Origin of the sequence: Streptomyces sp. NPDC048352, assembly GCF_040651895.1 — a bacterium.
GTDB lineage: Bacteria > Actinomycetota > Actinomycetes > Streptomycetales > Streptomycetaceae > Streptomyces.
This window is the reverse complement of the sequence record NZ_JBEZKZ010000056.1, coordinates 1-47396: the sequence shown is the minus strand read 5'-3', so window position 1 is coordinate 47396 and position 47396 is coordinate 1. Positions and strand designations below refer to the sequence as shown.

Sequence of the window (47396 nt, the reverse complement as noted above, 5' to 3'; positions counted from 1 at the left end):
GCCGGACAGGTCCGCGCCGGACAGCTCGGACCGGCCCTGGCGCTGCGGCCGGACGTCGCCACCGTCACCGCCGGGGTCAACGACCTGCTCCGGCGGAGGGCCGTCGCCGCTCCCGGCCCCCTCCTCGAAAACTCCTTGAACCTCCCTCCCTCATCTCTATGCGCGTAGAAGGAAGTCACCTCATGGACGTCATCTCCGTCATCCGGACCAAGCGGGACCGCGGTGAGCTGAGCCCCGAGCAGATCGACTGGGTCATCGACGCGTACACCCGCGGGGTCGTCGCCGACGAGCAGATGTCGGCGCTCGCGATGGCCATCCTGCTGAACGGCATGAACCGGGCCGAGATCGCCCGCTGGACCGCCGCCATGATCGCCTCCGGCGAGCGGATGAACTTCGACTCCCTCTCCCGCCCGACGGCCGACAAGCACTCCACCGGCGGCGTCGGCGACAAGATCACCCTCCCGCTGGCCCCGCTCGTCGCCGCCTGCGGCGCGGCCGTGCCCCAGCTGTCGGGCCGGGGCCTCGGCCACACCGGCGGCACCCTGGACAAGCTGGAGTCCATCCCCGGCTGGCGCGCCCTGCTGTCCAACGAGGAGATGCTGAACGTCCTCGACACCACCGGCGCCGTCATCTGCGCGGCCGGCGACGGCCTGGCCCCCGCCGACAAGAAGCTCTACGCCCTGCGCGACGTCACCGGCACGGTCGAGGCCATCCCGCTGATCGCCTCCTCGATCATGTCGAAGAAGATCGCCGAGGGCACGGGCTCGCTCGTCCTCGACGTCAAGGTCGGCTCCGGCGCCTTCATGAAGACCATCGAGGACGCCCGCGAACTGGCCTCCACCATGGTCGCCCTGGGCACCGACAGCGGCGTCAAGACGATCGCCCTGCTCACCGACATGTCCACCCCGCTCGGCCTGACCGCGGGCAACGCCCTGGAGGTCCGCGAGTCCGTCGAGGTCCTCGCCGGCGGCGGCCCGGCCGACGTGGTCGAGCTGACCATCGCCCTGGCCAAGGAGATGCTGGACGCGGCGGGCATCAAGGACGCCGACCCGGCGAAGGCCCTCGCCGACGGCTCCGCCATGGACGTGTGGCGCCGGATGATCGCGGCCCAGGGCGGCGACCCGGACGCGGCCCTGCCGGTGGCGCGCGAGCACCACGTGGTCACCGCGCCCGCCTCGGGCGTCCTGACCCGCCTCGACGCGTACGCGGTCGGCGTCGGCGCCTGGCGCCTGGGCGCGGGCCGCGCCCGCAAGGAGGACCCGGTCCAGGCGGGCGCGGGCATCGAGCTGCACGCTAAGCCGGGCGACACGGTCACCGCGGGCCAGCCCCTGATGACCCTGCACACGGACACCCCGGAGAAGTTCGCGTACGCCCTGGCCTCCCTGGAGGGCTCCTACGACGTCGCCCCGGCGGGCACGGCGTTCTCGGCGCAGCCGATCGTCCTGGACCGCATCGCCTGATCCCCGGCCGGGGCGGGGCCGGTGCCGGTGCCGGTGCCGGTGCCGGGGCCGGCGCCCGGGCTGGTGCCCGTGGCCCGGGCCTGTGGGTCGGTGCGGGTGCGGTACCGCTGCGCGGGGCTGGTCCCCTACCCGCCCTTCAACCGTTCTCGCCTCAAGCGCCGGCGGGGCTGAAAGACCCCGGGGCTCCGCTCCGGACCCCGTTCCGGACGCTCCGCGCCCGGTGCGCTCAAACGCCGCGCGGGCTGGAGAATCCAGCCTCGCCGGCGTTTGAGGCGCGGGGGTCTGGGGGCGGAACCCCCAGGGGTCCGGGCGCAGCCCGGGGAACGGGCGAAGGGCGGGTAGGGGACCTCGCGCCGCGCAGCGGCACCCCGCGGCAGCGCACCCGGCCACCACACCGGCACCCCGCGGCAGCGCACCGCTCAGGCCCCCGCGCGGCAGCGCAACGGCTACCGATGAGTTCCGCGGCAGCGGACGGTCATCCCCTCGTGGAGATCAGAACCCTGGCCCTGGAAGGGCCCGAGCCCGACGTCCCCGCCCTCTGCGCCCGCGTCCGCGAGGCCTCCCGCCACGGGCCGGTGACCTGCGACGCGGGCGGCGTCACGGAGCCCACCCTCGCCACCGTCGACGCCCTGGCCCGCATGGCCCTGGCGGCCCGCCGCCACGGCGCCCCCTTCGGCGTCACCGGCGCAGCCCCGCCGCTCCGGGCCCTGCTACACCTGGCCGGCCTCGGAGAGCTCCTCCGGCAGCCCGAACAGCGGGAACCACCGCGCCGTGTCCAGGAAGGCGTTCAGCCCGACGATCCGCCCCTCTGACACCTCCAGCACCTGCAGCGCCCACGGCACGTGCCCGGGCAGGCCGTCCTCCCGCGGACGGTACTGCCCGAAGGCCGGCAGCCCGTTCGCCGTGGTCGGGACCAGCCGCGAGCCCTTGCAGCCGATGCCCTGCTCCAGGTGCCACGCGGCGATGTCGGCCGGCCCGCGCAGCCACAGGTCGAACGGCGGCATCGACAGCACCGCGTCCTCGTGGAGCAGCGCGGTGAGCCGCGTGATGTCGTACGCCTCGAAGGCCGACAGGTACTGCTCCAGCAGCTTCGCCTGGTCCGCGTCCAGCGGGTCCTTCGGCTCGCCGGGGCGCAGCGCCTGCCCCGCGAGGGTGGCCCGCGCACGCTGGAGGGCGCTGTTCACCGACGCCACCGAGGTCTCCAGCAGCTGCGCGACCTCGTCCGCCTTCCAGGCCAGCACCTCCCGCAGGATCAGCACGGCCCGCTGCTTCGCCGGCAGGTGCTGCAGGGCCGCCACGAAGGCCAGCCGGACGGACTCCTTCGCGAGGGCCGCCTCCGCCGGGTCGGTGGTCTGCGGCAGCACCCGTCCGTCCGGCACGGGCTCCAGCCAGGTCACCTCGGGCCGCTCGTTGAGCACGGCCGAGGCCTGGTGCTGCGGGGCGGACAGGTCCATCGGCCGGGCCCGCCTGCTCCCCGCCTTCAGCTGGTCCAGGCAGACGTTGGTGGCGATCCGGTACAGCCACGAGCGCAGCGAGGAGCGGCCCTCGAACTTCCCGTGCGCCCGCCAGGCGCGGACGAAGGTGTCCTGCACCGCGTCCTCCGCGTCGAAGGACGAGCCGAGCATCCGGTAGCAGTAGCCGGTCAGCTCGACGCGGTAGAGGTCCATCGCCGCGTCGAGTTCCGGTGACGAGGTCGCGAGGTCACTCATGGCTGCCGTCCCCCAGGTTGTTGCCGTCCCTTCGGAAACTACCGGAGGGGTCTGACAACGGCAGCCGGAGCGCGGGGGGAACGTCAGGTACCGGGCTTGCGGCCGTACACGTAGACGTCCTCGCCGTTGGTCAGCATGCTCCAGTAGGCCTTGGCGTCGGTCGTCGTCATGTTCACGCAGCCGCCCGAACCCGGCGGGTTCCACATGCTCTTGGTGACCGAGTGGAAGGCGATGCCCCCGTCGAAGAACTGCGAGTACGGCATGGCCACGTTGTAGATCGTCGACCAGTGGTTGATGCTCCGGTAGTAGATCTTCTTCAGGCCGGTCCGCGTGGGCGTCTCCGCCTTGCCGGTGCGCACCGGCACCGGACCGTACTTCAGGGTGGCGCCGTCCTGGATCCAGCTGAGCTGGCGGGTCAGGTCCACGCAGGCGATCCGCCCCAGGTGGGTGGGGCACGCCCCCGCCGCGTTCGGGTTCTTGCCGGCCGCCCGCTGCGCCAGCATCGTGCTCATCGTCTGCCAGGTCAGCGGACCCGCGTACCCCATGGTCGGGGTGATCCCGTGGGTGGCCTGGAAGGACTGGATGGCCGTGCAGTCGGCCGCCGACTGCACCCCGTCCACCGGCCGCCCCAGGAACTGCTCGACCTGCCGCTGGTAGGGCCCGGTGGTCACGTTGCAGGAGGCGGCCTGAGCCGTACCGCCCCCCACCGCCACCAGGGGCGCCGCCAGCGCCAGAGCCCCGCCGAACACCATCGCAGCCCGCCGCTTCGCGCGCACGCGTATCGCCGCCATCCGGTCCCTCCCCTGCCGCGCCCGCCCGGTGGGGGCGCCACTTCCTCCCACGCTAGAGCGAGTTGCGCACGCCGCACAGACCTTGAACGGACTTGGCCGCCGCGGGCTCCCGCGGGGTCCGGAGCCGACCGTTTCCGATGCCTCAGCGGGCCGCCGCGGCCGGGCCGCCCGGGGAGAGCAGCCGCCGCCGCTCGGCCCGGGCCGCGTGGGACCCGTACAGGGTGATCGAGACGACGCCCAGCACCGCCAGCAGGGCGATGCCGACCGTGGCCGCCCAGCCCGAGGCGTGGTACGCCAGCGCGCCCAGGGTGCCGCCCGCGCTGGAGCCGAGGTAGTACGCGGACTGGTAGAGCGCGGAGGCCTGCGCCCGGCCCGTCTTCGCCGTCCGGCTCACCGCCGCCGAGGCCACCGCGTGCCCCGCGAAGAAACCGGCCGTGATCAGCACCAGCCCCGGCAGGATCAGCCCCAGCGAGTTCCCGAGCGACAGCAGCAGCCCCAGCGCGGTCGTGGTCACCGCCAGGTACAGCGCCCCGCGCCGGCCCGCCCGCGCCACCAGCTTCCCGGCGGCGGCCGAGGAGACCGTCCCCACCAGGTAGACCAGGAAGACCGAGCCGACCACGCCCTGGCCCAGCGAGAACGGCGCGGCGGCCAGCCGGTAGCCGATGACGGTGTACACCGCCCCGAAGACGGTCATGAACAGCGCGCCGATCCCGTACAGCCGCAGCAGCAGCGGATCGCGCAGGTGCCCGGCGACGGTACGGCCCACCACGCGCGGCTCCAGCGACGCCGGGCGGAAGAAACGCGCCCGGGGCAGCAGCGCCAGGAAGGCCGCCGCGCAGACCAGCGCCATCACGCCGACGGCCAGCAGCCCGCCGCGCCAGCCCCACAGCTGCGCGGCCCAGCCGGTGACGATGCGGCCGCTCATGCCGCCGATGGAGTTGCCCGCCACGAACAGGCCGATCGCCCCGACCAGCGCCTTCGGCCGGACCTCCTCCGCCAGGTACGCCATCGCGGAGGCGGGGACGCCGGCGATCGCCGCGCCCTGCACCGCCCGCAGCGCCACCAGCCACTCCAGGCTCGGCGCGAACGGCACCAGCAGGCCGATGCCGACGGCCACCACCATCGAGCAGGTCATCATCCGGGTCCGGCCGAACCGCTCGGACAGCGCGCTGAGCGGCAGGACGGCGAGGGCGAGCGCGCCGGTGGCCGCGGAGACCGTCCAACTGGCCTGCCCGGCTGTCACGCCGAAGCCGGCGGAGACCGCGGGCAGCAGGGCCTGGGTGGAGTAGAGGAGGGCGAAGACCGCCAGCCCGGCGGCGAAGAGCGCGAGGCTCATCCGGCGGTAGCCGGGGCGGCCGGGGGAGTGCGGCTCGGGCTGGGGGAACGACGGGGTGGAGGCACCCGTGACGAGGGGTGCCCCGGTATGAGCGGGAGGCATACGTCGAAGGTAGGCCTCCCTTTTTCATGCGTCCAATGCACGAATTCGCGATAATCGATCCATTCACGCATCACCACTGCTCAGGGCTTCGGATATCAATGAACCGTTACGAAGAAGACATGGCCGTGACACAACAGCTGGCCCCCCGCCTCGCCCAGTTCGTCGCGGTCGCCCGGCACGAGCACGTCACGCGCGCCGCCCACGAGCTGGGAGTACCGCAGTCGACCCTGTCCCGGGCGATGGTCCGCCTCGAACAGGACCTGGGCGTCACGCTGTTCGCCCGCAAGGGCCGCACCGTCGCCCTCACCACCGCCGGCCGCACCTTCCTCGCCTCCGCCGAACGGGCCCTCGACGGGATCGCCCGCGCCGCCGGATCCGTCCAGGAGGACGCCGATCCGGCGTCCGGCAAGGTGGCGTTCGGCTTCCTGCACACCCTGGGCCCCGAGACGGTGCCCGGCCTGATCCGCGGCTTCCGCGCCGACCACCCCCGCGTCCGCTTCGCCCTGGTCCAGAACTACGGCGAGGCCATGCTGGAGAAGCTCCGCGCCGGGGAACTCGACCTGTGCCTGACCTCGCCGGTGCCCGACGCCCCCGACCTGGTGGCCCGCCGCCTCGACGAACAGCGGCTGCGCCTGGTGGTCCCGGACGACCACCGCCTCGCGGGCCGCAAGCGGATCCGCCTCGCGGAGGCCGCCGAGGAAACCTTCGTCACCCTCGAAGCGGGCTACGGCCTGCGCCGGATCACCGACGACCTGTGCGCGGAGGCCGGGTTCACCCCCAGGGTCGCCTTCGAGGGCGAGGAGGCGGAGACCCTGCGCGGCCTGGTCGCGGCGGGTCTCGGCGTGGCCCTCCTGCCGCCGCCGGCGGTGCCCCGCCCGGGGGTGGTCGAGCTGACGGTGACGGCGCCGCGCGCGGTGCGCGAGATCGGCGTGGCCTGGCTGGACGGCCACCCGGACACCCCGCCGGTGGCCGCGTTCAAGCGCTTCCTCCTGTCCCGCCGCGGCCGCCTGATCCCGGAACTGGAACCGCCGTCCTAGTCCTCTTGACGCGCCGCTCGCGCGGCTCGGCCGCGGGCGGCCTCTCCGGCTTCGCGCCGCTGCGCCGGCCTCCGGCCGTCGGCCCGCCGGGCGGGGCCGGGCCTGCCCGCTGGGGCCGCGGTCCGGTTGCCGCTGAGCGGGGCTCCGAGTACCACCCCTTCCCGCGGAGGGCGGTCTGGCCCCGACCGAGCACACTGCTGCGCGACGGATCCTCCGAACGTCAGCGGCGGCGGGCGTGCGGCACCCTGCCCAGCCCTGCCGGCTTCTTCAAGGCGGACGGCATCACCGTCACCGGACCTGCCCGTCGGGCCCGGAGGCCTCGGCCGAGCGGGGTGCGGTCGCGCTCGCCAGCAAGTACCCGGCCTGGAAGCGGGACTTGGCGCCGATCGCGCGCATGATCTCGGCGATGTGGCGTTGGCAGGTGCGTTCGGACATGCCGAGGCGGCGGGCGATCACCTTGTCCTCCAGGCCCTCCGACAGCAGCCGTACGATCGTCTGGCGGAGTTCGTCCGAGAGGGACTTGGCCGCCTCCGGGCTCACCGTCGTGGGGAAGGGCTCCGCCCCCGTCCAGGAGCGTTCGAACGCCGCCGTCATGAAGTGCACGACGCTCGGTTCTCGCACCACCAGCGCCGCCCCCTGCCGGTCCGGCACCGCCATCAGCCCGGTGTGCCCGTCGAAGATCAGCATCCGCATCAGCCCGTCGCCCAGGGTGCGCACCTGCGCCCCCAGCGCCGTGACCCGCTCGACGTACGCCGCCGTCGGCCGTGAATAGCGCGCCGTGTGCTGGTAGATGGTCCGCATCCGGACGCCGCGCGCCAGCAGCGACTCGTCCCGCCCGACCGCCTCCTCCAGCGTCTCCTGCGGCCGGCCCCCGCCCGGCTGGGAGGTCAGCAGCTCCCGTTCGCAGCCCGCCGCCAGTTCGGTGATCAGCCCGCGCACCGCGCCGAGGTCCGTCACCAGCTCCAGCCGCCCCGACCCGCTCAGGTCCCGGTGCGAGGCCCCCGCCTCGTACGCCGGGACCAGCGCCTCCAGCCGCCCGCGCAGCCGGTCCATCTCGTCGTGGGTCTCCCGTACGAGCAGGGCGAGCGGGGCCAGCGCCCGGGCCGCCGCCGCGCGGGGCGCCACCGCGCTCCACCGCTCCGGGCCGCCGCCGGGGGCCCGCTGGAGCAGGTGCGCGGCGGCCAGCTCGGAAACCGCCGCCGCCGCGCGGGCCCCCAGCGCGGCGGTGGCGTCGGCCACCGTGAAGGCGTGCCGCTCGACGGCGTACGCGTACAGGCGCCGCGCCGCCGGGCTCAGGTCGTCGTCTTCGGCATCGGCGGGCATGTGCACATACGTCCCTGACTGTGTCCGTTTATAAACCCCTCGGGTTCCCGCAAGGCGGCAACTCGACGCCTGAACGAGGGCTTCCGCTCCTCGCCGGACCGGCACAGTGGTCCCACGGCGCGCGGCCGCGCCGGACCGGGAGCCGTCCGACCGAGAGGGGACGGAACGGCAGGCTCCGCCGACGCGGCCGCGCCGTGGCGACTGCGGCGGAAGGCGCAGGGCAACGCGTCGGTGAGGGGCTCAGGCCTGCTTCGCGTAGGAGCCGAAGCCCGTCCAGTCCACCGCGACGCACGGCTCGTCGCCCAGCACCCACGCGTCGTGCCCCGGGGCGATCTGCATGAAGTCCCCCGGGCCGTACTCGGCGCTCTCCCCGTCGTCCATGACGACGTGCATGCGGCCGCTCACCACGTACCCCGTGTGCGCGGACTGGCAGCTGTCCGTCCCCGCCAGCGGCTTGATGTGCTCCGACCACTTCCAGCCCGGCTCGAAGACGGCCCGCCCGACCGGCCCGCCGTCCGTCTCGATCAGGTCCAGCCTGCCCTTGCCCTCGGCGAACGGGCGGGTCTCGTCGGCGCTGTCGAAGCTCTTGCGCACCATGTTGGCCATGGCGGATCGCCTCCCGCGAAGGAGCCACCCCGAGTCCACTCCCCACTCTACGCTGGGGTCCGCGCCCCCTCAGCCCCGCAGGGACCGCCCGAAACCCGAGGCCAGCGGCATCCGCAGGCCCAGCGGCGGGGGCGCGGCGAGTGCGTCGGTGACCGGCCGGGAGTAGCGGCCCGTGAACATCGCGCCGAGTACGAAGTCCACGGCCAGCGCCACCACTTCCGCCCGGTGGTCCCGCAGCCGGTGGCCGTCCGAGTGCACCTCGAACCGGCAAGTGGAACGATTCGCCTTCTTCGCCCGCGCGGCCAGCAGGAAGGAGGACTCCGGATCGCTGCGCGCGTCGTTCGTGCCGTGCACGATCAGCACCTGGCGCCCCGCGAGCTGTTTCACCGGTTCAGGGGAGCCCCCGGGAACCGCCCCGGGTAAGCAAGGGGCCAGCGCCACCACCGAGTTGACGGCGTCGTGCCCCGCCGCCCGCAGTGCCGCCCCGCCGCCCGCGCCGAAACCCGCCAGGCACACCGGCACGTCCCCGTACCGCCGCACCACCTCGTCCGCCGCCCACCCGGCGGCCTCCTCGAGGGGCCCCGCCCCTGGCATCACCGGATGCGCCACCAGCCCCTGCGCCCCGCCCGCCCGGGCCAGCGCCCGTGCGAGCGGGCGTACCGGAGAGGGGGACCATCTGGACGCTCCGGGAACCAGGAGCACCACCCCGTTGACCGTGCCGACCGTCGAGACCGAGCCGTTCGCGCCGGCCGCCCGCCCCAGGCGGGCCCCGCGCGCCGGCGGCGCATGCTGTGCCATGGCGGAACAGTCTCAGAACCACAGGTGTACGCGACCCGTCCGTACGGTCTCTGTTACATATCGACCTCGGCGCCGACTCCCCGCTCTACGCGCGTAGGAGTAGAGTGCCCGGATGACGAGCGAGACCTCCAACCTGCCCACCCCGGATCAGATCCGGCGCTCCCCGAAGGTGCTGCTGCACGACCACCTCGACGGTGGACTGCGCCCCGGCACCATCATCGAACTGGCCGCCGAGGCCGGCTACGACAAGCTGCCCGAGACCGACGCCGACAAGCTGGGCGTCTGGTTCCGCGACGCCGCGGACTCCGGCTCCCTCCCGCGCTACCTGGAGACGTTCGCGCACACCTGCGCCGTCATGCAGACGAAGGCGGCCCTGCACCGGGTCGCCGCCGAATGCGCCGAGGACCTGGCCGAGGACGGCGTCGTGTACGCCGAGATCCGCTACGCCCCCGAACAGCACCTGGAAGCCGGCCTGACCCTCGAAGAGGTCGTCGAGGCCGTGAACGACGGCTTCCGCGAGGGCGAGCGCCGCGCCCGGGCCAACGGCCACCGCATCCGCGTCGGCGCCCTGCTGACCGCGATGCGCCACGCGGCCCGTGCCCTGGAGATCGCCGAGCTGGCCAACCGCTACCGCGACAACGGCGTGGTCGGCTTCGACATCGCCGGCGCGGAGGCCGGGTTCCCCCCCACCCGCCACCTCGACGCCTTCGAGTACCTCAAGCGCGAGAACAACCACTTCACCATCCACGCGGGCGAGGCCTTCGGCCTGCCGTCGATCTGGCAGGCCCTCCAGTGGTGCGGCGCCGACCGGCTCGGCCACGGCGTGAAGATCATCGACGACATCGAGGTCGCCGAGGACGGCTCGGTCAAGCTGGGCCGCCTGGCCTCGTACGTCCGGGACAAGCGCATCCCCCTGGAGATGTGCCCCACCTCGAACCTCCAGACCGCCGCGGCCGCCTCGTACGCCGAACACCCGATCGGCCTGCTGCGCAAGCTGCACTTCCGGCTGACGGTGAACACCGACAACCGGCTGATGAGCGGCACCAGCATGAGCCGCGAGTTCGAGCACCTGGTCGACACCTTCGGTTACTCGCTCGACGACATGCAGTGGTTCACCGTCAATGCGATGAAGTCCGCGTTCATTCCTTTCGATGAACGACTGGCCATGATCAATGACGTGATCAAGCCGGGCTACGCGGAGCTGAAGTCCGAATGGCTGTTCCGCCAGACCGCTTCCACCAGCGGAACTGTCTCGGCCTAGGCCATGGGCTGACCTACGGAAAGCGTCCGGGAGAAATGATTTCCGGACGCTTTCTCGTATTTACGGATGTTTGCGGGAGGGGGTTTGAAGTGGCTAGTTTGCGGAGCCGCTCAGTTCCCCGTCGCAAGGACGATCTTTCATGAAGCAGTCTGCTGCCAAGTCCCTCGGTGTCGCTGTGATGGGTGCCGCCCTCGCCGCGGGCGCCGCCGGAACCGCCTCGGCCTCGGCGCTCCCCGCCGCCAGCCTGACGGACACCCTCGGCTCCCTGACCAGCGCCACCAGCCAGCTCACCGACCAGACGCAGCAGGCGGCGCAGGAGGGCGAGGCCACGGACGCCGCCGCCCCCGTCACCAGCCTGCTCGGCGGGCTCCCCCCGCTGCCCGGCGGCCTCGGCGGCTGATCCGGGCCCCTCGAATCGCACGCACGTGCACGCGGCGCACGCCCCTTCGAGGAGGTGTGCGCCGCGTCGCGCGGTGTGCCACGATCACCACCAACTGCCCGGCTCGGCAAGGGGTATGAGGTTCGGTCATGCGCATCACGGCTCGATTCACGGCGCCCGCGACGAGGTTCGCGCTGCTCCCCGCCCTGCTCCTCGGGGCCGTCGCGTGCGGCGGCGGTACGGACACCTCCGCGTCCGGGAAGTCCCCCGACCCCAAGGGCTCGGCGGCCGTACGCCCCTCGGACGCACCCGGCGCGCCCGGCGCCCCGGCCGCCTCCGCCGCCCCCAAGGCCAAGGACGCGAGCCTGGAGCGGGCCGCCCTCGCCCAGGGCGACCTGGCCGGCTACCAGATCTCCGCGCAGGGCAAGAACCCGAACGCCCCGGACGGCCAGCCGCAGGCCGACAAGAAGGCCTGCCAGCCGCTCGCCGACGTCATGGGCGACAAGCCCGACCCGGCCGCCCGCGAGACCGTCAACCGGGGCATCGGCTCCCAGAAGCAGGTCGGACTCGCGGTCTCCGCCTCCGTCAGCTCCTACGCCGAGGGCGACGCCAAGAAGGTCCTCTCCCGGCTGCGCGAGGCCGTCGCCGCCTGCGGTACGGGCTTCACCGCCACCGTCGAGAAGCAGACCGGCCGCTACCGGGACGTGAAGACCGTCCCGTACCGGACCGCCGGCGACGAGACCGTCAGCTGGACGACGACCGCCGCGGCCGAAGGCGTCTCGGCACCGGTCCACCTGGTCGTCGTGCGCGAGGGCGACCGGGTGGTGCGGCTGATGGCCCTCAACGTGGCCGCCCAGGACCAGAAGGCGCTGGTCCCGCAGGAAGTGGCCGACAAGCAGCTCGAGAAGGTCCGGAAGGCGGGCTGATCCCCGCCAGAGCCGCGCTCCGGCCGCACCAGAGCCCGGGTCGGGTGCTACCAGGCGGTCCGCGCGGTGCCCGCTCCGGACTTCTCGTTCGGGAGCAGCAGCCACAGCGCGAGGTAGATGAGGAACTGCGGTCCGGGCAGCAGGCACGAGGCGACGAAGATGATCCGCATCGTCCGCGTCTTGATTCCGTAACGCCGTGCGAGCCCGGCGCAGACGCCGCCGATCATCCGTCCGTCACGGGGGCGGGTAATCGCGCTCATTTTCTTCTCCTTCGTAGGGGACCGCGGGCCGGGATATTCCCTTTCCGCGATGCCTCAATACTCGCGCGGTACCGCCGACAGCACCTCGGTCCAAGGGCCGATGCCGACCCTGGTAATTCTCGGGGTGGGCCCCTGAGTCGCGTGGGTGCGGCGCAGCCGGGCGCGCAGCACCGGTACGACGGCCAGGTGGACGAGCACCACGCCGGTGGTGTTCAGCAGCAGCGCGTCCACGTCCAGTACCCGGCCCGGGACCGCGGTCTGGAGCATCTCGATGCTCAGGGAGATCAGTACGGCGGCTGCCGCCGTCCGCACCAGCGAGGACCAGGCGGCCAGCGGCCCGGGCACCAGGCGCCCGCCGGCCAGCGGCAGGAGCACCCCCAGCGGGGCCAGCAGCGCCAGCCCCTCGCCGATCCGCTGGGCGGCCTCCAGCGGGCCGTAGGCGAGGTCCGCCCGGATCCCCTCCAGCGGGGTCATGTTCGCGGCCGCCGCCCAGGGGACGTCCAGGGGGCTCAGGGTCAGCCATCCGACGACCAGCAGGTGCGCGGCCAGCAGGGCCCCGCTCAGGAGCCGGGACCGGACCGGGAGCTGTGTGGCGGTGGCGGCGCTGCCGCTGCCTGCATGACGGTGCACACCTGCGAGGACGCGCCCCCCGGCGGCGACGGTTCCGGCAGCCGGCGCCGTTGCGGAACGGTTACGGCCGCTCAGCGGCCCGGCCGGCGACGGCAGGACGCCTCAGCCCGTCGCGAGGAGGACGGCCAGCAGCACCGCACCCGCCACGGCCGGCGCGATGATCTCGTACGCCCACCGCACGGTGACGCCGCCCTGCGCGCCGGGCCGGGCGGCCCCCGTCTCGTGGAGCTCGCGCAGCTCGTCCACGACCCGGTCGGCGCCCGCCCGCTGCGGCGCGGCGCCCGCGGCGGCTTCCTCCTGCTCCGTCACGCCCTTGCCGCTGAGCGCGTCCCGGCGGCTGAACTGCCGGCCCGCCTTCTTGCGCTCGCGCAGCGACACCGGGACCGACCACAGCTGGTACTTCGACCCCTGCGCCAGCACCTCGGCCGAGTACCCGGCGCGCACCGCGTCGACGGCGGCCCAGGGCAGCTCGATGATCCGGAAGGGGTTGCGGATCCGCATCCGGTCGTCGTTGGCGAAGACGGCCGGCCGCAGGGTGAACGCCACGATCAGCGGGACGGCGCACAGCGCGACGGCGATCCCGATCCAGCGGGCGCTCGCCCCGCCCCGTACGACGGCGTCCCCGCACAGCCACGCGACGAGCGCGAGCAGCAGCACCCCGGTGACGACGGCCATGGGGGAGCGGTAGACGCGGTCGGCGTAGACCGGCTCGTGGGGGGAGGGCGTAGTCATGCGCCGATTGTGCCGCATGGGCCGCCGGGCGGTACCGGCACGCGGAGCCCGAAGCTCCGATGACGGATGTCACGCCCATGTGTGCACCGTGGGGGGTGACAGGCGCTACGCGCGTAGATATGCTCATCTGGTGACCATGCCCACCACCCTCACCGCATTCGCTGACGTGACGACGTCCGACAGTGCGCTGCGCCGCTTCCTGCACGGGCTGCCCGGCGTAGACGCAGTCGGCCTGGAGGCCCGCGCGGCCTCACTCGGCACCCGCTCGATCAAGACGACGGCCAAGGCGTACGCCATCGACCTGGCCATCTCGATGATCGACCTGACGACGCTCGAGGGTGCGGACACCCCGGGCAAGGTCCGGGCGCTCTCCGCCAAGGCCGTCAACCCCGACCCGACCGACCGCAGCACGCCCATGACCGCGGCGGTCTGCGTCTACCCCGACATGGTGGCCACCGCCAAGGCCGCGCTGCACGGAGCCGACGTCAAGGTCGCCTCCGTCGCCACCGCCTTCCCGGCCGGCCGCGCCGCCCTGCCGGTCAAGCTCGCCGACACCCGTGACGCCGTCGCCGCCGGCGCCGACGAGATCGACATGGTCATCGACCGTGGCGCCTTCCTCGCCGGCCGCTACCTGGAGACGTACGAGCTGATCAGGGCCGTCAAGGAGGCCTGCGTCCGCGAGGACGGCACGGCCGCCCGCCTGAAGGTCATCTTCGAGACCGGCGAGCTGTCGACGTACGACAACATCCGCCGCGCCTCCTGGATCGGCATGCTCGCCGGCGCCGACTTCATCAAGACCTCCACCGGCAAGGTCGGCGTCAACGCCACCCCCGCCAACACCCTGCTGATGCTCGAAGCCGTACGCGACTTCAAGGCGCAGACTGGAATCCAGATCGGCGTGAAGCCGGCCGGCGGCATCCGCACCACCAAGGACGCCATCAAGTTCCTCGTCCTGGTCAACGAGACCGCGGGCGAGGACTGGCTGACCAACGAGTGGTTCCGCTTCGGCGCCTCCAGCCTGCTGAACGACCTGCTCATGCAGCGCCAGAAGCTGAGCACCGGGCGTTACTCCGGTCCCGACTACGTGACGGTGGACTGATCACCATGGCATCCCTCTTCGAGTACGCGCCGGCCCCCGAGTCCCGCTCGGTCGTCGACATCGCCCCCTCCTACGGGCTCTTCATCGACGGCGAGTTCACCGACGCCGCCGACGGCAAGGTCTTCAAGACCGTCAGCCCCTCCAGCGAGGAGGTGCTGGCCGAGGTCGCCCAGGCCGGCGCCGCCGACGTCGACCGCGCCGTCAAGGCCGCCCGCAAGGCCTTCGAGAAGTGGTCCGCGCTGCCGGGCTCCGAGCGCGCCAAGTACCTCTTCCGCATCGCCCGGATCATCCAGGAGCGCAGCCGCGAGCTGGCCGTCCTGGAGACCCTGGACAACGGCAAGCCGATCAGGGAGACCCGCGACGCGGACCTCCCGCTGGTCGCCGCGCACTTCTTCTACTACGCGGGCTGGGCCGACAAGCTCGACCACGCCGGCTACGGCGCGAACCCCCGCCCCCTCGGCGTGGCCGGCCAGGTCATCCCGTGGAACTTCCCGCTGCTGATGCTCGCGTGGAAGATCGCCCCGGCGCTCGCCACCGGCAACACGGTCGTGCTGAAGCCCGCCGAGACGACCCCGCTGTCCGCCCTGTTCTTCGCGGACATCTGCCGCCAGGCCGGCCTGCCCAAGGGCGTCGTCAACATCATCCCCGGCTACGGGGACGCGGGCGCCGAGCTCGTCGCGCACCCGGACGTCAACAAGGTCGCCTTCACCGGCTCCACCGCGGTCGGCAAGGCCATCGCCCGCCAGATCGCCGGCACCGACAAGAAGGTCACCCTGGAACTGGGCGGCAAGGGCGCCAACATCGTCTTCGACGACGCCCCCATCGACCAGGCCGTCGAGGGCATCGTGGGCGGCATCTTCTTCAACCAGGGCCAGGTCTGCTGCGCGGGCTCGCGCCTGCTGGTCCAGGAGTCGATCCACGACGAGCTGCTCGACTCCCTCAAGCGCCGCCTGTCCACGCTGCGCCTGGGCGACCCGCTCGACAAGAACACCGACATCGGCGCCATCAACTCCGCCGAGCAGCTCGCCCGGATCACCGCGCTCGCCGACACCGGCGAGGCCGAGGGCGCCGAGCGCTGGTCCCCGGCGTGCGAGCTGCCGTCCGCCGGCTACTGGTTCGCCCCGACGCTCTTCACCAACGTCACCCAGGCGCACACCGTCGCCCGCGACGAGATCTTCGGCCCGGTGCTGTCCGTACTGACCTTCCGCACGCCCGACGAGGCCGTCGCCAAGGCCAACAACAGCCAGTACGGCCTGTCCGCCGGCATCTGGACGGAGAAGGGCTCGCGCATCCTCGCGGTCGCGAACAAGCTCCGCGCGGGTGTGGTGTGGGCCAACACGTTCAACAAGTTCGACCCGACCTCGCCCTTCGGCGGCTACAAGGAGTCGGGCTTCGGCCGCGAGGGCGGTCGCCACGGCCTGGAGGCTTACCTCGATGTCTGAGACGACCACGCGTCTGAACGTCTTCAAGACCTACAAGCTGTACGTCGGGGGCAAGTTCCCCCGCTCCGAGAGCGGCCGGGTGTACGAGGTGACGGACTCCAACGGCAAGTGGCTGGCCAACGCCCCCCTGTCCTCCCGCAAGGACGCCCGTGACGCGGTCGTCGCCGCGCGCAAGGCCTTCGGCGGCTGGGCGGGCGCGACCGCGTACAACCGCGGCCAGATCCTCTACCGCATCGCCGAGATGCTGGAGGGCCGCCGCGGACAGTTCGTCCACGAGGTCCGCGAGGCTGAGGGCCTGTCCAAGGTGAAGGCCGCCGCCGTCGTGGACGCGGCCATCGACCGCTGGGTCTGGTACGCGGGCTGGACCGACAAGATCGGCCAGGTCGTGGGAGCCGCCAACCCGGTCGCGGGGCCGTTCTTCAACCTGTCCATGCCGGAGCCGACCGGTGTCGTCACCGTCGTCGCCCCGCAGGACTCGTCGTTCCTGGGCCTGGTCTCGGTGATCGCGCCGGTCATCGCCACGGGCAACACGGTCGTGGTGATCGCCTCGGAGAAGTCCCCGCTGCCCGCCCTCTCGCTGGGCGAGGTGCTGGCCACCTCCGACCTGCCCGGCGGCGTGGTGAACATCCTGTCCGGCAAGGCCGCCGAGATGGGCCCGCACCTGGCGGCCCACCAGGACGTCAACGCCATCGACCTGGCGGGCGCCGACGCGGCCCTCGCCAAGGAGCTGGAGATCGCGGCCGCCGACAACCTCAAGCGCGTCCTGCGTCCACAGCCTGTGGACGACTGGACCGCCGACCCGGGTACGCACCGCATGACGGCGTTCCTGGAGACCAAGACGGTCTGGCACCCGACGGGCTCGCTGGGCTCGGGCGGATCCTCGTACTAGCCGTCACGGCAGGTACGAGCACACGAAGACCGGCCCTGGCGGCGACCCCCGTGCCGCCAGGGCCTTCGTGCTTTCCCCGCTACTGCTTCGGCAGGACCGGGCCGAGCAGCGAGGACACCGCCGTCGTCGGCAGCTCCCCGACCGACGGGCCCTGCGTCAGGACCCCGGTCACCATCCCCGTACCCACGGCCGGGAAGTCCGCGACCTTGGTCGCCACCCCGTTGTCGAGCGGGTCCACCCCGGTGTGGGCGAGCGGGTTCACCTTGAGGTTCGTGACCGGGTCGGCGACCCCGGCCACCGCCGCCTGGAGGTCGGTCTCCGCCGCCTGCAGGCGGGTCTGCGCCTGGGCCCCGCCGGCCGCCATCGCCAGGGCCGCCCCGGCCATGGACAGGGTCAGGCCGGCGGCGCGGAGCCGCTTCGGCGACGGTTCGGGGGCTGCGTGACGTGCCATGGGTTCCCGCCTGAGGTCGTAGTCGCGTGCGCACACACAGTAGTGGAGGCGGCTTCCCGGTCGCCAACCCGCCGTGTGAGGCCCGTCGCAGGGGCCGTCGCCGGTGTGTCGATACGCCGGGTCATGCCTCACACTGGTCTCCCGTGAGCAGTTCATCTCCCCTCCCCACGCGCGTCGTCCTGCTGACCGGTCCCTCGGGTTCCGGCAAGTCCTCGCTCGCGGCCCGGTCGGGCCTTCCCGTACTGCGCCTGGACGACTTCTACAAGGAGGGGACGGACCCGACCCTTCCGCTGGTCGAGGGCAGCTCCGACATCGACTGGGACTCCCCGCTCTCCTGGGACGCGGACACCGCCGTCGCGGCCATCGCGGAGCTGTGCGCCTCGGGCCGCACCCACGTCCCCGTCTACTCCCTCGCCACGTCCTCGCGGACCGGCACGGAGACCCTGGACATCGACCGCACCCCGCTGTTCATCGCGGAGGGCATCTTCGCCGCCGACATCGCGGCGCGCTGCCAGGAACTGGGCCTGCTCGCCGACGCCATCTGCCTGCGCGGCCGGCCCTCCACCACCTTCCGCCGCCGCCTCGCCCGGGACCTCCGCGAAGGCCGCAAGTCCCTGCCGTTCCTGCTGCGCAGGGGCTACCGGCTGATGCGCGCCGAACGCGGCATCGTCGCCCGGCACGTCGCCCTCGGCGCCCACGCCTGCGCCCGCGACGAGGCCCTCGGCCGGCTGGCCGCCGCCGCGGCGGGCCGCCACCGCACCCCCACCGCCCTCTGACCGGCGGCCGGAGCCCCGGCACACCGGCGGAAACAGCGAAAAGGCGGGACCGCGCGGACCCCCGGCCGCCCGATCCCGCCTCTTCTCCCCCTGCGGCCCCCGTCCCACCCCCGTAGGACGGACCCCCCGGCCCCATGGTCTGTGGTTACGCGACGAGCTCCCCGAAGGACTCCGCCTCGTCACGCCCGAAGCTCAGCACCTCGTCCTCCCGCAGCCGGCGCAGCGAGCGCCAGATGCTCGACTTCACGGTGCCGACGCTGATGCCCAGGATCTCCGCGATCTCCGGGTCCGTACGGCCCTCGTAGTAGCGCAGCACCAGCATCGTGCGCTGCGGCTCCGGGATGCGGGACAGCGCCTGCCACAGCACCGCGCGCAGCTCCGTACCGCGCATGGCGTCCGTGTCGGAGGCCGTCTCCGGCAGCTCCTCGGTCGGGTACTCGTTCAGCTTGCGCCGACGCCACGCGCTGATGTGCAGGTTCGTCATCGTGCGGCGCAGGTACCCGCCGACCGCCGCCTTGTCGCTGATCCGGTCCCAGGCGCGGTACGTGGAGAACAGCGCGCTCTGCAACAGGTCCTCGGCCTCGTGCCGGTCGCCGGTGAGGTGGAAGGCCGTCGCGAACAGCGCGGCCCGCCGCTCCTGGACGTACGCGGTGAACTCCGCCTCCGAGGAGGACGACGGGGAAGGCGTGCTGCGCTGTGCGGGAACCGCCTGGTACTGCTTCGCGTCAATGGCTGTGACGTGTGCCGGCCGCTGACGGGCGACCGTCACCGTACGGACACCCGCCCGGCGGTTCACATCGTGCAGCCGCGTGACGACCGCGCTGGTCGTGGTGCTGTGCAGCGTGTTCATCTCGCGCCCCCCGTCGTGGAGTCTGCTTCGGGCCGTGGTTCCGGTCCGTCGTTGTCGATGGGAAAAGCCTGCCCGCCGGACATAACCAGGGTGTCCGCCGACTGTCACAGGCCTGTCACAGCCACAGGCCCCGCCGGTCCGTGGCGCGATTGCCCCCTGCCGGACGGTCGAAGTGCGGACGGCCGATGGGACAGAATGAGCCCGTGCCTTTCCTGTTGCTGATCGAGGACGACGACGCCATCCGCACGGCCCTCGAACTCTCCCTGTCACGCCAGGGCCACCGAGTGGCCACCGCGGCGACGGGCGAGGACGGTCTGAAACTGCTCCGCGAGCAGCGGCCCGACCTGATCGTGCTGGACGTGATGCTGCCCGGGATCGACGGCTTCGAGGTGTGCCGGCGGATCCGCCGCACCGACCAGCTGCCGATCATCCTGCTCACCGCGCGCAGCGACGACATCGATGTCGTGGTGGGCCTGGAGTCCGGTGCCGACGACTACGTGGTCAAGCCCGTCCAGGGCCGGGTGCTCGACGCCCGCATCCGGGCCGTGCTGCGCCGCGGCGAGCGCGAGGCCAGCGACTCGGCCGTGTTCGGCTCGCTGGTGATCGACCGGGCCGCCATGACCGTCACCAAGAACGGCGAGGACCTCCAGCTGACCCCGACCGAACTGCGGCTGCTCCTGGAGCTCAGCCGCCGGCCCGGCCAGGCGCTGTCCCGCCAGCAGCTGCTGCGCCTCGTGTGGGAGCACGACTACCTCGGCGACTCCCGGCTCGTCGACGCCTGCGTGCAGCGGCTGCGCGCCAAGGTCGAGGAAGTGCCCTCCTCGCCGACGCTGATCCGTACCGTGCGGGGCGTCGGCTACCGGCTGGACTCGCCGCAGTGACCAAGCCCCTCTTCGCGGGCCGGCGCTGGACCAGCCTGCGGCTGCGCCTGCTCGTGGTGTTCGCGCTGGTCGCGCTGACCGCCGCGGTCTCCGCGTCCGGCATCGCGTACTGGCTCAACCGCGAAGCGGTGCTCACCCGGACCCAGGACGCGGCCCTCGGCGACTTCCGCCAGGAGATGCAGAACCGGGCCGCGGCACTGCCCGCGGACCCGACGCCCGACGAGATACAGCGCACCGCCGAGCTGATGGCGGGAAGCAGCCCCGGCTACAGCGTGCTGCTCGTCCACGAACGCAAGGACGGGCGCAAGGTGATCGGCGCCGCCGGCGCCGTCCCGTTCGGGCTGAACGACGTACCGCAGTCCCTCCAGCACGCGGTGAACGACCGGCAGAAGACCACCGCCGCCAACGACGCCGAGTACCACATGTACTGGCAGCGGACGAAGCCGCAGGGCAACCCGTACCTGGTCGGCGGCACCCGGATCGTCGGCGGCGGGCCCACCGGCTACATGTACAAGTCGCTCGCCACGGAGCGGGACGACCTCAACGCGCTGGGCTGGTCGCTGACCATCGCCACCGGTGTGGCGCTGCTCGGGTCGGCGCTGCTCGCGCAGGCGGCGGCGCGGACCGTCCTCAAGCCCGTTCAGCGGCTCGGGGACGCGGCCCGGCGGCTCGGCGAGGGCGAGCTGGACCACCGGCTGGACGTGTCGGGCACCGACGAACTCGCCGATCTGTCACGGACGTTCAACCGGACCGCGGAGGCGCTGGAGAAGAAGGTCGCCGACATGAGCGCGCGCGAGGAGGCGAGCCGGCGGTTCGTGGCGGACATGTCCCACGAGCTGCGCACGCCGCTGACGGCGCTGACGGCGGTCGCCGAGGTGCTGGAGGAGGAGGTCGAGTACCTCGACCCGATGATCGCCCCGGCGGTCGGGCTCGTCGTCAGCGAGACGCGGCGGCTGAACGACCTCGTGGAGAACCTGATGGAGGTCACCCGCTTCGACGCGGGGACGGCCCGCCTGGTGCTGGACGACGTGAACGTCGCCGACCAGGTCACGGCGTGCATCGACGCCCGGGCCTGGCTGGACGCGGTCGAACTCGACGCCGGGCGCGGGATCGTCGCGCGGCTCGACCCGCGACGGCTCGACGTCATCCTGGCCAACCTGATCGGCAACGCGCTCAAGCACGGCGGTTCGCCGGTGCGGGTGTCGGTGCTGGTGGAGGGGGAGTGGCTGGTGATCGCGGTCAAGGACAACGGGCCGGGCATCCCGGAGGAGGTGCTGCCGCACGTCTTCGACCGCTTCTACAAGGCGAGCGCGTCCCGGCCGAAGTCGGACGGGAGCGGCCTGGGGCTGTCGATCGCGATGGAGAACGCGCACATCCACGGCGGTGACATCACGGCCGCGAACGGGCCGGAGGGCGGGGCCGTCTTCACGTTGCGGCTGCCGGTGGACGTGGGGAAGGTGATCGCCGGTGACGGCATGGAGGGGTAGGGCGTGCGGGGCCCTGGTGCTGGCGGGGGTGTTCGCCCTGTCCGGGTGCGGGATCCGCGCCACGACCGTACCGGTCGACGTGGGCGCGGCGCCGTCGCGGGTGTCCTGCGAAACCCCCGGGCAGCCGGGCGGGCAGAGCGGGGTGCAGGGCTTCCGGGCCACGGTGGAACTGGTCTGCGGGTCGCAGCTGGTGGGCGTGGAGCGGGTGGTTCCGGTGCCTGAGAAGCGGGCTTCGCGGGAGCCGGTGGTGCTGGTCGCGCAGGCGCTGCTGGAGGAACTGGAACGGAACCCGTCGGCGGAGGAACGGGACGGGGGCTTCACCACCAGCGTCCCGGACGGCCTGTCGGCGGCCCCGGCACGGGCGGGCGACCCGGCGGGCACGCTCCGGCTGAGCCGCAAGCCGGAGGACCTGGCGCCGGTGGCGCTGGCCCAGGTGGTGTGCACCCTGGCCGCGAGCGAGGCCGTCTCGGCGGGCGCGGGCCCGGTGGTCCTGGGCGGCCCGGACGCGGACCCGCCGCGCGCGTGGGAGTGCACGGACGCGGTCCGCTCCCGCCCGGAATCGGTCCCGACCCTGGGCGACCTGGCGAGCCCGACACCGTCGCCGGGGATGTCGTCGGGGGTCTGAGGCGGTACGGGGCTTGCGGCGCGGGCCGGCGGTCTCCCTCGTGGGGGTGGGGCCGGGCGGGGTGGTGGGCGGTGTCGTGGAGGGCGGTCTCACAGCCGGTTCGGTGGTTTCCCGTCAGTCCCATCGTCATTCCGTGTCGTGCCGGTCCCTCAAGGGCGCTCCCTTCGGTCGCGTCGCTGCGCGATGGCCTTCGGCCACCCTTGACCGACCGTCCCGCCCCGGAAAGCCGAAAGACTGCCGGGAAGCCCCCGAAAGAACGGTCACCAGGGAGGACAGGCAGGAGCGGGTCCCTCAGGGACGAGGCGACGGGGCCGGGCCTTGGCCGGCTGGCGCCCGGGCCCTCATGGCGGAGATTCCGGGCAGGCGCGGGCTACCCGCACGAGAGGCTGCCCAGGGCCCCCTGCGGAGCACCCAGCGCAGCAGATCGCTACGCGCTCCCCAGGTCTCGGCGGCCGACGGCCGTCTTGGGCTGTCACCCGCACCACACGGTGATCAGAGCGGCGAGGGAAGCCCTGTCGGAGTCTGCGGGTGAAAAAGACACCCTCAGACTCCGACAAGCCGTCCCCCGACCTGCGTGAGGCGCCCTTCACCCCTCGAAAGCACCCGATCACCCCTTTCTCGCCCAGCCCGGTCCCTCGTCTCATCCCTGAGAGACCCGCTCCTGGGACCTCTCCCTGGTGACCGTTCTTTCGGGGGGTTCCCGGCAGTCTTTCGGCTTTCCGGGGCGGGGCGGTCGGTCAAGGGTTGAGCGCAGCGAAATCGCGAAGCGACGCGACGAAGGAGCGCCCTTGAGGGACCGGCACGACACGGAATGACGATGGGACTGACGGGAAACCCCCGAACCGGCTGTGAGACGGCCCCACCGGCACCCCGCCCCGCCCCCCGCCCCGCGCCGCGTACAGGAACGACGACGGCCCCCTCGGGCGGGGCCGAGGGGGCCGTCGTGGGGCGGGGCCGGGTCAGAGGCCCATGGCTGCCGCGAGGTCCTTCTTCACCGCGTCCAGGATCTCCTGGCCGCGGGTGCGGGCCGAGGTGAGGTCGGAGGCTTCGGCGACCGGGACCACCACCTCCAGGTAGCACTTCAGCTTGGGCTCCGTGCCGGACGGGCGGCAGATGACGCGGGCCTTGTAGTCGCCGTCCAGGTAGTAGCGCAGGCCGTCCGTGGGCGGGAGGGCGGCCGAGCCGACCGACAGGTCCTCCGCCGAGACCACCCGCAGGCCCGCGAGGGACAGCGGCGGCTGGGCGCGCAGCTGCGCCATGGCGTTGGCGATGACCGACAGGTCCGAGACGCGGACCGACAGCTGGTCGGTGTGGTGCAGGCCGTGGGCCATCGCCAGGTCGTCCAGCAGGTCGGTCAGGGTGCGGTTCTGTTCCTTGAGCGTCGCGGCCAGCTCGGCCACCAGGAGGGCGGCGGTGATGCCGTCCTTGTCGCGGACGCCCTCCGGGTCCACGCAGTAGCCGAGCGCTTCCTCGTAGCCGTACCGCAGGCCCTCGACGCGGGCGATCCACTTGAAGCCGGTGAGGGTCTCCTCGTAGCCGAGGTTCGCCGCCTCCGCGATCCGCCCGAGCAGGGAGGAGGAGACGATCGACTCGGCGAAGACGCCCCGGGCGCCCTTGTGGACGAGGTGGGCCGCGAGCAGCGCGCCGACCTCGTCGCCGCGCAGCATCCGCCAGCCGCCGTTGTCCGGGACCGCCACCGCGCAGCGGTCGGCGTCCGGGTCGTTGGCGATCACGATGTCCGGCCGGACCTCGGCGGCCTTCGCGAAGGCCAGGTCCATCGCGCCGGGCTCCTCCGGGTTCGGGAAGGCGACCGTCGGGAAGGCCGGGTCCGGCTCCGCCTGCTCGGCGACCAGCACCGGGGCGGGGAAGCCGTGCCGGGCGAAGGCCGCCATGACGACGTCCTTGCCGACGCCGTGCATGGCCGTGTAGACGGTCCGCACGTTCCGGGGGGACCCGGGGGTCAGGACGGCGTCCGTGCGGGTCAGGTAGGCCTCCAGGACCTCCTCGTCCAGCTGCAGCCAGCCGTCCGCCGGCTGCGGTACGCCGGCCAGCGCGCCGACGGCCGCGATGTGCGCCGCGATCTCGGTGTCGGCGGGCGAGACGATCTGCGAGCCGTCGCCGAGGTAGACCTTGTAGCCGTTGTCCTGGGGAGGGTTGTGGCTGGCGGTCACCTCGACGCCGGCGACGGCGCCCAGGTGCCTTATGGCGTACGCGAGGACGGGCGTCGGCAGGGGCCGGGGCAGGACGGCCGCGCGCAGCCCGGCGCCGGTCATGACGGCGGCGGTGTCGCGGGCGAAGTCCGCCGACTTGTAGCGCGCGTCGTAGCCGACGACGACGAGGCCGCCGGCGTGGCCCTGGGCCTTGAGGTAGGCCGCCAGGCCGGCCGCGGCCCGGATGACCACGGAACGGTTCATCCGCATCGGACCGGCGCCGATCTCGCCGCGCAGTCCGGCGGTGCCGAACTGGAGGGTGCCGGAGAAGCGGTCCGTGAGCTCGGCCGTGTCGTTCGCGTCGATCAGGGCCGTGAGCTCCGCCGCCGTCTCCGGGTCCGGGTCCTCGGCCAGCCAGGTGCGGGCCCGGGTGAGGAGGTCGTCCTGTTCCTGCACTGCTTCCGCCTTACCTCTCGTACGTCGTCGATCGTCGGGTGTCGATCAGATGCGGGCCAGGACCTGCGTCAGCAGCGTGCCCATGCGCGCGGCGGAATCACGGCCGGCCTGGAGGACCTCTTCGTGGTTCAGCGGCTCGCCGGACAGGCCCGCGGCCAGGTTGGTGACCAGGGAGATGCCGAGCACGTCCGCGCCGGCCTCACGGGCGGCGATGGCCTCCAGCACGGTGGACATGCCGACCAGGTCGGCGCCCATGACGCGGATCATGTTGATCTCGGCCGGGGTCTCGTAGTGCGGGCCGGGGAACTGGACGTAGACGCCCTCTTCGAGGGTGGGGTCGATCTCCTTGCACATCGCGCGGAGCTTCGGCGAGTACAGGTTGGTGAGGTCCACGAAGTTCGCGCCGACGATCGGCGAGGTGGCCGTCAGGTTGAGGTGGTCGCTGATCAGGACGGGCTGGCCGGGCTTCATGCCCTCGCGGAGGCCGCCGCAGCCGTTGGTGAGGACGATGGTCTTGCAGCCGGCGGCGACGGCGGTGCGCACGCCGTGGGCGACGGCGGCGACGCCGCGGCCCTCGTAGAAGTGGGTCCGGCCGAGGAAGACCAGGGCGCGCTTGTCGCCGATCTTGTACGAGCGGATCTTGCCGCCGTGGCCCTCGACGGCGGCGGGCGGGAAGCCGGGCAGCTCGGTGACGAGGAACTCGGACTCGGGGGCGCCGAGCGCCTCTGCGGCGGGGGCCCAGCCGGAGCCCATGACGAGGGCGACATCGTGGGATTCGACGCCGGTGAGCTCGCGGAGGCGGGCGGCGGCGGCGTCGGCGGCGGCGAAGGGGTCGGTAACAGATGCGTTCACGCAGACGAGCGTAGCCGCTTATCGCCTACGCGCGTAGATGGCGCAGCTCACGGTGTTCGGATCGTTGCCTTGTCGTTTCCGCCGAATCGTCCCCCCGCCGCTCGCGCGCCCGGGCCCGCACGGCCGGGGCTCAGCAGGGGCGCTTACGGAGTTCCATCACGTAGTCGTGCGGCGCACCCGCCGATTCGGCGGCGTCCGCGATCTCCCCGAGGTACCGCGCCGACGGCAGGCCGCCCTCGTAGCCGTTCAGGACGTAGCACCAGGCGGCTTCCTCGCCGTCCAGCGTGTGGACCCGGATCCGCATGCGGCGGTAGATGTCCAGACCGACGCCCTCCCAGCGGTCCATGGAGTCCTCGTCCAGCGGGGCGATGTCGTACAGCGCGACGAAGACCTGCTGGCGCGGCGCTTCGACGACGGTGGCGAGGGCGCCTTCCCAGCCCATCTGCTCGCCGCCGAAGGTCAGCCGCCAGTCGTTGATCCAGCCCGTGCCGCGCAGCGGTGAATGGGGAGCGCGGCGCGTCATCAGCCGCGGGTCGAGGTTGCCGGCGTACGCGGCGTAGAGCGACATGAGGTCGAGGGTACGGGAGGGGCGCCCCGGCACGCGTGTCCGGATGGTGCGAGCACCTTGATGCGTGCGGGACAATGGGGCACGGAATGCATCCCCCGGGGAGACCCCCCGGAACACCGGCCGGGGCGGCAGCCGGCCGGGTAGACGTGAGGCGGACTTTTCGTGACCCGGATCGTGATCATCGGCGGCGGACCCGGCGGGTATGAGGCGGCCCTGGTGGGGGCCCAGCTCGGCGCGGAGGTGACCGTCGTCGACTGCGACGGTCTGGGCGGGGCGTCGGTGCTGACCGACTGCGTGCCCTCGAAGACCCTCATCGCGACCGCAGAGGTCATGACGACCTTCGACTCGTCGTACGAGGAGCTGGGGATCGTCGTCGCGGACGACACCCCGCACATCGAGCAGGCGGCGCGCGTCGTCGGCGTGGACCTCGGCAAGGTGAACCGGCGCGTCAAGCGCCTCGCGCTCGCGCAGTCCCACGACATCACCGCCTCGGTGACCCGTGCCGGCGCCCGCGTCATGCGCGGCCGCGGCAAGCTCGGCGGGCCGCAGGGCATCGACGGCACGCGGGACGTCATCGTCACCGCCGCCGACGGTACGGAGACGATCCTCACCGCCGACGCCGTGCTCATCGCCACCGGCGGCACCCCGCGCGAGATCCCGGACGCCATGCCCGACGGGGAGCGCATCCTGAACTGGACCCAGGTCTACGACCTGGAGGAGCTCCCCGAGGAGCTGATCGTGGTCGGCTCCGGTGTGACCGGTGCCGAGTTCGCCGGCGCGTACCAGGCCCTCGGCTCCCGGGTGACCCTGGTGTCCTCCCGCGACCGCGTGCTGCCGGGCGAGGACCCGGACGCGGCGGCCGTCCTGGAGGACGTCTTCCGCCGCCGCGGCATGAACGTCATCGGCCGCTCGCGCGCCGAGTCCGCCAAGCGGGTCGGCGACCGCGTCGAGGTCACCCTCTCCGACGGCCGCGTGATCACCGGTACGCACTGCCTGATGGCGGTCGGCGCGATCCCGAACACCCGGGACATGAACCTGGAGGAGTCCGGCGTCCGGCTCAAGGAGTCGGGGCACATCTGGACCGACAAGGTGTCGCGGACCTCCTCGCCGGGCGTGTACGCGGCCGGCGACGTGACGGGGATCTTCGCGCTGGCGTCCGTGGCGGCGATGCAGGGCCGCATCGCGATGTACCACTTCCTCGGCGACGCGGTGGCCCCGCTGAACCTCAAGACGGTGTCCTCGAACGTCTTCACCGACCCCGAGATCGCCACCGTCGGCTACACCCAGGCCGACGTGGACGCCGGGAAGATCGACGCCCGCGTGGTCAAGCTGCCGCTGCTGCGCAACCCGCGCGCGAAGATGCAGGGCATCCGGGACGGCTTCGTGAAGATGTTCTGCCGCCCGGGGACCGGGATCGTGGTGGGCGGCGTCGTCGTGTCGCCGCGCGCCAGCGAGCTGATCCACCCCATCTCGATCGCCGTCGACAACAACCTGACCGTCGAGCAGATCGCAAACGCGTTCACCGTGTACCCCTCGCTGTCCGGTTCGATCGCCGAGGTGGCCCGCCAGTTGCACACCCGCAAGGCGGGCGGCGAGGCGTAGGCGACGCCACCCGAAGCCCAACCGCCCCTTCCCCCACGGGGGTTGGGGCGGAGGCCGTGGTGGGGCGGGGAAGCGGGCCGCCGGATCGCTCCAGCGGCACCGGCGCGTATACCACTCCTCGCCCCGCGGTATGGACAACTTCGGTATTCCGGCGCAAGGAGCTGAAAGCAGACGGTCGTTGGGGTTACTGTCAGTTTCGTGTTCGCTGCTGAACGTCGCCAATTGATCCTCGAAATGGTGCGGGCCAACGGTGCGGTATCGCTCCGTGAGCTCGCCCGCGTCGTCCAGACCTCCGAAGTGACCGTACGGCGGGACGTGCGGGCACTGGAGGCAGAAGGACTCCTCGACCGCCGGCACGGCGGTGCGGTCTTGCCGGGCGGTTTCACGCGGGAGTCCGGCTTTCCGCAAAAATCCCATCTCGCCACGGCGGAGAAGACCGCCATCGCCGATGTCGCGGCCGGCCTCGTCGAAGAAGGCGAGGCCGTCGTCGTCGGCGCGGGTACCACGACCCAGGAGTTGGCCCGCCGGCTCGCCCGGGTGCCCGGTCTCACCGTCGTCACCAACTCGCTGCTCGTCGCCCAGGCGCTGGCGCACGCCAACCGGGTGGAGGTGGTGATGACCGGCGGCACGCTGCGCGGTTCGAACTACGCCCTCGTCGGCAGCGGCGCCGAGCAGTCCCTCCAGGGGCTGCGGGTCTCGCGGGCCTTCCTGTCGGGGAGCGGCCTGACCGCCGAGCGCGGGCTGTCCACGTCCAACATGCTCTCCGCGAGCGTGGACCGGGCGCTGGTGCAGGCCGCGGCGGAGGTGGTCGTCCTCGCCGACCACACGAAGCTCGGCACCGACACCATGTTCCAGACCGTGCCGACGGACGTGATGACGCGGCTGGTGACGGACGAGCCGCCGCAGCACGACGAGCGGGCGGCGACGGAGCTCCAGGCGCTGGCCGACCAGGGCGTGCAGATCACCGTGGCCGGCTCGGCCCCCGCCGCCGGCGGTCACGGCGGTGGCGGCGGGGAGGGCATGCCGGGGCGCAGGCCGCGGCGGGACGCCCCGCTGCCGGTCCAGCGGCGCGGCGGGCCCACGGCCCAGCTGCGCAGTGCTCCGGCGTCGCTGCTGGAGCAGCAGGCCGGGGAGCGGGCGCGGGTGGCGGACATGCGGCGACGCTAGCCGCTCCGGGCGGGGTGGGCCCTGCGGGGCGGTCCCCTACCCGCCCCTCTCCCGCTCACCGGGGCTCCGCCCCGGACCCCGGTCCTCAAGCGCCGGACGGGCTGGATGGGCGGTGCTCCGCCCCGGGCCCCGGTCCTCAAGCGCCGGACGGGCTGGGGGCGCGCCGGACGGGCTGGGGGTGCGCCGGACGGGCTGGTGTGACGTGCCGAAGGCCCCGCCCGGGATGCCGGGCGGGGCCTTCGTGTGGGCTGCGCGGGATCAGTCCTTGATCTCGCAGATGGTGGCGCCGGAGGTGAGGGAGGCGCCGACCTCGGCGGTCAGGCCGACGATGGTGCCGGAGCGGTGCGCGTTCAGCGGCTGCTCCATCTTCATCGCTTCCAGGACGACGACCAGGTCGCCCTCGTTGACCTGCTGGCCCTCCTCGACGGCGACCTTGACGATCGTGCCCTGCATCGGGGACGCGAGGGTGTCGCCGGACGCGGCGGGGCCGGACTTCTTGGCGGCGCGGCGCTTGGGCTTGGCGCCGCCCGCGGCGGCCGTGCGGGCCAGGGTCATGCCCAGCGAGGACGGGAGGGAGACCTCCAGGCGCTTGCCGCCGACCTCGACGACGACCGTCTCGCGGCCCGGCTCGTCCTCGGTGTCCTCGGCGGCCGGGGCCGCGAAGGGCTTGATCTCGTTGACGAACTCCGTCTCGATCCAGCGGGTGTGGACCTTGAACGGGGTGCCGTCGGTGGGGGCGAAGGCCGGGTCGGTGACGACCGCGCGGTGGAAGGGGATGGCGGTGGCCATGCCCTCCACGGTGAACTCCTCCAGGGCGCGCGCGGCGCGCTGGAGGGCCTGCTCGCGGGTGGCGCCGGTGACGATGAGCTTGGCGAGCAGCGAGTCCCAGGCGGGGCCGATGACCGAGCCGGTCTCCACACCCGCGTCCAGGCGCACGCCCGGGCCGCTGGGCGGGGCGAAGAGGGTGACGGTGCCGGGGGCGGGGAGGAAGCCGCGGCCCGGGTCCTCGCCGTTGATGCGGAACTCGAAGGAGTGGCCGCGCAGGACGGGGTCGCCGTAGCCGAGTTCCTCGCCGTCGGCGATGCGGAACATCTCGCGGACGAGGTCGATGCCGGCGACTTCCTCGGTGACGGGGTGCTCGACCTGGAGGCGGGTGTTGACCTCGAGGAAGGAGATGGTGCCGTCGGTGCCGACGAGGAACTCGACGGTGCCGGCGCCGACGTAGCCGGCTTCCTTGAGGATGGCCTTGGAGGCGGCGTAGAGCTCGTCGTTCTGGGCCTGGGTCAGGAAGGGGGCCGGGGCCTCCTCGACGAGCTTCTGGTGGCGGCGCTGGAGGGAGCAGTCGCGGGTGGAGACGACGACCACGTTGCCGTGGGAGTCGGCCAGGCACTGGGTTTCGACGTGGCGGGGCTTGTCGAGGTAGCGCTCGACGAAGCACTCGCCGCGGCCGAAGGCGGCGACGGCCTCGCGGACGGCGGAGTCGTACAGCTCGGGGACTTCTTCGAGGGTGCGGGCGACCTTGAGGCCGCGGCCGCCGCCGCCGAAGGCTGCCTTGATGGCGATGGGCAGGCCGTGTTCGCGGGCGAAGGCGACGACCTCGTCGGCCCCGGAGACGGGGTCGGGGGTGCCGGCGACGAGGGGGGCCCCGGCGCGCTGGGCGATGTGGCGGGCGGCGACCTTGTCGCCGAGGTCGCGGATGGCCTGCGGGGGCGGGCCGATCCAGGTCAGGCCCGCGTCGATGACGGCCTGGGCGAATTCGGCGTTCTCGGACAGGAAGCCGTATCCGGGGTGGATGGCGTCCGCTCCGGAGTCCGCGGCGGCCTGCAGGACCTTCGCGATGTCGAGGTAGCTGGCTGCCGGGGTGTCACCGCCCAACGCGAAAGCTTCGTCTGCCGCGCGGACGTGCAGGGCGTCCCGGTCCGGATCGGCGTAGACGGCTACGCTCGCGATTCCGGCATCCCGGCAGGCCCGAGCAACGCGGACAGCGATTTCGCCACGGTTGGCGATGAGCACCTTGCGCACGATGGCTCCCTCCTTGAAACAAGCTGAGTTTAGGGACTGCCGACACGGCCTTACGACCCTTCCCCGGTGGTGAGCTTGCCCACACGGAGCGTGATGCGAGTGCCCCTTGAGTGCGAGAACCCTTGTGTCGCCCCAGGTCAGGGAGATCCCCGACTGCACAGTAACCCCGTTGCGAGGGCAAGGTCTCTGTTCGGCGGGTCAGCGGCCCCCGCTGATTCTTTGTGGAGTCCCTACGAACGGCCTATGCATTCTTTGAGTGAGAGCCGTCACGCTCCGCCCGCAGACCCGGTTTCCCGTAACGAAGCGGGCCCGGGCTCTTGTCCCCAGGTTTACTCGTTAGTAGCCTCCAGGCGTCGAACACGCTTGTGGCGTGGGAGGGATGGGGGCGTCGTGCTGCGCAGAATCGTGGCGGGGCTGGCCGCGATCACGCTCGTCGCGGAAGCCGTCGTGCTCGTTCTCGTCCATCTGGTCCTGGGGCGGGCCGCCGAGGGGCAGTCGATGTCCATCGCCGGAATGGACCCCGACGTCATGTCGACGGCGACCTACGCCATGGGTGCCGTCCTCGGCGCCTTCCTCCTGCTGTGCGCCGCAACGGCCGCCGCGACGGCCCTGCGCGACCGCCCGCCGGGCCGCTTCGCCCGCGTCCTGCTCGTCGCCGCGGCCGTCACCCACGGGGTGCTCGGCGCCCTCGCCGTGGGGCTCGTCGGCTGGGGCGCCTTCGCGGCGACGATGCTGATCCTGTGCCTGCTCGTCCTGACGCTGATGCTCTACCCCCGGCCGGCCGAGGGGCCGGCCCCGGATCCCGCCGGACGGCTCAGGCCCACAAGTCCGTGATCGACACGTCCAGTTCCGCCAGCAGGGAGCGCAGCAGCGGCATCGACAGGCCGATGACGTTGCCCGGGTCGCCGTCGATGCCGTCGATGAACGGCGACGACAGCCCGTCGAGGGTGAACGCCCCCGCCACGTGCAGCGGCTCGCCGCTGGCCACGTACGCCGCGACCTCCGCGTCCGACGGTTCGCCGAAGCGCACCGTCGTGGAGGCCGTCGCCGAGACCTGACGGCCGGTGGCCGTGTCGATCACGCAGTGGCCCGTGCGCAGCACTCCCGCGCGCCCGCGCATCGCCTTCCAGCGGGCCGTGGCCTCCGCCGCGTCGGCGGGCTTGCCGAGCGCCTCGCCGTCCAGTTCCAGCACGGAGTCGCAGCCGATCACCAGGGCGCCCGCGGCCTCCTCCAGGCCCGCCACCACGCCCGCCTTGGCCTCGGCCAGGGCCAGCGCCAGGCCGGCCGGCTCGTCGTGGTCCAGCGTGTCCTCGTCGAAGCCGCTGACGATGACGTGCGGGGCGAGCCCGGCCTGCCGCAGCAGGTTCAGCCGGGCGGGGGAGGCGGAGGCGAGGACGAGCGTGCGTACGGTCATGGGGGCCATCGTAGGGCGGCCCGCGAGCCGCCCCGGGCCGTGCCCCCGGACGGCCTCAGAACGGGGGCGCGCCGAGGACGTACACCGCGACCACCATCGCCAGGACGAGCACCACGAGCATCCGCCGGAGCATCGCCTGGGCGTCGCGCATGTCCTTCGGCGGCTCGTCCTTCGGGTCTGACCAGAGCATGCTCCGATCCTGGCCCCGGACACGCCGGTGGCGCCTGAGTACGGGTACTCAGGCGCCACCGTCCGTTCGCGCCATCTTCCGCCGGCCCGGGGCTCAGCCCCGTCCGGGCCAGTACGTACGCCCCCAGGCGCGCGGCCCGGGCAGCATCTGCTGCCGGCGGGCCACCCGGCTCGGCGACGCCCACTCGTCCGGGATCCTGGGCGCGCCCGACGGGGCCGAGGCCAGCGCCGCAGCGCGCGCTTGGACCACCGCCAGTGCGGCGGCCAGCTCCTCGGGGGTCGGGTTGCCCTTGACGACCTTGATCATCACAGAGTCCTCCTGGGGGGCCTAGAGGGGGATGTTGCCGTGCTTCTTCGGGGGCAGCGACTCCCGCTTCGTGCGCAGCTGGCGCAGCCCCTTCACCACGTGGGCGCGGGTCTCGGACGGCATGGTCACCGCGTCGATGTAACCGCGCTCGGCGGCCGTGTAGGGGTTGAGCAGGGTGTCCTCGTACTCGGTGATGAGCCGGGCCCGGGTCTCCTCCACCTCCTCCGCGGCGGCCTCCGCCAGGGTGCGCCGGTGCAGGATGTTCACCGCGCCCTGCGCGCCCATGACCGCGATCTGCGCGGTCGGCCAGGCCAGGTTCAGGTCGGCGCCGAGGTGCTTGGAGCCCATGACGTCGTAGGCGCCGCCGAAGGCCTTGCGGGTGATGACGGTGATGAGGGGGACGGTCGCCTCGGCGTACGCGTAGATCAGCTTCGCGCCGCGCCTGATGATTCCGTTGTACTCCTGGTCGGTGCCGGGCAGGAAGCCGGGGACGTCGACGAACGTCAGCACCGGGATGTTGAAGGCGTCGCACGTACGGACGAACCGGGCGGCCTTCTCGGAGGCGTCGATGTCCAGGCAGCCGGCGAACTGCATCGGCTGGTTGGCGACGACGCCCACCGGGTGCCCCTCGACGCGGCCGAAGCCGGTGAGGATGTTCGGGGCGAACAGCGACTGCGTCTCCAGGAACTCCGCGTCGTCCAGCACGTGCTCGATGACCGTGTGCATGTCGTACGGCTGGTTCGCGCTGTCCGGGATCAGGACGTCGAGTTCGAGGTCCGTGTCGGTGACCTCGGTGTCGGCCTCCTCCGGGAAGGCGGGCGGCTCGGAGAGGTTGTTCGACGGCAGGTAGGCCAGCAGCGACTTGACGTACTCGATCGCGTCCTTCTCGTCGCCGGCCATGTGGTGGGCGACGCCGGACGTGCTGTTGTGCGTCCGCGCCCCGCCCAGCTCCTCGAAGCCGACGTCCTCGCCGGTGACCGTCTTGATGACGTCCGGGCCGGTGATGAACATGTGCGAGGTCTGGTCGACCATGACCGTGAAGTCGGTGATGGCGGGGGAGTACACGGCGCCGCCGGCGCACGGCCCCACGACCAGGCTGATCTGCGGGATCACGCCCGAGGCGTGGACGTTGCGGCGGAAGATCTCGCCGTACATGCCCAGCGCGCTGACGCCCTCCTGGATGCGGGCGCCGCCGGAGTCGTTGATGCCGACGACCGGGCAGCCGGTCTTCAGGGCGAAGTCCATCACCTTGATGATCTTCTGTCCGTAGACCTCGCCGAGGGCGCCGCCGAAGACGGTGAAGTCCTGCGAGAACACGGCCACCGGGCGGCCGTCCACCGTGCCGTAGCCGGTGACGACGCCGTCGCCGTACGGGCGGGTCTGCTCCAGACCGAAGTTGGTCGACCGGTGCCGGGCGAACTCGTCCAGCTCTACGAAGGACCCCTCGTCCAGCAGCAGGGCCACCCGCTCACGTGCCGTCAGCTTGCCCTTGGCGTGCTGCTTCTCGACGGCTCGGGCGGAACCTGCATGGGTGGCTTCCTCGACGCGGCGCCGCAGGTCCGCGAGCTTGCCCGCGGTCGTGTGCATGTCGATCGGCTCTGAGGGTTGGGACATCGGGGTCGCGGCTCCCTGTGTGGTGTCAACTGCCTGGTCAATTGATTGACTGCTGCTGGCTACTGGTGCGTAGCGTATCGGCGGGCATGGCGCTCGGCAGTGCGGCGTTTGACACACCTACATTTGCTTGCATGACTCCACAAGATGCTTCAGCCGGAGCAACCGCGGGACGCTGGTCGAACCTGGACCGGCCGCCCCTGAACGCCGCCGCCCTCTCCCGGGCGCTCGTCACCCCGGACGGCCTGTGGACCTCCCTGGAGGTCGTCGCCGCCACCGGGTCCACCAACTCCGACCTCGCGGCGCGGGCGGCGGATCTGCCCGAGGGGGCCGTGCTGGCCGCCGAGGAGCAGACCGCCGGCCGGGGGCGCCTGGACCGCAGCTGGGTCGCGCCCGCCCGGTCGGGGCTGTTCTTCTCCGTACTGCTCAAGCCGGGCGCCGGCGTACCGCAGGAGCAGTGGGGGTGGCTGCCGCTGCTGGCCGGGGTGGCCACGGCGGCCGGGCTGGCGCGGGGGGCGGGCGTGGACACCGCCCTCAAGTGGCCGAACGACGTGCTGGTGAGCGTGGAGGGCGAGGAGCGCAAGGCCGGCGGCATCCTCGCGGAGCGGGTCGAGGACGGGGTGGTCCTGGGGATCGGCCTCAACGTCACCCTCACGGAGGACGAGCTCCCCGTACCGGCGGCCGGGTCGCTGCTGCTGGCCAAGGCGGCGGTGACCGACCGGGAGCCGGTGCTGAAGGCCGTGCTGCGGTCCCTGGAGGAGTGGTACGGGAGGTGGCGCGACGCGGGCGGCGACCCGGCGGACAGCGGACTCCAGGAGGCGTACGCGGCGGGCTGCGCGACGCTGGGCCGCCACGTCCGCGCGGACCTGCCGGGCGGCCGCGAGCTCACCGGTACGGCCGAAGCGGTGGACGCGGAAGGGCGGCTGGTGATCCGCACGGCCGACGACGCGCGGGAGGCGGTGGGGGCGGGGGACGTGGTGCACCTGCGGTCGGTCCGCTGACACCCGCCCCGGCGGGCTGCCCGGCCGGGCGGGTGCGGTGCGCGCCGCCCCCTGTCCGGCCCAAGCCCGCACGCGGCTCCTGAGCCGGGGGCGCGAGCCCGGGGAACGGGTCCGGGATGCGGCGGAATGCCGGGGTACGGGGGTTTTCGGCCCCGCCCGGACCCGGGGGCCGGGCGGGCGGCGCTCCGCGGGCACAGGGGCCTCCCGGACGAGGGGGAGTGAGCTACGGCACACCTGCCGTATGGTTTAGGCGATCCCGGTCCTCGCCGCGATCACCCGGTTCGGCAGCGCGCACGGAATGGACAGGAGGCGGCCCTTGACCGTCGACGACTCAACGTCCAGCGCGTCACCGTCAGGCCCCACGGGCGGTCCCGGCACCCCCATCGGGCGGGACCAGCACACCCCCTTCCACGAGGTCGACCACGCGGCGCAGCCGACGGCCGACCCGCTCGCCATCCGGCTGGAGCAGCTGATCCTGGGCGCCGAGCGGCGGTACACGCCGTTCCAGGCGGCCCGTAGCGCCGGGGTCTCGATGGAGCTGGCCTCCCGGTTCTGGCGGGCGATGGGCTTCGCGGACATCGGGCAGGCCAAGGCCCTGACGGAGGCGGACGTACTGGCGCTGCGGCGCCTGGCGGGCCTGGTCGAGGCGGGGCTGCTGAGCGAGCCGATGGCGGTGCAGGTGGCGCGCTCCACCGGGCAGACCACCGCCCGGCTGGCCGAATGGCAGATCGATTCCTTCCTGGAGGGGCTGACGGAGCCGCCCGAGCCCGGCATGACCCGCACGGAGGTCACGTACCCGCTGGTCGAGCTGTTGCTGCCGGAGCTGGAGGAGTTCCTCGTCTACGTGTGGCGCCGCCAGCTGGCGGCGGCCACGGGTCGGGTGGTGCAGGTCGCCGACGACGAGGAGATGGTCGACCGGCGCCTCGCGGTGGGCTTCGCGGACCTGGTCGGCTTCACCCGGCTCACGCGGCGGCTGGAGGAGGAGGAGCTCGGCGAGCTGGTCGAGGCCTTCGAGACGACGGCGGCGGACCTGGTCGCGGCGCACGGCGGGCGGCTGATCAAGACCCTGGGCGACGAGGTGCTGTACGCGGCGGACGACGCGGCGACGGCGGCGGAGATCGCCCTGCGCCTGATCGAGACGATGGAGGCGGACCCGCAGATGCCGGAGCTGCGGGTCGGGATCGCCTTCGGGACGGTGACGACCCGGATGGGCGACGTCTTCGGCACGACGGTGAACCTGGCGAGCCGGCTGACCTCCATAGCCCCCAAGGACGCGGTGCTGGTGGACGGGGCGATGGCCGAGGAGCTGGGCCGTACGGGCGCCGCGCCGAAGTCCGAGAAGGACGCCGAGAGCGAGGAGGGCGGCGGCACCTACCGCTTCGCGCTCCAGCCGATGTGGCAGCGGCCGGTGCGCGGACTGGGCGTCGTGGAGCCCTGGTCGCTGACGCGGCGGACACCTAAGATCCCCGGGTAACGTTCGTTAACCTGTTTTCCGGGGAGAGTGCGCCGTGGGCGTGAGCGAGAGCCGTTTCGGGGAGTTCGTGGCGGTGCGGCGGCACGGTGACCGCGGGGTGGTCGCGGAGCTGCTGCTGGACCGGCCCAAGGCGATGAACGCCGTTTCCACGGAGATGGCCCGCTCGATCTCCGCCGCCTGCGCGGCGCTCGCCGCGGACCCCGGCGTACGGGTCGTCGTCCTGGCCTCCAGCCATGAGCGGGCGTTCTGCGTGGGCGCGGACCTCAAGGAGCGCAACGCGCTGTCGGACGCCGAGCTGGTGCGGCAGCGGCCGACCACGCGGGGGGCGTACGGGGGCGTGCTGGAGCTGCCGATGCCGACGGTCGCGGCGGTGCACGGATACGCGCTGGGCGGGGGCTTCGAGCTGGCGCTGGCCTGCGACGTGATCGTGGCCGACGAGACGGCCGTGGTCGGGCTGCCCGAGGTGTCGGTCGGCGTGATCCCGGGCGGCGGCGGTACGCAGCTGCTGCCGCGCCGGGTCGGTGCGGCGCGGGCGGCGGAGCTGATCTTCACGGCCCGCCGGGTGGAGGCGGCCGAGGCGCTGTCCCTGGGGCTGGTGGACGAGGTGGCCGCGGCCGGCGAGGACCGGGCGCGGGCGCTGGAGCTGGCGCTGGCCATGGCCGCGAACTCCCCCGTGGGGCTGCGGGCGGCCAAGCGGGCGCTGCGGCTGGGGCACGGGATGGACCTGGCGGCCGGGCTGGAGATCGAGGACGCGGCCTGGCGGACGGTGGCCTTCTCCGGGGACCGGGCGGAGGGCGTGGCGGCCTTCAACGAGAAGCGGAAGCCGAACTGGCCGGGGGAGTAGTCGCGACCGGAGGTTACCGGACGTGACCTGGATATCACCCTAGGCCGGGCTATCCATCACTAAATCGGATAAAACTCCCTAGGCTGGGGTGATGGGAGTGGACGGGCGGCTGCGGGCCGTCGTGGGCCTCGCGCAGGCGATGGCGGCGGCCTGCGCGCCGCGGGACAGCATGCGGGCGGCAGCCCGGGGCGCCCGGCTGGCGATGGACGGCTCGTTCGCCGCCATCTGCGCCTGGGAGCGGGAGCGTGGGCTGCTGCGGGTGCTCGTGAACGAGGGCGAGCGGCGGGCCGGGGAGGAGGAGTTCCCCGAGGACGAGTCCTACCCCGTGCACGACTTCCCCGAGATCGCGGAGTTCCTGCACGAGCGCTGGGCCGGCGGCGCGGGCCCGCACGCCTGGGTCGAGAGCGCGGTCGGCGACCGCCCGGGGCGCCGTGGCGACGCCCTGCGCCGGCGCGGGCGCGGTACGTGCGTGGTCGCGCCGATCGTGCTCAGCGGGCGGGCCTGGGGCGAGCTGTACGTGGCCCGGGACGAGGGGCTGCCGGACTTCGACGAGGACGACGCCGAGTTCGCGGCGGTGCTGGCGGCGGTGGTGGCGGCCGGGCTCGCGCAGAACGAGCGCCTGGAGGAGGCCCGGCGGCTGGCCTTCACGGATCCGCTGACCGGCCTGGCCAACCGGCGGGCCGTGGACATGCGGCTCGACGAGGCCCTGGAGGAGCACCGGCGCAGCGGGGCGGTGGTGAGCCTGGTGGTGTGCGACCTGAACGGCCTCAAGCGGGTCAACGACACCCTGGGCCACGCGACCGGCGACCGGCTGCTGGAGCGGTTCGGGTCGGTGCTGAGCCTGTGCGGGGCGATGCTGCCGGGGGCGCTGGTGGCGCGGCTGGGCGGGGACGAGTTCTGCCTGGTGAGCGTGGGGCCGTCGGCGGACGAGGTGGTCCGGGTGACCGGGGAGGTGTGCGTACGGGCCGCGGAGCTGGAGCTGGGCGAGGGGGTGGCGTGCGGGGTCGCCTCCACGGGGGACCCGATCGGCCCGGTGAAGTCCTCGCGGCGGCTGTTCCGGCTGGCGGACGCCGCGCAGTACAAGGCGAAGGCGGCGAGATCGGCGGAGCCGGTCGTCGCGGGCCGCGACACGGCGGTGGTCCGCCTGGCCGACGCCGCGGCCGCCCGCGAGGGCCGCGGGGAGCGCCGCCGCTTCCGGGGGCGGCAGTAGGGGCGGCGGGGGCGCGCCCGCCCCCGAGCCTTCCTGCGACCGCCCAAGGGATCCGGGTAAGGGAGGGGTGACATGAAGGGATTCAGTCCGTAGGGTGCTGAATATGGATATGCACACTGTCGTCGTGGGGACGTCCGGGACCACCGCCGAGGACGTCATCGCCGTCGCCCGCGGCAACGCACGCGTCGAGCTGTCCGCCGAGGCGCTCGAAGCGCTCGGCCGCGCTCGCGAGATCGTCGACGCGCTCGCCGCCAAGCCCGAGCCCGTCTACGGGGTCTCCACCGGGTTCGGGGCGCTCGCCTCCCGGCACATCAGCCCCGAGCTGCGCGCGCAGCTCCAGCGCAACATCGTCCGCTCGCACGCCGCCGGCATGGGCCCGCGCGTCGAGCGGGAGGTCGTGCGCGCCCTGATGTTCCTGCGCCTGAAGACGGTGGCCTCCGGGCACACCGGCGTCCGGCCCTCGGTCGCCCAGACCATGGCCGACGTGCTCAACGCCGGGATCACCCCCGTCGTGCACGAGTACGGCTCCCTCGGCTGCTCCGGCGACCTCGCGCCGCTCTCCCACTGCGCGCTCGCGCTGATGGGCGAGGGCGACGCCGAGGGCCCGGACGGCACCGTCCGCCCCGCCGGGGAACTGCTCGCCGAAGCCGGGATCGAGCCCGTCGAGCTGCGCGAGAAGGAGGGCCTCGCCCTCCTCAACGGCACCGACGGCATGCTCGGCATGCTGGTCATGGCCCTCGCCGACCTGCGGACGCTGTACACCTCCGCCGACATCACCGCCGCCCTGACCCTCGAGGCGCTGCTCGGCACCGAGAAGGTGCTCGCGCCCGAGCTGCACGCCATCCGCCCGCACCCCGGCCAGGGCGCCTCCGCCGCCAACATGGCCGCCGTGCTGAAGGGTTCCGGTCTCACCGGCCACTTCCAGGAGGAGTCCGCGCCCCGCGTGCAGGACGCCTACTCCGTGCGCTGCGCCCCCCAGGTCGCCGGCGCGGGCCGCGACACCATCGCGCACGCCGCCCTCGTGGCCTCCCGCGAGCTGGCCTCCGCCGTCGACAACCCGGTCGTGCTGCCCGACGGCCGCGTCGAGTCCAACGGCAACTTCCACGGCGCGCCCGTGGCGTACGTCCTGGACTTCCTGGCCATCGCCGCCGCCGACCTCGGCTCCATCGCCGAGCGGCGCACCGACCGCCTCCTCGACAAGAACCGCTCGCACGGCCTGCCGCCGTTCCTCGCGGACGACGCCGGCGTGGACTCCGGCCTGATGATCGCCCAGTACACGCAGGCGGCCCTGGTCAGCGAGATGAAGCGGCTCGCGGTGCCGGCGTCCGCCGACTCCATCCCCTCCTCCGCCATGCAGGAGGACCACGTCTCCATGGGCTGGTCGGCGGCGCGCAAGCTGCGTACCGCGGTCGACAACCTGACCCGGATCATCGCCGTCGAGCTGTACGCGGCCACCCGCGCCCTCGAACTGCGCCACGGGCTGACCCCGGCGCCGGCCAGCCAGGCCGCCGTCGCGGCGCTGCGGGCGGCCGGCGTGCAGGGCCCCGGCCCGGACCGGTTCCTCGCGCCCGACCTGGCCGCCGCCGACGCCTTCGTCCGCGCGGGCGGTCTCGTCGCGGCCGTGGAGCCGGTGACGGGCCCGCTGGCCTAGTACGCCCGCACGGAAGCGGAAGGGCCGCACCCCGCCGGGGGTGCGGCCCTTCGGCGTGTCTACAGGCCGCGGGAGCGGCGTACGGAGAAGGTCACGAAGCCCGCCCCCACGCCGAGGCAGAGGGTGCCGCCCAGCACGTAGGGGGTGGTGTCGACGCTGCCGGTGTCGGCCAGCGAGAGGACGGTGACACTGGCGGGCCGCGCGTCGGCGGCGCCGGAGACGCCGGCGACACCGGCGATGGTGCCCGTTCCCGCACCGGGATCGGTCCCGGTGCCCGAGACGGTTCCGGTGTTGGCGGCGGCGGGCGCGCCCGAGGTGCCCGTGGGTTGCCCCGGGGCGGTGGCGTTCGCCGACGGGACGAACCAGAGGGCGGCGAGGAGGGTGGTCGCTCCGAGAGCGGTGAGCAGAGGCCGGCGTGCGGACACGGTGCGATCCCCCTTGCGGAAGCAGCGAATTGGCCGTGTGCGCCGATGCTAGTGAAAGGGGCGGGTCGCGGGAAAGTCGAGGCTGTCGCGGGCTTACTCTCCGTCGTATGAACCCTTCTGAGACATCACGATACGTACGGCTTCGGGTGGATTTGGTGCTGGAGGTGTCGGACTCCGACGCCCTCATCGGCGCGGCCCTCGAACGCATCAAGGCCGACGAGTTCATGCCGGACGAGGAGCGGGCGCACGCCGAGTCGGCCGTCAGGGAGGACGAGTCCGAGGCCCTGGCCTACCTCGTCGACCCCACTGACCTGGTCGCGGAGCTGACCGGGGTGGAACTGGCGCAGGCCTCCTGGAGCAGCGAACCGGTCGAATACGACCCCGAGTCCCTGGAGTGGGACCTGGACGAGGAAGATGGTGACTTCGAAGAAGGGGCCGACAACGCCTGACCGTGGGGTTGCACACATTCGAACGGAATGTGGAACCGATCCGCACCGTTAACGCGTTGTCAGGACGAGCAGGGGGTGATGCCCCCTGCCCGGCCCGACCCCGGGCTCGCAGCCCCGGGGTTTCCGGCAACGATGGAGTGACGTGTGAGGACGTACAGCATGCGGCGGAGAAGGTCCCTGGTGGCCGTGTCCGCCGTGCTCGGTGGCGTACTGATGCTTTCGGCCTGCAATGACGGGGGTTCCGACAAGCCGCAGGGGAGCGCGGAGGCGGGCAAGTCGCAGGCGGAGGTGGACGCGGCGGCCGCCAAGGACGCCTCGAAGGCCCGAATAGCCATCACGCCCAAGGACGGCTCCACCAACGTCGCCCTGAACGACGGGACGAACGTCGCCGTCAGCGACGGCACGCTCACCCAGGTCGAGCTGAAGAGCTCCGACGGCACGGCCGTCGCGGGCAAGATAGCCGCCGACGGCAAGAGCTGGAAGCCGGACGCCGCGCTGAAGCGCTCCACGAAGTACGCCCTGTCGGCGACCGCGAAGGACGCGGCCGGGCGCGAGGCGCACGAGAACGCCTCCTTCACCACCCTCTCCCCGGAGAACAGCTTCGTCGGCTCGTTCGTCCCCGAGGAGGGCGAGACGGTCGGCGTGGGCATGCCGGTCTCGATCACCTTCAACAAGCCGATCAAGGACCAGAAGGCGGTCCAGGCGGCCATCAGCGTCACCTCCAGCAGCGGCCAGGAGGTCGTCGGCCACTGGTTCGGCAACCAGCGGCTGGACTTCCGCCCGGAGCAGTACTGGCAGGCGAACTCCACCATCACCCTGAAGCTGGCCCTCCAGGGCGTGCAGAGCGCGCCCGGCGTCGTCGGCGCGCAGAACAAGACCGTCACCTTCAAGGTCGGCCGGAGCCAGGTCTCCACCGTCGACGTGAAGGCCAAGACGATGACGGTCACCCGTGACGGACAGGTCCTCAAGACCATCCCGATCTCGGCCGGTTCCCCCGAGAACCCCACCTACAACGGCCAGATGGTGATCTCCGAGAAGTTCAAGGAGACCCGGATGGACGGCTCCACCGTGGGCTTCACGAACAAGGAGGGCAAGGGCGAGTACGACATCAAGGACGTCCCGCACGCGATGCGGCTGTCCACGTCCGGCACCTTCATCCACGGCAACTACTGGGGCGCCGACTCCATCTTCGGCAAGGTGAACACCAGTCACGGCTGTGTCGGTCTGAACGACGCCAAGGGCGCCAACGACCCCAACCAGCCCGGCGCCTGGTTCTTCGACAACTCGCTCATCGGCGACGTGGTCACCGTGGTGAACTCCCCGGACAAGACCATCAAGCCGGACAACGGCCTCAACGGCTGGAACATGTCCTGGGCCGAGTGGAAGGCCGGTCCGTCGGCCTGACGCGACGGCACGGTACGCACGACGGCGGACGGCGGGGAGCCCGGAAGGGCCCCCGCCGTCCGGCGTTCGCCCCCAAAACGCCTGAGCGGCGGAGGCGGCGAGGGCCTAGGGTCCCGGTATGACGAAGATCAACACGCTGTCCGTGCCCCCGACCGACGCCGAAGTCGAGGCCTGGTGGGCGGTCCAGACCGCCGCCCACGCCACCGACGCCGCAGCCCTGCCGGCCGTGCCCGCCCCTTCACGCGTCGAGGCGACCGGACGGCTGCGGGTCCCGCCGCTCCGCGGACGCCTGCGGCACTGGGCGGCCGCCGACGGCGAGGGCCAGGCCGCCCTGCTGCTGTTCACCGAGCGGGGCAACACCCACACCGCCTTCCTCGACGAGCTGACCGTACGGCCCGACGCGCGCCGGCGCGGCGTGGGAACGGCCCTGTGGCAGCGGGTCCGCGGCGAGCTCCTGGAGCAGGGCCGCACCTCCGTCGCCACCGTCGCCGACCTCGGGGGACCCGGGCAGGCCTTCGCGGAGTCCCTCGGCTTCGAGAACGTCCTCCCCATGGCCTGGTACGTGCGCGAACTCGGGCAGGACGGCCCGCCGCGCGTGCCCGCCACCCCCGGCTACGAACTCCACGTCTGGCCCGGACTGGTACCCGACGCCTGGGTGACGGCGGCCGCCGTCGCCCACGGCGCGATGGAGGACGCCCCCAGCGGGGACAGCGACGAGGCCTTCCAGCCCTGGACCGCCGAGCGCGTGCACAGCGCGCAGCGGCTCGTCATGGACCGGGGCGGGGAGATCACCATGGTCGCGGCCGTCACCTCCGACGGGGAGATCGCCGCGTACACCGTGCTGGTGCGGCCCGAGCCGGCCGGCCCGCGCGCGCTCCAGTACGACACCGTCGTCGTCCCCGCCCACCGGGGCCACGGCCTGGGCCGCGCGGTCAAGCTCCGCATGGAGGCGTACGCCGCCGAGCACTGCCCGGGGCTGCGCCGGATCGGGACCACGGTGGCCGACGAGAACACCGCGATGCTGGCCGTGAACGACTCCCTCGGCTACCGCCGCGAACGCGGCGCGGGCCTGTTCCAGCTGAAGCTCTGACCCCGGCCACGCTCAGGCTCTGACCCCGGCCACGCTCAGGCTCTGACCGCGGCCACGGGCAGGCTCCGACCCCGGTCACGCTCAGGCTCCGACCCCGGTCAGGCCCGCTCCCCGGCGGTCTGCTGCGGCGACGACGCGGGGAGCGACGTCTCCGGGGGCGGCGCCGTCCAGGAAGACAGCAGCCGCAGGGCGTCCTCGGAGGGCGAGCCCGGCTCGGCGTGGTAGGTCACCAGGAACTGCGCCGGGTCGTCGGGCAGCGTCAGCGTCTCGAACGCCAGCTCCAGCTCGCCCACCACCGGGTGCCGCAGCCGCTTCACCCCGTGCGTCTTGTCCGCCACCGTGTGCGCCGCCCACAGCCGCCGGAACTCCTCGTTCTTCACCGACAGCTCCCCGACCAGCGCGGAAAGGCGCTCGTCATCGGGGTTCTGGCCCGCGTACAGGCGCAGGTTGCTCACCACCTCGCAGGCCCGGCACTCCCAGTCCGCGTACAGCTCGGCCGTCGCCGGGTCCAGGAACACCAGCCGCACCAGGTTCCGCTCCGCCGCCGGCAGCGCCGCGAAATCCCCGAAGACGGCCGCCGCGAGCCGGTTCCAGCCGATCACGTCCTGCCGCCGCCCCACCAGGTACGCCGGTACGCCCTCCATCGCCGCCAGCAGCGTGCGCAGCTCCGGCCGGACCTGCTGGGGGCGCGCGGGACGGCTGCGCCGACGGGTGCGCGGGCTCGCCAGGTGGTTCAGGTGCGCCGACTCGGTGCCGCTCAGGCGCAGCGCCCGCGCGATGGCGTCCAGCACCTCCGCCGACACGTTCTGGCCGTGTCCCTGCTCCAGGCGCGTGTAGTACGCCACCGACACCCCGGCCAGCTGGGCCAGCTCCTCCCGCCGCAGGCCCGGCACCCGGCGGCGCCGGCCGTGCTCGGGCAGGCCCACGTCCGCGGGACGCAGCCGGGCGCGGCAGCTGCGCAGGAAGTCGCCGAGCTCGGCTCGCTGATCAAGCTGGTCCATAGCGCAAGTATCCCCGGGGTGCGCGCCCGCCGCGGGCCTCAGCCTGACCCCGCCAGGGGTAGGCACGGCAGACCTAGGCTCCACAGGGGGCTGGGTCCGCCGCGCGGGGCGGGGCATCGTGGAGTCATCGCAGCACGGACGCCACGGCCCCGCGCCGGCCACCACGCGGCGCATCCCCGCCCGGCGTCCTCGTCCGAGGAGAGCACCCCATGTCCGTCACCCAGGCAGCCGCCTACGCCGCCCCCGCCCCCAAGGCCCCGCTGGAGCGCACCACGATCGAACGCCGCGCGGTCGGCGAGCACGACGTCCTCATCGACATCAAGTACTGCGGCATCTGCCACTCCGACATCCACCAGGCCCGCGACGGCTGGGGCGAGGGCATCTTCCCGATGGTCCCCGGCCACGAGATCGCCGGTGTCGTCACCGAGGCCGGCTCGGCCGTCACCCGGTTCGCCGTCGGCGACCAGGTCGGCGTCGGCTGCATGGTCGACTCCTGCCGGGAGTGCGAGTACTGCCTGGCCGGGCAGGAGCAGCACTGCGTCAAGGGCATGACCGGCACCTACAACGCCCTCGACAAGAACGGCGAGCCCACGTACGGCGGTTACTCCACGCAGCTCGTCGTCGACGAGAAGTACGCCGTCCGCATCCCCGAGGGCCTGCCCCTCGACGCGGCCGCACCGCTGCTGTGCGCCGGCATCACCCTGTACTCGCCGCTCAAGCACTGGAAGGCGGGCCCGGGCAAGAAGGTCGCCGTCATCGGCCTCGGCGGGCTCGGCCACATGGGCGTCAAGATCGCCGCCGCCCTCGGCGCCGAGGTGACCGTCCTGTCGCAGTCGCTGCGCAAGAAGGAGGACGGCCTGCGGCTGGGCGCCTCCCACTACTACGCGACGAGCGACGAGGCCACCTTCGAGGAGCTGGCCGGCCGCTTCGACCTGATCGTGTCCACCGTGTCGGCGCCGCTGGGCCTGGACCGGTACCTGTCCCTGCTGCGCGTCGGCGGCGCGCTCGTGAACGTCGGCGCCCCCGAGGAGCCGGTCGAGCTCAACCTGTTCTCCGTCATCGGCGGCAACAAGACCCTCGCGGGATCGATGATCGGCGGCATCGCCGAGACGCAGGAGATGCTGGACTTCTGCGCGGAGCACGGCCTGGGCTCGGACATCGAGGTGATCCGCGGCGACCAGATCAACGAGGCCTACGAACGCGTCCTGGCCAGCGACGTCCGCTACCGCTTCGTCATCGACACCTCGACGATCTGACGGCCGGGCAGCCAGCCGCGGTGCCGGTCGCGCAACCGGTCGCGTTCCGCGGGGGTGGCGAGGACGACGTCGGCGCCGCCTTCGTACGGGTAGTGGATGCGGGTGAGGCCGGGGTCGGTGAAGAACACGCCGGGCAGCGCGTCGTCCGCGGCGGCGCGGAGCAGCGGGTCGGCGCAGCCGCGCCGCCAGGGGCGGCGGTCGGCGTGGAAGTACCAGGGGGTCGCGTCGGGGTCGTCGGCGTCGTCCGGGTCGTCCCACGTCATCCACAGGGTGCCCTGCGGGTGGAGGGCGGCGCGGTGGAGGTGGTGCGACCACTGCGTCGGCTCGGCCGGATCGGCCCAGTCGATGGTCACCACGTACACCTCGCCGCCCCCGAACAGCTCGTCGAGGACCGTGTTGTACCGGTCGAGGAGGACGGCGTACTCCGACTCGTCCTCCGGGTAGCGCTTCGACTGCGGCAGGCTGTGGAAGCGCACCCAGCGCTCGTGGTACGCCCTTTTCACGTCCCACGGCAGGAGCGGCCCGGGCGGCTTCGCGGCACGCCAGAGCCGGGTCAGCCGCTCGTGCGCGGGGTCGGCGTCCGGGGTGGTCACTCCGCCGCGGCGATGCCGATCGGGCAGGACACGCCCGTGCCGCCGATGCCGCAGTAGCCGCCGGGGTTCTTGTCCAGGTACTGCTGGTGGTACGGCTCCGCCGGCCAGAAGGGGCGGTCTTCCGCCGGGAGGACGGCGGTGGTGATCTCGCCGTGGCCGGAGGCCGTGAGGACCCGCTGGTAGGCCGCGCGGGAGGCTTCGGCGGCCGCCTGGTGGGCGGGGGAGTGGGTGTAGACGGCCGAGCGGTACTGGGTGCCGACGTCGTTGCCCTGGCGGAAGCCCTGGGTGGGGTCGTGCGACTCCCAGAACAGCTTCAGCAGCGTCTCGTACGCCACCTGCGACGGGTCGAAGACCACGCGGACGACCTCGGTGTGGCCGGTCTGGCCGGAGCACACCTCCTCGTACAGCGGGTTCTCGGTGTAGCCGCCCTGGTAGCCGGCCAGGGTGGTCCACACTCCGGGGGTCTGCCAGAACGTGCGCTCGGCGCCCCAGAAGCAGCCCAGGCCGAAGTCGGCGACCTCCAGGCCCTCCGGGTAGGGGCCGGACAGCGGGTTGCCGAGGACCGTGTGGCGCTCGGGGAGCGAGAACGGCGCTTCGGCGCGGCCCTTGAGGGCCTCCTCGCGGGTGGGGAGCTCGGGCGTGCGGCGGTACGAGAACATGGATCGCCTCCTTGTAGGGGTGTCAACGGACGGGGGCGGGGGGGGGTTGCCCCCCCCCCCCCCCCCCCCCCCCCGGGCCCCCCCCCCGCCCCCCCCCCCCCCCCCCCCGGGGGGACACGGGTGCGCGCCTGCGCGCCCCCCCCGACCGACA

Annotated in this window: 48 protein-coding genes and 1 pseudogene; 26 read left to right on the top strand and 23 right to left on the bottom strand. The window is 72.9% G+C overall.

Annotated features, from left to right (window positions below; all coding sequences use genetic code 11):
* The 3 genes and pseudogenes from AB0D45_RS25060 to AB0D45_RS25050 form a co-directional block, all read left to right on the top strand.
* Positions 1-99: pseudogene (locus AB0D45_RS25060) on the top strand (SGNH/GDSL hydrolase family protein); the annotation flags it as partial.
* Between the two features lie 83 nt (positions 100-182).
* Positions 183-1460, top strand: coding sequence for a thymidine phosphorylase (locus AB0D45_RS25055; protein WP_362462816.1), 1278 nt, complete (start codon positions 183-185; stop codon positions 1458-1460).
* A 485-nt stretch (positions 1461-1945) separates the two neighbouring features.
* Positions 1946-2272 (top strand): STAS domain-containing protein, encoded by a 327-nt coding sequence (locus tag AB0D45_RS25050; RefSeq protein WP_361610694.1) that lies wholly within the window; start codon positions 1946-1948, stop codon positions 2270-2272.
* Here the strand turns inward: AB0D45_RS25050 and AB0D45_RS25045 are convergent.
* The 3 genes from AB0D45_RS25045 to AB0D45_RS25035 all read right to left on the bottom strand — a co-directional run bounded on the left by AB0D45_RS25045 (position 2171) and on the right by AB0D45_RS25035 (position 5398).
* A complete protein-coding gene (locus AB0D45_RS25045; RefSeq protein WP_362462813.1) occupies positions 2171-3169 on the bottom strand; it encodes a sigma-70 family RNA polymerase sigma factor in 999 nt (332 codons plus the stop codon). The two genes, AB0D45_RS25050 and AB0D45_RS25045, sit on opposite strands and share 102 nt — an antisense overlap.
* 83 nt (positions 3170-3252) lie before the next feature.
* Entirely contained in the window at positions 3253-3921 is a 669-nt protein-coding gene (locus AB0D45_RS25040; RefSeq protein ID WP_361610702.1) for a L,D-transpeptidase, read from the bottom strand.
* 181 nt (positions 3922-4102) lie between these two features.
* Positions 4103-5398: an MFS transporter gene (locus AB0D45_RS25035; protein WP_362462810.1), complete on the bottom strand. Its 1296-nt coding sequence runs from the start codon at positions 5396-5398 to the stop codon at positions 4103-4105.
* A gap of 98 nt (positions 5399-5496) precedes the next feature.
* Here AB0D45_RS25035 and AB0D45_RS25030 point away from each other — a divergent pair, with 98 nt between their 5' ends.
* Positions 5497-6435, top strand: coding sequence for a LysR family transcriptional regulator (locus tag AB0D45_RS25030; RefSeq protein ID WP_362462807.1), 939 nt, complete (start codon positions 5497-5499; stop codon positions 6433-6435).
* A 288-nt stretch (positions 6436-6723) separates the two neighbouring features.
* Here AB0D45_RS25030 and AB0D45_RS25025 read toward each other — a convergent pair whose 3' ends face one another.
* The 3 genes from AB0D45_RS25025 to AB0D45_RS25015 all read right to left on the bottom strand — a co-directional run bounded on the left by AB0D45_RS25025 (position 6724) and on the right by AB0D45_RS25015 (position 9162).
* Positions 6724-7758 carry a helix-turn-helix transcriptional regulator gene (locus AB0D45_RS25025; RefSeq protein ID WP_362462804.1) on the bottom strand — a complete coding sequence of 345 codons (1035 nt, stop codon included), beginning with the start codon at positions 7756-7758 and terminating at the stop codon, positions 6724-6726.
* Positions 7759-7998: 240 nt separating this feature from the next.
* Positions 7999-8364, bottom strand: a complete 366-nt coding sequence (locus AB0D45_RS25020) for a cupin domain-containing protein (protein WP_361609283.1) — start codon at positions 8362-8364, stop codon at positions 7999-8001.
* Positions 8365-8433: 69 nt separating this feature from the next.
* Positions 8434-9162 (bottom strand): alpha/beta hydrolase, encoded by a 729-nt coding sequence (locus tag AB0D45_RS25015; RefSeq protein ID WP_362462801.1) that lies wholly within the window; start codon positions 9160-9162, stop codon positions 8434-8436.
* Between the two features lie 112 nt (positions 9163-9274).
* Here AB0D45_RS25015 and AB0D45_RS25010 point away from each other — a divergent pair, with 112 nt between their 5' ends.
* The 3 genes from AB0D45_RS25010 (at position 9275) to AB0D45_RS25000 (ending at position 11728) form a co-directional block, all read left to right on the top strand.
* Positions 9275-10423, top strand: a complete 1149-nt coding sequence (locus tag AB0D45_RS25010; RefSeq protein WP_362462798.1) for an adenosine deaminase — start codon at positions 9275-9277, stop codon at positions 10421-10423.
* A 139-nt stretch (positions 10424-10562) separates the two neighbouring features.
* Entirely contained in the window at positions 10563-10823 is a 261-nt protein-coding gene (locus tag AB0D45_RS25005) for a hypothetical protein (RefSeq protein ID WP_361609289.1), read from the top strand.
* A 128-nt stretch (positions 10824-10951) separates the two neighbouring features.
* Positions 10952-11728: a hypothetical protein gene (locus AB0D45_RS25000; RefSeq protein ID WP_362462796.1), complete on the top strand. Its 777-nt coding sequence runs from the start codon at positions 10952-10954 to the stop codon at positions 11726-11728.
* A 47-nt stretch (positions 11729-11775) separates the two neighbouring features.
* On the opposite strand, the gene AB0D45_RS24995 is transcribed toward AB0D45_RS25000, so the two are convergent.
* The 3 genes from AB0D45_RS24995 to AB0D45_RS24985 form a co-directional block, all read right to left on the bottom strand.
* The gene (locus AB0D45_RS24995; protein WP_362462793.1) at positions 11776-11988 is read right to left on the bottom strand and encodes a PspC domain-containing protein; all 213 of its coding nucleotides are present in this window, start codon (positions 11986-11988) and stop codon (positions 11776-11778) included.
* Positions 11989-12042: 54 nt separating this feature from the next.
* Entirely contained in the window at positions 12043-12552 is a 510-nt protein-coding gene (locus AB0D45_RS24990; protein ID WP_362462820.1) for a VanZ family protein, read from the bottom strand.
* A 168-nt stretch (positions 12553-12720) separates the two neighbouring features.
* Complete coding sequence (locus AB0D45_RS24985; RefSeq protein ID WP_361609295.1) at positions 12721-13350, bottom strand: PH domain-containing protein; 630 nt, start codon at positions 13348-13350, stop codon at positions 12721-12723.
* A 136-nt stretch (positions 13351-13486) separates the two neighbouring features.
* Between AB0D45_RS24985 and deoC the strand changes: the two genes are divergently transcribed.
* Genes deoC through AB0D45_RS24970 form a run of 3 tightly spaced genes read left to right on the top strand, consistent with a single transcriptional unit; the run spans position 13487 to position 16780 of the window.
* Positions 13487-14449, top strand: a complete 963-nt coding sequence (deoC, locus tag AB0D45_RS24980; RefSeq protein ID WP_361609307.1) for a deoxyribose-phosphate aldolase — start codon at positions 13487-13489, stop codon at positions 14447-14449.
* Between the two features lie 5 nt (positions 14450-14454).
* Positions 14455-15891 carry an aldehyde dehydrogenase family protein gene (locus AB0D45_RS24975; protein ID WP_361609297.1) on the top strand — a complete coding sequence of 479 codons (1437 nt, stop codon included), beginning with the start codon at positions 14455-14457 and terminating at the stop codon, positions 15889-15891.
* On the top strand, positions 15884-16780 hold the full coding sequence (locus AB0D45_RS24970; RefSeq protein ID WP_362462789.1) for an aldehyde dehydrogenase family protein: 897 nt from the start codon (positions 15884-15886) through the stop codon (positions 16778-16780). Before AB0D45_RS24975 ends, AB0D45_RS24970 begins: the two co-directional genes overlap by 8 nt.
* Before the next feature lie 79 nt (positions 16781-16859).
* Here AB0D45_RS24970 and AB0D45_RS24965 read toward each other — a convergent pair whose 3' ends face one another.
* The gene (locus AB0D45_RS24965) at positions 16860-17231 is read right to left on the bottom strand and encodes a hypothetical protein (protein WP_361609301.1); all 372 of its coding nucleotides are present in this window, start codon (positions 17229-17231) and stop codon (positions 16860-16862) included.
* A 143-nt stretch (positions 17232-17374) separates the two neighbouring features.
* On the opposite strand from AB0D45_RS24965, the gene AB0D45_RS24960 reads away from it, so the two are divergent.
* A complete protein-coding gene (locus tag AB0D45_RS24960) occupies positions 17375-18007 on the top strand; it encodes an ATP-binding protein (RefSeq protein WP_362462786.1) in 633 nt (210 codons plus the stop codon).
* A 145-nt stretch (positions 18008-18152) separates the two neighbouring features.
* Here the strand turns inward: AB0D45_RS24960 and AB0D45_RS24955 are convergent, their stop codons facing one another.
* Entirely contained in the window at positions 18153-18857 is a 705-nt protein-coding gene (locus AB0D45_RS24955; RefSeq protein ID WP_361611108.1) for a SigE family RNA polymerase sigma factor, read from the bottom strand.
* Between the two features lie 203 nt (positions 18858-19060).
* Here AB0D45_RS24955 and afsQ1 point away from each other — a divergent pair, with 203 nt between their 5' ends.
* The 3 genes from afsQ1 to AB0D45_RS24940 are packed head-to-tail and all read left to right on the top strand — an operon-like array spanning position 19061 to position 21850.
* Positions 19061-19738, top strand: coding sequence for a two-component system response regulator AfsQ1 (afsQ1, locus tag AB0D45_RS24950; protein ID WP_180291024.1), 678 nt, complete (start codon positions 19061-19063; stop codon positions 19736-19738).
* Positions 19735-21225 carry a HAMP domain-containing sensor histidine kinase gene (locus AB0D45_RS24945; RefSeq protein WP_362462782.1) on the top strand — a complete coding sequence of 497 codons (1491 nt, stop codon included), beginning with the start codon at positions 19735-19737 and terminating at the stop codon, positions 21223-21225. The genes afsQ1 and AB0D45_RS24945 overlap by 4 nt, the downstream gene beginning before the upstream one ends.
* Positions 21206-21850: a hypothetical protein gene (locus tag AB0D45_RS24940; RefSeq protein WP_361611111.1), complete on the top strand. Its 645-nt coding sequence runs from the start codon at positions 21206-21208 to the stop codon at positions 21848-21850. Before AB0D45_RS24945 ends, AB0D45_RS24940 begins: the two co-directional genes overlap by 20 nt.
* A 959-nt stretch (positions 21851-22809) precedes the next feature.
* On the opposite strand, the gene AB0D45_RS24935 is transcribed toward AB0D45_RS24940, so the two are convergent.
* The 3 genes from AB0D45_RS24935 to AB0D45_RS24925 all read right to left on the bottom strand — a co-directional run bounded on the left by AB0D45_RS24935 (position 22810) and on the right by AB0D45_RS24925 (position 25876).
* Positions 22810-24456 carry a phospho-sugar mutase gene (locus tag AB0D45_RS24935; protein WP_362462779.1) on the bottom strand — a complete coding sequence of 549 codons (1647 nt, stop codon included), beginning with the start codon at positions 24454-24456 and terminating at the stop codon, positions 22810-22812.
* A gap of 45 nt (positions 24457-24501) precedes the next feature.
* Positions 24502-25308 carry a purine-nucleoside phosphorylase gene (locus AB0D45_RS24930; RefSeq protein WP_361602921.1) on the bottom strand — a complete coding sequence of 269 codons (807 nt, stop codon included), beginning with the start codon at positions 25306-25308 and terminating at the stop codon, positions 24502-24504.
* Positions 25309-25438: 130 nt separating this feature from the next.
* The gene (locus AB0D45_RS24925; protein WP_125603982.1) at positions 25439-25876 is read right to left on the bottom strand and encodes a gamma-glutamylcyclotransferase; all 438 of its coding nucleotides are present in this window, start codon (positions 25874-25876) and stop codon (positions 25439-25441) included.
* Between the two features lie 162 nt (positions 25877-26038).
* Between AB0D45_RS24925 and AB0D45_RS24920 the strand changes: the two genes are divergently transcribed.
* Both AB0D45_RS24920 and AB0D45_RS24915 read left to right on the top strand, forming a co-directional pair.
* Positions 26039-27478, top strand: coding sequence for an NAD(P)H-quinone dehydrogenase (locus AB0D45_RS24920; protein ID WP_361602925.1), 1440 nt, complete (start codon positions 26039-26041; stop codon positions 27476-27478).
* Between the two features lie 198 nt (positions 27479-27676).
* Complete coding sequence (locus AB0D45_RS24915) at positions 27677-28645, top strand: DeoR/GlpR family DNA-binding transcription regulator (protein WP_362462775.1); 969 nt, start codon at positions 27677-27679, stop codon at positions 28643-28645.
* Between the two features lie 258 nt (positions 28646-28903).
* On the opposite strand, the gene AB0D45_RS24910 is transcribed toward AB0D45_RS24915, so the two are convergent.
* On the bottom strand, positions 28904-30667 hold the full coding sequence (locus AB0D45_RS24910; protein WP_361602931.1) for a biotin carboxylase N-terminal domain-containing protein: 1764 nt from the start codon (positions 30665-30667) through the stop codon (positions 28904-28906).
* A 390-nt stretch (positions 30668-31057) separates the two neighbouring features.
* On the opposite strand from AB0D45_RS24910, the gene AB0D45_RS24905 reads away from it, so the two are divergent.
* The gene (locus tag AB0D45_RS24905; protein ID WP_362462772.1) at positions 31058-31501 is read left to right on the top strand and encodes a hypothetical protein; all 444 of its coding nucleotides are present in this window, start codon (positions 31058-31060) and stop codon (positions 31499-31501) included.
* Here the strand turns inward: AB0D45_RS24905 and AB0D45_RS24900 are convergent.
* The 4 genes from AB0D45_RS24900 to AB0D45_RS24885 all read right to left on the bottom strand — a co-directional run bounded on the left by AB0D45_RS24900 (position 31482) and on the right by AB0D45_RS24885 (position 34191).
* Positions 31482-32090 (bottom strand): nucleoside triphosphate pyrophosphatase, encoded by a 609-nt coding sequence (locus tag AB0D45_RS24900; protein WP_361602937.1) that lies wholly within the window; start codon positions 32088-32090, stop codon positions 31482-31484. The genes AB0D45_RS24905 and AB0D45_RS24900 overlap by 20 nt on opposite strands.
* 46 nt (positions 32091-32136) lie before the next feature.
* A complete protein-coding gene (locus AB0D45_RS24895) occupies positions 32137-32271 on the bottom strand; it encodes a hypothetical protein (protein WP_361602940.1) in 135 nt (44 codons plus the stop codon).
* Between the two features lie 93 nt (positions 32272-32364).
* The gene (locus tag AB0D45_RS24890; RefSeq protein ID WP_361602943.1) at positions 32365-32577 is read right to left on the bottom strand and encodes an acyl-CoA carboxylase epsilon subunit; all 213 of its coding nucleotides are present in this window, start codon (positions 32575-32577) and stop codon (positions 32365-32367) included.
* A gap of 21 nt (positions 32578-32598) precedes the next feature.
* Positions 32599-34191, bottom strand: a complete 1593-nt coding sequence (locus AB0D45_RS24885) for an acyl-CoA carboxylase subunit beta (RefSeq protein ID WP_362462769.1) — start codon at positions 34189-34191, stop codon at positions 32599-32601.
* 131 nt (positions 34192-34322) lie between these two features.
* Here AB0D45_RS24885 and AB0D45_RS24880 point away from each other — a divergent pair, with 131 nt between their 5' ends.
* The 5 genes from AB0D45_RS24880 (at position 34323) to hutH (ending at position 40368) form a co-directional block, all read left to right on the top strand.
* Positions 34323-35189: a biotin--[acetyl-CoA-carboxylase] ligase gene (locus tag AB0D45_RS24880; RefSeq protein WP_362462766.1), complete on the top strand. Its 867-nt coding sequence runs from the start codon at positions 34323-34325 to the stop codon at positions 35187-35189.
* A gap of 316 nt (positions 35190-35505) precedes the next feature.
* Positions 35506-36663 (top strand): adenylate/guanylate cyclase domain-containing protein, encoded by a 1158-nt coding sequence (locus AB0D45_RS24875; RefSeq protein ID WP_361602952.1) that lies wholly within the window; start codon positions 35506-35508, stop codon positions 36661-36663.
* Positions 36664-36703: 40 nt separating this feature from the next.
* The gene (locus AB0D45_RS24870; RefSeq protein WP_361602954.1) at positions 36704-37507 is read left to right on the top strand and encodes an enoyl-CoA hydratase-related protein; all 804 of its coding nucleotides are present in this window, start codon (positions 36704-36706) and stop codon (positions 37505-37507) included.
* Positions 37508-37598: 91 nt separating this feature from the next.
* A complete protein-coding gene (locus AB0D45_RS24865) occupies positions 37599-38717 on the top strand; it encodes a GGDEF domain-containing protein (RefSeq protein ID WP_361602957.1) in 1119 nt (372 codons plus the stop codon).
* 109 nt (positions 38718-38826) lie between these two features.
* The gene (gene hutH / locus AB0D45_RS24860) at positions 38827-40368 is read left to right on the top strand and encodes a histidine ammonia-lyase (RefSeq protein WP_361602990.1); all 1542 of its coding nucleotides are present in this window, start codon (positions 38827-38829) and stop codon (positions 40366-40368) included.
* A 59-nt stretch (positions 40369-40427) separates the two neighbouring features.
* On the opposite strand, the gene AB0D45_RS24855 is transcribed toward hutH, so the two are convergent.
* A complete protein-coding gene (locus AB0D45_RS24855; RefSeq protein WP_362462762.1) occupies positions 40428-40793 on the bottom strand; it encodes a hypothetical protein in 366 nt (121 codons plus the stop codon).
* 146 nt (positions 40794-40939) lie between these two features.
* Here AB0D45_RS24855 and AB0D45_RS24850 point away from each other — a divergent pair, with 146 nt between their 5' ends.
* From AB0D45_RS24850 to AB0D45_RS24840, 3 genes are all read left to right on the top strand, one after another.
* On the top strand, positions 40940-41242 hold the full coding sequence (locus AB0D45_RS24850) for a hypothetical protein (protein WP_361602963.1): 303 nt from the start codon (positions 40940-40942) through the stop codon (positions 41240-41242).
* Positions 41243-41401: 159 nt separating this feature from the next.
* Positions 41402-42646 carry an Ig-like domain-containing protein gene (locus AB0D45_RS24845; RefSeq protein ID WP_361602993.1) on the top strand — a complete coding sequence of 415 codons (1245 nt, stop codon included), beginning with the start codon at positions 41402-41404 and terminating at the stop codon, positions 42644-42646.
* Positions 42647-42764: 118 nt separating this feature from the next.
* Complete coding sequence (locus AB0D45_RS24840) at positions 42765-43736, top strand: GNAT family N-acetyltransferase (protein ID WP_362462759.1); 972 nt, start codon at positions 42765-42767, stop codon at positions 43734-43736.
* A gap of 98 nt (positions 43737-43834) precedes the next feature.
* Here AB0D45_RS24840 and AB0D45_RS24835 read toward each other — a convergent pair whose 3' ends face one another.
* Positions 43835-44737: a helix-turn-helix transcriptional regulator gene (locus AB0D45_RS24835; protein ID WP_362462756.1), complete on the bottom strand. Its 903-nt coding sequence runs from the start codon at positions 44735-44737 to the stop codon at positions 43835-43837.
* A 209-nt stretch (positions 44738-44946) separates the two neighbouring features.
* Here AB0D45_RS24835 and AB0D45_RS24830 point away from each other — a divergent pair, with 209 nt between their 5' ends.
* A complete protein-coding gene (locus AB0D45_RS24830) occupies positions 44947-45993 on the top strand; it encodes an NAD(P)-dependent alcohol dehydrogenase (RefSeq protein ID WP_361602972.1) in 1047 nt (348 codons plus the stop codon).
* Here the strand turns inward: AB0D45_RS24830 and AB0D45_RS24825 are convergent.
* Complete coding sequence (locus AB0D45_RS24825) at positions 45960-46586, bottom strand: hypothetical protein (RefSeq protein ID WP_362462753.1); 627 nt, start codon at positions 46584-46586, stop codon at positions 45960-45962. The two genes, AB0D45_RS24830 and AB0D45_RS24825, sit on opposite strands and share 34 nt — an antisense overlap.
* Positions 46583-47245: a peptide-methionine (S)-S-oxide reductase MsrA gene (gene msrA / locus AB0D45_RS24820; protein ID WP_362462750.1), complete on the bottom strand. Its 663-nt coding sequence runs from the start codon at positions 47243-47245 to the stop codon at positions 46583-46585. Before msrA ends, AB0D45_RS24825 begins: the two co-directional genes overlap by 4 nt.
* Between the last annotated feature and the right edge of the window lie 151 nt (positions 47246-47396).

What these genes read in the sequence shown, in the direction of transcription:
- AB0D45_RS25005 (WP_361609289.1), top strand. Translation starts at nt 10,563, where the DNA reads ATGAAGCAGTCTGCTGCCAAGTCCCTCGGTGTCGCTGTGATGGGTGCC.
- AB0D45_RS24975 (WP_361609297.1), top strand. Translation starts at nt 14,455, where the DNA reads ATGGCATCCCTCTTCGAGTACGCGCCGGCCCCCGAGTCCCGCTCGGTC.
- hutH (WP_361602990.1), top strand. Translation starts at nt 38,827, where the DNA reads ATGCACACTGTCGTCGTGGGGACGTCCGGGACCACCGCCGAGGACGTC.
- AB0D45_RS25020 (WP_361609283.1), bottom strand. Translation starts at nt 8,364, where the DNA reads ATGGCCAACATGGTGCGCAAGAGCTTCGACAGCGCCGACGAGACCCGC.
- AB0D45_RS25040 (WP_361610702.1), bottom strand. Translation starts at nt 3,921, where the DNA reads ATGGTGTTCGGCGGGGCTCTGGCGCTGGCGGCGCCCCTGGTGGCGGTG.
- msrA (WP_362462750.1), bottom strand. Translation starts at nt 47,245, where the DNA reads ATGTTCTCGTACCGCCGCACGCCCGAGCTCCCCACCCGCGAGGAGGCC.
- AB0D45_RS24985 (WP_361609295.1), bottom strand. Translation starts at nt 13,350, where the DNA reads ATGACTACGCCCTCCCCCCACGAGCCGGTCTACGCCGACCGCGTCTAC.
- AB0D45_RS25035 (WP_362462810.1), bottom strand. Translation starts at nt 5,398, where the DNA reads ATGCCTCCCGCTCATACCGGGGCACCCCTCGTCACGGGTGCCTCCACC.
- AB0D45_RS25000 (WP_362462796.1), top strand. Translation starts at nt 10,952, where the DNA reads ATGCGCATCACGGCTCGATTCACGGCGCCCGCGACGAGGTTCGCGCTG.
- AB0D45_RS24890 (WP_361602943.1), bottom strand. Translation starts at nt 32,577, where the DNA reads ATGATCAAGGTCGTCAAGGGCAACCCGACCCCCGAGGAGCTGGCCGCC.
- AB0D45_RS25015 (WP_362462801.1), bottom strand. Translation starts at nt 9,162, where the DNA reads ATGGCACAGCATGCGCCGCCGGCGCGCGGGGCCCGCCTGGGGCGGGCG.
- AB0D45_RS25030 (WP_362462807.1), top strand. Translation starts at nt 5,497, where the DNA reads ATGAACCGTTACGAAGAAGACATGGCCGTGACACAACAGCTGGCCCCC.
- AB0D45_RS24865 (WP_361602957.1), top strand. Translation starts at nt 37,599, where the DNA reads ATGGGAGTGGACGGGCGGCTGCGGGCCGTCGTGGGCCTCGCGCAGGCG.
- AB0D45_RS24845 (WP_361602993.1), top strand. Translation starts at nt 41,402, where the DNA reads ATGCGGCGGAGAAGGTCCCTGGTGGCCGTGTCCGCCGTGCTCGGTGGC.
- AB0D45_RS24900 (WP_361602937.1), bottom strand. Translation starts at nt 32,090, where the DNA reads ATGGCCCCCATGACCGTACGCACGCTCGTCCTCGCCTCCGCCTCCCCC.
- AB0D45_RS24830 (WP_361602972.1), top strand. Translation starts at nt 44,947, where the DNA reads ATGTCCGTCACCCAGGCAGCCGCCTACGCCGCCCCCGCCCCCAAGGCC.
- AB0D45_RS24970 (WP_362462789.1), top strand. Translation starts at nt 15,884, where the DNA reads ATGTCTGAGACGACCACGCGTCTGAACGTCTTCAAGACCTACAAGCTG.
- AB0D45_RS24995 (WP_362462793.1), bottom strand. Translation starts at nt 11,988, where the DNA reads ATGAGCGCGATTACCCGCCCCCGTGACGGACGGATGATCGGCGGCGTC.
- deoC (WP_361609307.1), top strand. Translation starts at nt 13,487, where the DNA reads ATGCCCACCACCCTCACCGCATTCGCTGACGTGACGACGTCCGACAGT.
- AB0D45_RS24895 (WP_361602940.1), bottom strand. Translation starts at nt 32,271, where the DNA reads ATGCTCTGGTCAGACCCGAAGGACGAGCCGCCGAAGGACATGCGCGAC.
- AB0D45_RS24885 (WP_362462769.1), bottom strand. Translation starts at nt 34,191, where the DNA reads ATGTCCCAACCCTCAGAGCCGATCGACATGCACACGACCGCGGGCAAG.
- AB0D45_RS24840 (WP_362462759.1), top strand. Translation starts at nt 42,765, where the DNA reads ATGACGAAGATCAACACGCTGTCCGTGCCCCCGACCGACGCCGAAGTC.
- AB0D45_RS24955 (WP_361611108.1), bottom strand. Translation starts at nt 18,857, where the DNA reads ATGAACACGCTGCACAGCACCACGACCAGCGCGGTCGTCACGCGGCTG.
- AB0D45_RS24925 (WP_125603982.1), bottom strand. Translation starts at nt 25,876, where the DNA reads ATGTCGCTCTACGCCGCGTACGCCGGCAACCTCGACCCGCGGCTGATG.
- AB0D45_RS25025 (WP_362462804.1), bottom strand. Translation starts at nt 7,758, where the DNA reads ATGCCCGCCGATGCCGAAGACGACGACCTGAGCCCGGCGGCGCGGCGC.
- AB0D45_RS25010 (WP_362462798.1), top strand. Translation starts at nt 9,275, where the DNA reads ATGACGAGCGAGACCTCCAACCTGCCCACCCCGGATCAGATCCGGCGC.
- AB0D45_RS25045 (WP_362462813.1), bottom strand. Translation starts at nt 3,169, where the DNA reads ATGAGTGACCTCGCGACCTCGTCACCGGAACTCGACGCGGCGATGGAC.
- AB0D45_RS24835 (WP_362462756.1), bottom strand. Translation starts at nt 44,737, where the DNA reads ATGGACCAGCTTGATCAGCGAGCCGAGCTCGGCGACTTCCTGCGCAGC.
- AB0D45_RS24965 (WP_361609301.1), bottom strand. Translation starts at nt 17,231, where the DNA reads ATGGCACGTCACGCAGCCCCCGAACCGTCGCCGAAGCGGCTCCGCGCC.
- AB0D45_RS24880 (WP_362462766.1), top strand. Translation starts at nt 34,323, where the DNA reads ATGACTCCACAAGATGCTTCAGCCGGAGCAACCGCGGGACGCTGGTCG.
- AB0D45_RS25055 (WP_362462816.1), top strand. Translation starts at nt 183, where the DNA reads ATGGACGTCATCTCCGTCATCCGGACCAAGCGGGACCGCGGTGAGCTG.